Annotated in this window: 44 protein-coding genes (2 of these 44 only partly in view); 16 read left to right on the top strand and 28 right to left on the bottom strand. The window is 63.8% G+C overall.

From position 1 onward, the window contains the following. The 3 genes from hydA to aptA form a co-directional block, all read right to left on the bottom strand. A protein-coding gene (hydA, locus tag AC56QX_RS18425; protein ID WP_497109843.1) for a dihydropyrimidinase crosses the window boundary here: on the bottom strand, positions 1–693 show its start. Its footprint begins 759 nt before the window's first position; 693 of the gene's 1,452 nt are visible here — the first part of the coding sequence; the start codon lies at positions 691–693; the stop codon falls past the left edge of the window. Between the two features lie 64 nt (positions 694–757). Further along, entirely contained in the window at positions 758–2,008 is a 1,251-nt protein-coding gene (locus AC56QX_RS18420; protein ID WP_497109842.1) for a Zn-dependent hydrolase, read from the bottom strand. Between the two features lie 66 nt (positions 2,009–2,074). After that, positions 2,075–3,403 (bottom strand): omega-aminotransferase AptA, encoded by a 1,329-nt coding sequence (aptA, locus tag AC56QX_RS18415; RefSeq protein ID WP_497109840.1) that lies wholly within the window; start codon positions 3,401–3,403, stop codon positions 2,075–2,077. A gap of 209 nt (positions 3,404–3,612) precedes the next feature. On the opposite strand from aptA, the gene AC56QX_RS18410 reads away from it, so the two are divergent. Then, positions 3,613–4,266: a TetR family transcriptional regulator C-terminal domain-containing protein gene (locus AC56QX_RS18410; RefSeq protein ID WP_497109839.1), complete on the top strand. Its 654-nt coding sequence runs from the start codon at positions 3,613–3,615 to the stop codon at positions 4,264–4,266. A gap of 16 nt (positions 4,267–4,282) precedes the next feature. On the opposite strand, the gene AC56QX_RS18405 is transcribed toward AC56QX_RS18410, so the two are convergent. Continuing rightward, the gene (locus AC56QX_RS18405) at positions 4,283–5,155 is read right to left on the bottom strand and encodes a helix-turn-helix transcriptional regulator (RefSeq protein ID WP_497109838.1); all 873 of its coding nucleotides are present in this window, start codon (positions 5,153–5,155) and stop codon (positions 4,283–4,285) included. 104 nt (positions 5,156–5,259) lie between these two features. Here AC56QX_RS18405 and AC56QX_RS18400 point away from each other — a divergent pair, with 104 nt between their 5' ends. Together AC56QX_RS18400 and AC56QX_RS18395 are read left to right on the top strand one after the other, a co-directional pair. Beyond that, entirely contained in the window at positions 5,260–6,099 is an 840-nt protein-coding gene (locus tag AC56QX_RS18400) for an SDR family NAD(P)-dependent oxidoreductase (protein WP_497109837.1), read from the top strand. Further along, positions 6,096–6,818 carry an SDR family oxidoreductase gene (locus AC56QX_RS18395; RefSeq protein WP_497109836.1) on the top strand — a complete coding sequence of 241 codons (723 nt, stop codon included), beginning with the start codon at positions 6,096–6,098 and terminating at the stop codon, positions 6,816–6,818. Before AC56QX_RS18400 ends, AC56QX_RS18395 begins: the two co-directional genes overlap by 4 nt. Before the next feature lie 9 nt (positions 6,819–6,827). Here AC56QX_RS18395 and AC56QX_RS18390 read toward each other — a convergent pair whose 3' ends face one another. The 7 genes from AC56QX_RS18390 to AC56QX_RS18360 all read right to left on the bottom strand — a co-directional run bounded on the left by AC56QX_RS18390 (position 6,828) and on the right by AC56QX_RS18360 (position 12,773). Further along, entirely contained in the window at positions 6,828–7,205 is a 378-nt protein-coding gene (locus AC56QX_RS18390) for a DoxX family protein (RefSeq protein WP_497109834.1), read from the bottom strand. Positions 7,206–7,273: 68 nt separating this feature from the next. Beyond that, complete coding sequence (locus AC56QX_RS18385; RefSeq protein ID WP_497109833.1) at positions 7,274–7,732, bottom strand: carboxymuconolactone decarboxylase family protein; 459 nt, start codon at positions 7,730–7,732, stop codon at positions 7,274–7,276. An 11-nt stretch (positions 7,733–7,743) separates the two neighbouring features. Further along, a complete protein-coding gene (locus AC56QX_RS18380; RefSeq protein WP_497109832.1) occupies positions 7,744–8,274 on the bottom strand; it encodes an RrF2 family transcriptional regulator in 531 nt (176 codons plus the stop codon). 113 nt (positions 8,275–8,387) lie between these two features. Continuing rightward, entirely contained in the window at positions 8,388–9,701 is a 1,314-nt protein-coding gene (preA, locus tag AC56QX_RS18375) for an NAD-dependent dihydropyrimidine dehydrogenase subunit PreA (protein WP_497109830.1), read from the bottom strand. Positions 9,702–9,713: 12 nt separating this feature from the next. Then, positions 9,714–10,556, bottom strand: coding sequence for a class I SAM-dependent methyltransferase (locus tag AC56QX_RS18370; protein ID WP_497109829.1), 843 nt, complete (start codon positions 10,554–10,556; stop codon positions 9,714–9,716). Between the two features lie 5 nt (positions 10,557–10,561). After that, the gene (locus AC56QX_RS18365; protein WP_497109828.1) at positions 10,562–11,917 is read right to left on the bottom strand and encodes an NAD(P)-dependent oxidoreductase; all 1,356 of its coding nucleotides are present in this window, start codon (positions 11,915–11,917) and stop codon (positions 10,562–10,564) included. Between the two features lie 121 nt (positions 11,918–12,038). Further along, the gene (locus tag AC56QX_RS18360) at positions 12,039–12,773 is read right to left on the bottom strand and encodes a gamma-glutamylcyclotransferase (RefSeq protein WP_497109826.1); all 735 of its coding nucleotides are present in this window, start codon (positions 12,771–12,773) and stop codon (positions 12,039–12,041) included. 166 nt (positions 12,774–12,939) lie between these two features. Between AC56QX_RS18360 and AC56QX_RS18355 the strand changes: the two genes are divergently transcribed. Next, positions 12,940–13,716: a VOC family protein gene (locus AC56QX_RS18355; protein WP_497109825.1), complete on the top strand. Its 777-nt coding sequence runs from the start codon at positions 12,940–12,942 to the stop codon at positions 13,714–13,716. A gap of 42 nt (positions 13,717–13,758) precedes the next feature. Here the strand turns inward: AC56QX_RS18355 and AC56QX_RS18350 are convergent, their stop codons facing one another. After that, positions 13,759–14,247 (bottom strand): hypothetical protein, encoded by a 489-nt coding sequence (locus AC56QX_RS18350; protein WP_497109824.1) that lies wholly within the window; start codon positions 14,245–14,247, stop codon positions 13,759–13,761. Between the two features lie 201 nt (positions 14,248–14,448). On the opposite strand from AC56QX_RS18350, the gene AC56QX_RS18345 reads away from it, so the two are divergent. Next, the gene (locus AC56QX_RS18345; protein ID WP_497109823.1) at positions 14,449–14,838 is read left to right on the top strand and encodes a DoxX family protein; all 390 of its coding nucleotides are present in this window, start codon (positions 14,449–14,451) and stop codon (positions 14,836–14,838) included. A 22-nt stretch (positions 14,839–14,860) separates the two neighbouring features. On the opposite strand, the gene AC56QX_RS18340 is transcribed toward AC56QX_RS18345, so the two are convergent. After that, a complete protein-coding gene (locus tag AC56QX_RS18340; RefSeq protein ID WP_497109821.1) occupies positions 14,861–17,287 on the bottom strand; it encodes a GcvT family protein in 2,427 nt (808 codons plus the stop codon). Between the two features lie 57 nt (positions 17,288–17,344). Beyond that, positions 17,345–18,883: a trimethylamine methyltransferase family protein gene (locus AC56QX_RS18335; protein ID WP_497109820.1), complete on the bottom strand. Its 1,539-nt coding sequence runs from the start codon at positions 18,881–18,883 to the stop codon at positions 17,345–17,347. A 217-nt stretch (positions 18,884–19,100) separates the two neighbouring features. Here AC56QX_RS18335 and AC56QX_RS18330 point away from each other — a divergent pair, with 217 nt between their 5' ends. Continuing rightward, positions 19,101–19,691 carry a transglycosylase SLT domain-containing protein gene (locus AC56QX_RS18330; RefSeq protein WP_497109819.1) on the top strand — a complete coding sequence of 197 codons (591 nt, stop codon included), beginning with the start codon at positions 19,101–19,103 and terminating at the stop codon, positions 19,689–19,691. Positions 19,692–19,720: 29 nt separating this feature from the next. Here the strand turns inward: AC56QX_RS18330 and AC56QX_RS18325 are convergent, their stop codons facing one another. The 6 genes from AC56QX_RS18325 to AC56QX_RS18300 all read right to left on the bottom strand — a co-directional run bounded on the left by AC56QX_RS18325 (position 19,721) and on the right by AC56QX_RS18300 (position 34,395). Beyond that, the gene (locus tag AC56QX_RS18325) at positions 19,721–21,907 is read right to left on the bottom strand and encodes a dipeptide ABC transporter ATP-binding protein (RefSeq protein ID WP_497109818.1); all 2,187 of its coding nucleotides are present in this window, start codon (positions 21,905–21,907) and stop codon (positions 19,721–19,723) included. Between the two features lie 47 nt (positions 21,908–21,954). After that, positions 21,955–23,112, bottom strand: coding sequence for an ABC transporter permease (locus AC56QX_RS18320; RefSeq protein WP_497109817.1), 1,158 nt, complete (start codon positions 23,110–23,112; stop codon positions 21,955–21,957). Between the two features lie 12 nt (positions 23,113–23,124). Continuing rightward, positions 23,125–24,159 carry an ABC transporter permease gene (locus tag AC56QX_RS18315; RefSeq protein WP_497109816.1) on the bottom strand — a complete coding sequence of 345 codons (1,035 nt, stop codon included), beginning with the start codon at positions 24,157–24,159 and terminating at the stop codon, positions 23,125–23,127. A gap of 226 nt (positions 24,160–24,385) precedes the next feature. Then, a complete protein-coding gene (locus tag AC56QX_RS18310) occupies positions 24,386–26,038 on the bottom strand; it encodes an ABC transporter substrate-binding protein (protein WP_497109815.1) in 1,653 nt (550 codons plus the stop codon). A gap of 373 nt (positions 26,039–26,411) precedes the next feature. Then, positions 26,412–32,465: a translocation/assembly module TamB domain-containing protein gene (locus AC56QX_RS18305; RefSeq protein ID WP_497109814.1), complete on the bottom strand. Its 6,054-nt coding sequence runs from the start codon at positions 32,463–32,465 to the stop codon at positions 26,412–26,414. 1 nt (position 32,466) lies between these two features. Then, positions 32,467–34,395 (bottom strand): autotransporter assembly complex protein TamA, encoded by a 1,929-nt coding sequence (locus AC56QX_RS18300; protein WP_497109812.1) that lies wholly within the window; start codon positions 34,393–34,395, stop codon positions 32,467–32,469. Positions 34,396–34,667: 272 nt separating this feature from the next. On the opposite strand from AC56QX_RS18300, the gene AC56QX_RS18295 reads away from it, so the two are divergent. The 7 genes from AC56QX_RS18295 to AC56QX_RS18265 all read left to right on the top strand — a co-directional run bounded on the left by AC56QX_RS18295 (position 34,668) and on the right by AC56QX_RS18265 (position 47,439). Continuing rightward, the gene (locus AC56QX_RS18295; protein WP_497109810.1) at positions 34,668–40,166 is read left to right on the top strand and encodes an alpha-2-macroglobulin family protein; all 5,499 of its coding nucleotides are present in this window, start codon (positions 34,668–34,670) and stop codon (positions 40,164–40,166) included. Positions 40,167–40,265: 99 nt separating this feature from the next. After that, complete coding sequence (gene pbpC, locus AC56QX_RS18290; RefSeq protein WP_497109808.1) at positions 40,266–42,356, top strand: penicillin-binding protein 1C; 2,091 nt, start codon at positions 40,266–40,268, stop codon at positions 42,354–42,356. Positions 42,357–42,682: 326 nt separating this feature from the next. Then, positions 42,683–43,327, top strand: coding sequence for a M15 family metallopeptidase (locus AC56QX_RS18285; protein ID WP_497109807.1), 645 nt, complete (start codon positions 42,683–42,685; stop codon positions 43,325–43,327). 220 nt (positions 43,328–43,547) lie between these two features. Continuing rightward, positions 43,548–44,576 (top strand): sulfate ABC transporter substrate-binding protein, encoded by a 1,029-nt coding sequence (locus tag AC56QX_RS18280; RefSeq protein ID WP_497109806.1) that lies wholly within the window; start codon positions 43,548–43,550, stop codon positions 44,574–44,576. An 80-nt stretch (positions 44,577–44,656) separates the two neighbouring features. Next, positions 44,657–45,508 carry a sulfate ABC transporter permease subunit CysT gene (gene cysT, locus AC56QX_RS18275; protein ID WP_497109804.1) on the top strand — a complete coding sequence of 284 codons (852 nt, stop codon included), beginning with the start codon at positions 44,657–44,659 and terminating at the stop codon, positions 45,506–45,508. Beyond that, a complete protein-coding gene (gene cysW / locus AC56QX_RS18270) occupies positions 45,501–46,385 on the top strand; it encodes a sulfate ABC transporter permease subunit CysW (RefSeq protein WP_258582831.1) in 885 nt (294 codons plus the stop codon). Before cysT ends, cysW begins: the two co-directional genes overlap by 8 nt. A gap of 13 nt (positions 46,386–46,398) precedes the next feature. Further along, positions 46,399–47,439 carry a sulfate/molybdate ABC transporter ATP-binding protein gene (locus tag AC56QX_RS18265; protein ID WP_497109802.1) on the top strand — a complete coding sequence of 347 codons (1,041 nt, stop codon included), beginning with the start codon at positions 46,399–46,401 and terminating at the stop codon, positions 47,437–47,439. A 15-nt stretch (positions 47,440–47,454) separates the two neighbouring features. Here the strand turns inward: AC56QX_RS18265 and AC56QX_RS18260 are convergent, their stop codons facing one another. Both AC56QX_RS18260 and AC56QX_RS18255 read right to left on the bottom strand, forming a co-directional pair. Next, the gene (locus AC56QX_RS18260; protein WP_497109801.1) at positions 47,455–47,853 is read right to left on the bottom strand and encodes a type II toxin-antitoxin system VapC family toxin; all 399 of its coding nucleotides are present in this window, start codon (positions 47,851–47,853) and stop codon (positions 47,455–47,457) included. Continuing rightward, the gene (locus AC56QX_RS18255; protein WP_497109800.1) at positions 47,853–48,137 is read right to left on the bottom strand and encodes an antitoxin; all 285 of its coding nucleotides are present in this window, start codon (positions 48,135–48,137) and stop codon (positions 47,853–47,855) included. Before AC56QX_RS18255 ends, AC56QX_RS18260 begins: the two co-directional genes overlap by 1 nt. Positions 48,138–48,369: 232 nt before the next feature. Here AC56QX_RS18255 and AC56QX_RS18250 point away from each other — a divergent pair, with 232 nt between their 5' ends. The 3 genes from AC56QX_RS18250 to AC56QX_RS18240 all read left to right on the top strand — a co-directional run bounded on the left by AC56QX_RS18250 (position 48,370) and on the right by AC56QX_RS18240 (position 51,371). Continuing rightward, on the top strand, positions 48,370–49,356 hold the full coding sequence (locus tag AC56QX_RS18250) for a sulfate ABC transporter substrate-binding protein (RefSeq protein ID WP_497109799.1): 987 nt from the start codon (positions 48,370–48,372) through the stop codon (positions 49,354–49,356). A gap of 250 nt (positions 49,357–49,606) precedes the next feature. Next, positions 49,607–50,056 (top strand): RrF2 family transcriptional regulator, encoded by a 450-nt coding sequence (locus AC56QX_RS18245; protein ID WP_010910348.1) that lies wholly within the window; start codon positions 49,607–49,609, stop codon positions 50,054–50,056. A 178-nt stretch (positions 50,057–50,234) separates the two neighbouring features. Then, the gene (locus AC56QX_RS18240; protein ID WP_497109798.1) at positions 50,235–51,371 is read left to right on the top strand and encodes a hypothetical protein; all 1,137 of its coding nucleotides are present in this window, start codon (positions 50,235–50,237) and stop codon (positions 51,369–51,371) included. Here AC56QX_RS18240 and AC56QX_RS18235 read toward each other — a convergent pair. From AC56QX_RS18235 to gntR, 6 genes are all read right to left on the bottom strand, one after another. Then, entirely contained in the window at positions 51,366–51,914 is a 549-nt protein-coding gene (locus AC56QX_RS18235) for a gluconokinase (RefSeq protein WP_497109795.1), read from the bottom strand. The two genes, AC56QX_RS18240 and AC56QX_RS18235, sit on opposite strands and share 6 nt — an antisense overlap. A 116-nt stretch (positions 51,915–52,030) precedes the next feature. Continuing rightward, complete coding sequence (locus AC56QX_RS18230; protein ID WP_497117801.1) at positions 52,031–53,017, bottom strand: ABC transporter permease; 987 nt, start codon at positions 53,015–53,017, stop codon at positions 52,031–52,033. A 14-nt stretch (positions 53,018–53,031) separates the two neighbouring features. Further along, the gene (locus tag AC56QX_RS18225; RefSeq protein ID WP_497109793.1) at positions 53,032–54,012 is read right to left on the bottom strand and encodes an ABC transporter permease; all 981 of its coding nucleotides are present in this window, start codon (positions 54,010–54,012) and stop codon (positions 53,032–53,034) included. Further along, positions 54,009–55,556: a sugar ABC transporter ATP-binding protein gene (locus tag AC56QX_RS18220; RefSeq protein ID WP_497109791.1), complete on the bottom strand. Its 1,548-nt coding sequence runs from the start codon at positions 55,554–55,556 to the stop codon at positions 54,009–54,011. Before AC56QX_RS18220 ends, AC56QX_RS18225 begins: the two co-directional genes overlap by 4 nt. A gap of 82 nt (positions 55,557–55,638) precedes the next feature. After that, entirely contained in the window at positions 55,639–56,766 is a 1,128-nt protein-coding gene (locus AC56QX_RS18215; protein ID WP_027029815.1) for a sugar ABC transporter substrate-binding protein, read from the bottom strand. Between the two features lie 309 nt (positions 56,767–57,075). Continuing rightward, positions 57,076–57,671: the 3' portion of an HTH-type transcriptional regulator GntR gene (gene gntR, locus AC56QX_RS18210; RefSeq protein ID WP_497109789.1), read on the bottom strand. It continues 433 nt past the right edge of the window; 596 of the gene's 1,029 nt are visible here — the last part of the coding sequence; its start codon lies off the right edge, out of view — the gene reads right to left on this strand; the stop codon is at positions 57,076–57,078.

Below are 57,671 nucleotides of genomic sequence, written 5' to 3'. Positions count from 1 at the left end.
GAGCGGCACGCCCGCCATGTCGGCGATCATGATGGCGCGGTTGGTCGCCTCGCCTTCCACTTCCGGCGGGCGTGAATAGGCATGTCCCTCGGGGCCATTGTTGCCGGCGGCGAGCAGCTTCTGCGAGAGTGCCGCAACCACGTCGCCATTCTCGGCATGCACCAGCGGCAGCGCACCAAGATCGGCGCAACGCTGGAACGACGCGTACATCTCGTCGTCATCCACCATCAGCGCGCCCTTGTAGGCCATGAAGTGCTTGAACGAGGTGATGCCCTTGTCGACGACAGTCGCCATCTCGTCGAACACCTGCTTGCCCCACCAGGTGATCGCCATGTGGAAGGAATAGTCGCAGGCAGCCTTCGACGTCTTGTTGTCCCACATCTGCAGGGCCTCCAACAGCGACTGCTGCGGCGCCGGGAGGCAGAAATCGACCACCATGGTGGTGCCGCCGGCAAGGGCGGCACGCGTGCCGGATTCGAAATCATCGGCCGAATAGGTGCCCATGAACGGCATTTCAAGATGGGTGTGCGGGTCGATGCCGCCCGGCATGACATAGCAGCCGGTGGCGTCGTACTCATGGTCGCCATGCAGGTCCGAGCCTATGGCGACGATCTTGCCGTGGCTGAACAGCACATCGGCCTTCCACGAGCGGTCGGCGGTGACGACGGTGCCGTTCTTGATGACTTTGGTCATTTTCTGTTCCCTTTTTCTCTTCGCGCTTCTTTATGAGCGGCGTTTGGAAGGTAGATGTCTAAGCTCACTCCACGATGACAGCCGTCTCCACCACCGCGTGGAACAACACGTCGGCGCCCGCCGAAGCCCATTCCTTGGTGATCTCTTCGGCCTCGTTGTGTGACAACCCGTCAACACAGGGACACATCACCATGGCGGTCGGCGCGACGCGATTGATCCAACAGGCATCGTGGCCCGCGCCCGAGACGATGTTGCGGTGGGTATAGCCGAGACGGTCGGCGGCATCGCGGATCGCCTTGACGCAACCGGCGTCGAAGGTGACCGGGTCGAACGCGCCGACCTGTTCGATCTTGTACTGGATGTCGAGCGCCTCGCAGATCGTGTCGATGCCTTCGCGGATGCGGCCATCCATCGCGTCCAGCACTTCCTTCTCGGGCGAGCGGATGTCGATGGTGAAGACGGTGCGGCCGGCGATGATGTTGCGCGAGTTCGGAAATACCTCCATGTGGCCGACCGCGCCGACGGCGTCAGGCTGGTAGTCCATGGCGATCTCGTGCACCAGTTCGATGACGCGAGCCATGCCGAGCCCGGCATTGCGCCGCTTGGGCATCGGGGTCGAGCCGGTATGGGCTTCCTTGCCGGTCAGCGTTACCTGCAGCCATTTCAGGCCCTGGCCGTGGGTGACGACACCAATGTCGATGTCTTCGTCCTCAAGGATCGGTCCCTGCTCGATATGCAGTTCGAAGAAGGCGTGGATCTTGCGGTCGCCGACCTTCTCGGTGCCCTTCCAGCCGATGCGCTCCAGCTCTTCGCCAAATTTCTTGCCCTGCTTGTCGGTATGCTCGTAGACATCTGCCTGCTCAAGCACGCCGGCGAACACGCCGGATGCCATCATCGCCGGGGCAAAGCGTGAGCCTTCCTCGTTGGTCCAGTTGGTGACGACGATCGGATGTTTGGTCTTGATGCCGAGATCGTTGAGCGAACGCACCACTTCCAGCCCGCCGAGCACGCCGAGCACGCCATCATACTTGCCGCCGGTCGGCTGCGTATCGAGATGGCTGCCGACATAGACCGGCGGCAGGTCGGGATCGGTGCCTTCGCGGCGGGCAAACATCGTGCCCATCTCGTCGAGGCCCATTTCGAGCCCGGCGGCCTCGCACCAGCGCTTGAACAGATGCCGGCCCTCGCCGTCCTCGTCGGTCACGGTCTGGCGATTGTTGCCGCCGGCAATGCCGGGGCCAATCTTCGCCATCTCCATCAGCGAATCCCACAAACGGTCTGAATTGATTCGCAGATTCTCGCCGGGTGCGGCCATTCAACATCCTCTCACTCATGACATCGGCCGGGCGGCGGTTCCCGCCGCCCGGCCGATGGAAGCAGTTTAGTCTATCGACCTCAGCACTTCACGCACATGGTCGATCAATTCATTGATCTGGCCCTTGGTGATGATCAGCGGCGGCGACAGCGCGATGATGTCGCCGGTGGTGCGGATCAGGGCGCCGCGCTCGAACGCCTTGACGAAGGCCGAGAAGGCACGCTTGGTCGGCTGGCCGGCGATCGGCGCCAGTTCGATCGCGCCGATCAGGCCGATGTTCCTGATATCGATGACATGCGGCTCGCCCTTCAGCGAATGCAGCGCGTCTTCCCAATAGGGCGCCAGTTCCTCGCCACGGGTCAGCAGGCCCTCTTCCTTGTAGGTGTCGAGCGTGCCGAGTGCCGCGGCGCAGGCAATTGGATTGCCCGAATAGGTGTAGCCGTGGAAGAACTCGATCATGTGCTCGGGGCCGGTCATGAAGGCGTCGTGGATTTCCTTCTTCACGAACACCGCGCCCATCGGGATGACGCCGTTGGAGACGCCTTTGGCGGTGGTCATGATGTCGGGCGTGACGCCGAAATAGTCGGCGGCGAACGGCGCGCCGAGACGGCCGAAACCGGTGATGACCTCGTCGAAGATCAGCAGGATGCCGTGCTTGGTGCAGATTTCGCGCAGCTTCTGCAAATAGCCCTTGGGCGGCAGGATGACGCCGGTGGAACCGGCGACCGGCTCGACGATGACGGCAGCGATGGTCGAGGCGTCATGCAGCGCAACGATGCGTTCCAGCTCGTTGGCTAGCTCCGCGCCATATTCCGGCACGCCCTTCGAGAAGGCGTTCTTCTCCGGCAGATGCGTGTGCGGCATGTGGTCGACGCCGCCGAGCAGCGTGCCGAACATCTTGCGGTTGGTGACGATGCCGCCGACCGAGATGCCGCCGAAATTGACGCCGTGATAGCCGCGCTCGCGGCCGATCAGGCGGGTGCGTGAACCCTCGCCCTTCACCCGGTGATAGGCGATCGCCATTTTCAGCGCGGTCTCGACCGATTCCGAACCGGAATTGGTGAAGAAGACGTGGTCCATGCCCTTGGGCGCCAGGTCGACCAGGCGGTTCGCCAGTTCGAACACGATCGGATGGCCCATCTGGAAGGCCGGCGCGTAGTCGAGTTCGGCGGCTTGATGCTGGATCGCCTCGGTGATCTTCGGCCGGCAGTGGCCGGCATTGACGCACCAGAGACCGGCGGTGCCGTCCAGCACCTTGCGGCCGTCGCTGGTGGTGTAGTGCATGTCCTTGGCGGACACGAACATGCGTGGCGCCTGCTTGAACTGCCGGTTTGCCGTAAACGGCATCCAGAATGCGCTGAGATCGTTCGGCGTGACTTTCAGCCGGTTGGACATGACCAAGACTTCCCCTTGTAACCTGTTTCGGTGCGTCCAACGCTTGGTCTTTGCCGCGCTTTCATGCTACGCAAATTTTTGACCGATTGGACAAACGTTAGCACCGCCCTGTCGGCGGTCAAGGGATTACTAGCGGAAATGCGGCTCCTGAAGTGCGTTCCACAGGCTAGGGAAAAACTGGTCCAGAGAATTGGTCCAGATGACCCTCCATGCGAGGGCTTGCAACGGTGAACACCGGCACGGACGCCCCTCGCCGCACCCGCATCCAGCAGGAAAAGCGTGAGCTGATCCTGGAGGCGGCACTCGAAGTGTTCTCCACCAACGGTTTTCGCGGCTCGACCATCGACCAGATCGCAGAGGCGGCCGGTATGTCGAAGCCCAACCTGCTCTATTACTTCCGCCGCAAGGAAGACATTCACGAGACGCTGATGCAGCGCCTGCTCGACACCTGGCTGGCGCCGCTCAGGGAACTCGACGACATCGGCGATCCGATGACCGAACTCAGGAGCTACATCAGGCGCAAGCTCGAAATGGCGCGCGATTTCCCGCGCGAGAGCCGGCTGTTCGCCAACGAGATCCTGCAAGGCGCGCCGCGCATCATGCCGCTGCTGGCGGGCGAGTTGAAGACGCTGGTCGATGAGAAGGCCGCCGTCATCAAGGGCTGGATGCGTGCCGGCAAGATCGCCAGGACCGACCCCTGGCACCTGATCTTCTCGATCTGGGCAACGACGCAGCACTATGCCGATTTCGACGTCCAGGTCCGCGCCGTGCTCGGGCCGAACCGCGGCGGCGACGGCCGCTTCGAGGACGCCGCGCGGTTCCTGGAGCAATTGTTTCTTGAGGGGCTGAAGCCGAAGGCCTGACCTCGGCCGCGACGGCTCAGGCGCTGCGCCGCTCGGCTGGCAGCGCGTCCAGCAAGGACTGCAGCTTGGCGATCGAGTTCTGCTCGGCGAGCGGCGTATAGACGATCAGCTTCATGTCCGAGCCGTCATCGATCGACAGGCTCATATGCTCGAACACCATCGCGCCGGCGATCGGATGCCGCAGATGCTTCATGCCGGACAGGCGGTGCACCACGTCGCGCTGCGGCCACCATTCCCGGAACTCGGGACTTGAGCGCATCATCAGCGCGATCAGCCGCTCGAAATCCGGATCGCCGACATATTTCGCGCTCTCGGCGCGAAACGCGGCAAGGGTTGCACGCGCCAGCTGCTCCCAGTCGACCAGCAGATGCCGCCGGTGCGGGTCGGTGAACACGCCATGGATGATGTTGCGGGCGTCGCCCTCCAACTGGCCATAGTCGCCGAAAATGGCGACGGCGCCGTCATTCCAGGCCAGCACGTCCCAACGCGGGCCGACGACATAGGCGGGCTGCAGGACAAGGCTTTGCAGCATATGCAGCAGGGGACCTTCGACCTTACCAGCCGCGATGCGCCGCCGCTCCGGCTGCTGGCGGCCGGCAAGCGTAAACAGATGCCGCTTCTCGGCGGCGTCGAGGCGCAGCGCCCCGCACAGCGCCGTCAGCACCTCCGCGGAAGGCCTGACATCCCTGCCCTGTTCCAGCCACGTGTACCAAGTGGTGCCGACGCCGGCGATCATCGCCACCTCTTCGCGGCGCAGGCCCGGCGTGCGCCGCCTGAGACCGGTGGCGATACCGGTTGCCGAGGGCGTCAGCCTTTCGCGGCGCGAGCGCAGGAAGGCGCCGAGTTCGCGCCGGCGGCTATCTTCAGCGGAATGAGAGGGCGCATCCATGCTGCCTACTATAGCAGTACTGATACCAGGATAAAGTTTGAACTGTTTGAGATCCGTCAGGCGTCCCATCTTGCGTCCAGAGCAGCAGACAGGAGGCTCCAAGAATGGACCTGAAAGACAAGACAATCCTCATCACCGGCTCGACCGACGGCGTCGGCCGCGTCGTGGCGCAAAGGCTGGGGGCCGCCGGCGCCCGTATCCTGGTGCACGGCCGAGATGCGGCGCGCGGCAAGGCAGCGGTGGCCGAAATCGAAGCCGCTGGCGGCAAAGCCGAGTTCTTCGCCGCCGACCTCGCCTCGCTGGCCGAAATTCGCCGCCTCGCCGAGGCCGTGCGTGCCCGAACGGACCGGCTCGACATCCTTATCAACAATGCCGGCATCGGCACGGCAGGCGCCAAACGACAGATCAGCGCCGACGGCTACGAACTGCGCTTCGCGGTCAACTATCTCGCCGGCTTCCTGCTGACGTCGGAACTTCTGCCGCTGCTGAAGGCCAGCGCACCGGCGCGCATCGTAAATGTCGCCTCGGCAGGCCAGCAGGCAATCGACTTCAGCGATGTCATGCTGACCCATGGCTATAGCGGCGTGCGCGCCTACTGCCAGAGCAAGCTGGCGCAGATCCTGTCCACCGTCGATCTGGCGGAACAGTTGAAAGGCACCGGGGTCACCGTCAACGCCCTGCATCCGGCGAGCTACATGGACACAACCATGGTCCGGCAGGCCGGCGTGACGCCATGGAGCTCGGTCGAGACCGGCGCCGACGCCATCGTCAACCTCGCCAACTCACCCGCGCTGGAAGGACGCGCTGGCCTCTATTTCGATGGCCTGCGTGAATCCCGCGCTGACGCCCAGGCCTACGACGCCAGGGCGAGACAGCAATTGCGAAGCCTGAGCCTCGACCTTGTCGGCCTGGCTTCCCCGGAACAGAAGGAACAACATTCATGACCGATAGAACCGAACACACAGTCATCATCGGCGGCTCGTCCGGCATCGGCCCGGCGACCGCGCGCAAGCTGATTGGACCCGGCATGAAGGTGACGATCACCGGGCGCAACCAGGACAAGCTCAACAGCGCCTGGAAAAGCCTCGGCGGCGGCGCCGACAAGGCCGCCTTCGATGCTTCGAGGCCGGACGAGGTGCGTCAGTTCTTCGAACGCCTCGGCCCGTTCGACCACCTCGTTCTGGCGGCGAGCGGCGGCAAGGGCCTTGGCCCCTTCGCGACGCTTGACCTTGCCGACATCGGCGGCGGCGTCGAGGAGAAGGTGCGGCCGCAACTGTCCTGCCTGCAGGCCGCCTTGCCGACGCTCAACAGATCGGGCTCAGTCACCTTCATATCGGCGGTATCGGCTCAGGCCACCATGCCCGGCGTCGCCGGCATCGGTGCCGTCAACGGCATGCTGCTGACGGTGACGCCGATCCTGGCTGTCGAACTGAAGCCCTTGCGCGTCAACGTCGTCGCGCCCGGCGTCATCGACACGCCGTGGTGGGACTTTTTGCCGGACGAGCAGAGGCAGGCGGTCTTTGCCGAATATGCCGGCAAGACCCCTGTCGGCAGGATCGGCCGCGCCGAGGACGTCGCCTCGGCGATAGCCTTCCTCGTCTCCAACGGTTTCATGACCGGCCAGGTGCTGACCTGCGATGGCGGTTTGCGGTTCGCCGCCTAATTCCGCCCTTCAAACGGCTTGCGCGATCAGCGTCAGGAACCCACCGCCGAGCGCGACATTGCCGACGAAGCCGTTGATGCGCGCCGCGCGGTCCGGGCCCTGATGGTCCCAGAAATTGTGGAACATCGGCGTCGCGGCGATCAGGAACAGCACCAGCACCGCGCAGGCGATCGCGGTCCACAAGCCTGCCATCACCAGCACGCCGGCGATGACCTGCAGGACGATGCCGGCCCACAGCGCCAGCCGCGCCTGTGGCACGCCGCGCGCGGCCATCAGCCCGGTCAGGAAAGCCGCGTTCTGGATGTTGCGCAGGCCGGCGAAGACGAAAGCGCCGCCGAGCAACAGGCGGCCGAGAAACAACAAAGTCGAAGGCAAATCGGCAGACATCAAACACTCCCTTTGAAAACAGTTGGAGCGCCGCCTCCCCGGCAGCGCTCCCAAACACATCAGGACGATCAGGCCGCCTTGGCCTTCTCGACCGGATGGATGGCCTGGAACGGAATGCACAGCCGGTTCCAGGTGTTGATCATGCCGAGCGCGACGGACAGCTTGACCAGTTCCTCTTCCGAGAAGTGCTCGAGCGTACGGGCATAGAGCTCGTCCGATACGCCATTGTTGGCAATCAGGGTCACGGCTTCGGTCCAGGCCAAGGCGGCGCGCTCGCGTTCGGAAAACAGCGGCGATTCCTTCCAGGCAGCGACGAGATAGAGCCGCTGCTCGGTCTCGCCGTCGCGCCTCGCCTCACGGCTGTGCATCTCGACGCAATAGGAACAGCCATTGATCTGCGAGGCCCTGAGCTTGATCAGGTGCAGCAGGCTGACCTCGAGCCCGCATTCATCGACCGCCTTGTTGAGCGCCGACACCGCCTTCATGATCTCGGGCGCCTTGGCGTAAAATTGCAGTCTCGGCTTCATCATCTTTCCTTTCACATCTGCTTTGGGGGTTGCGGGGTTGAACTGGGTTTCTGCGGCCGCTGGTGGCGCGCGACGAAGGCGCAGCTCGCGGCAAAGGATCTCGGATCGCCCTCCGCCGCGTAGTCCGCCACGATGTCGGACAGCTTTGTTTCGGCGAGCGCCGCCCGATAGGCGCGCTCAGCCCAGAGCATCGCGGCATTGATGCCGCAGGGTTTGACATAGGCCGAGGCATCGATCTTGACCGGACCGTTGCGGCGGATTTCACCGCAGCGAAACGCCGGTTCGCGCCCTTCGACGGCCAGCACGATGTCGAGCAGCGTGATGCGTTCGGCCGGCCGCGCCAGCCTATAGCCGCCCGCCGGACCCGATACCGATTCCAGGATGCGCGCGGCGCTCAGCATGTTGAGATGCTTCAGCAGATAGCTCGGCGACAGGCCGAACGCCTCGGCGAGCGCCGCACCCGGCATGGTGCTGTTGCCCTCGACGCTCGCCAGCGTGGCCGCACAATGGATGGCCGCCTCAACGCCCTCGCCCAGTTTCATGGTGCCGATCTCCAATTCATGGATATCTTTTATCGTGGATAACTTTTATCTGCAATAGGAAAAATGAAAAACGGCGCCCGAAGGCGCCGTTTTTTTTGTTGAAGGACTCCGCCCTACTCCGCCGCCACCTTGGCCATCGGGTTGTTCGGATGTGTGGTCCAGTTGGCGTAGATCGGCGACACCGGCTTGCCGGTGCGCTGGTCCATCACGCCGACCGCCAGCGGCTCCATGGTGATGCAGTTCTCGACCGGGCAGACATTGACGCACAGATTGCAGCCGACGCATTCGGCCTCGATCACCTCGAAATGCCTGACACCGTCGACCATGCTGGTGATCGCCTGGTGGGAAGTGTCCTCGCAGGCGATGTGGCAGCGGCCGCATTTGATGCAGGCGTCCTGGTCGATATGCGCCTTGGCGATGTAGTTGAGGTTGAGATACTGCCAGTCGGTGACGTTGGGCGTGGCACGGCCGACAATGTTGTCGAGCGAGGCATGGCCCTTCTCATCCATCCAGTTTTCCAGACCCGCGATCATCTCCTGCACAATCTTGAAGCCATAGGTCATCGCCGCCGTGCACACCTGCACATTACCGGCGCCGAGCGCCATGAATTCGGCCGCGTCACGCCAGGTGGTGATGCCGCCAATGCCGGAGATCGGCAGGCCCTGCGTTTCCGGATCGCGCGCGATCTCGGCCACCATGTTCATGGCGATCGGCTTCACCGCCGGGCCGCAATAGCCGCCATGCGAGCCCTTGCCGTCGATGGTCGGCTGCGGCGCGAAACTGTCGAGGTCGACGCCGGTGATCGAATTGATGGTGTTGATCAGCGACACCGCGTCGGTGCCACCGGCGAGTGCGGCCCGCGCCGGCTTGCGCACATCGGTGATGTTGGGCGTCAGCTTGGTGATGACCGGCATGCGGGTGTTGGCCTTGCACCAGCGCACCACCATCTCGATATATTCCGGCACTTGGCCGACGGCGGCACCCATGCCGCGCTCCGACATGCCGTGCGGACAGCCGAAATTGAGCTCGATGCCGTCAGCTTCCGTCTCCTCGACCACCGGCAGGATCGCCTTCCAGCTCTCCTCGACGCAGGGCACCATCAGCGAGACGACGATGGCGCGGTCGGGCCAGTCCTTCTTGACCTGCTTGATCTCGCGCAGATTGACCTGCAGGTCGCGGTCGGTGATCAGTTCGATGTTGTTGAGGCCGAGCAGGCGCCGGTCGGCCCCCCAGATCGCGCCATAGCGCGGGCCGTTGACGTTGACGACAGGCGGCCCTTCCTCGCCCAGCGTTTTCCACACCACACCGCCCCACCCTGCCTTGAAGGCACGGATGACGTTGTAGGCCTTGTCGGTCGGCGGCGCCGAGGCCAGCCAGAACGGATTTGGCGATTTGATGCCGACGAAATTGTTGCGGATGTCAGCCATGACAGGTCCCTTTCAGCCGAGACGAAGGATCAATTCGACGGGTGCAAGAATACCGCCTTCAAGCGCGGCGGTGATATTGGCGATCTTGGTGCGGGCGCTCTCGCCCATGATGAGGCCGACGCCGGGCGGCGGGTTTTTGCCCTCTGCTTGCGCGGCCGCCATCCTGGCACGCCCCGTTGCAAAGAATTCGATGGCAAAGGCGCCACGCTGCCGCTCCGCGATCACCGAGAACCCGGCGGCTGCGGCCGCCGCGCGATAGTCGCCGGGCGTGGCGACGAATGACATGCTTTCATCGGATGCCCATGGCAGCGGAAAGGTCAGCACGCCGTCCTTTAGCCGCATCACATCGTAGACGGCGAAGATACCGCCCGGCTTGAGCACGCGGGCAGCCTCGCTCATCAGCTTCGGCTTGTCGGGAAGGTTCATGCCGACATGCAGGATCATAGCCGCGTCAAAGCTGGCGTTGCCGAACGGCATGTCCAGGGCACTGCCCTGCACGAACCGGACTTTGTCGGCCATTCCCGTGCGCTTCGACAGGCTGGTCGCGATATCGACATAGCTCTGTGTCAGGTCGATGCCGGTGACATCGGCGCCGGCATTGTTGGCGGCAAAACGGGCTGGGCCGCCGACGCCGGAACCGATGTCGAGCAGCTTGGCCCCCAGCTTCAAACCCATCTGGCCGATGAGTTCCCTAGTAGCGGCGATACCGCCAATGTGGAATTCGTCGACCGCTTCGAGATCGCCGGCACGCAGATGGGCAATGTCCACGCCGGTGTCGGCGAGCGCTGCAAGGATACGCTGCTCGAGACCCGATACGTCGTAGTGACGGGCGATGCCCGATTCCACCGAGGCCATGATCTCTATCCCTGTGTCAGACTCCTGTTGATGCTCTCGGCAGCGTCGCGGCCCTGCGCCACGGCCGAGACGGTCAGGTCGTCGCCGCCGAAGATGCAATCGCCGCCGGCCCAGACCTTTGCCAGCGAAGTGCGCCCTTCCGCATCGACCTTGATGCGGCCGGCTTCGAGCTCGATCGACGCACCGCTGCCATTGAGGGCGGCCGGGACAAAACTCTGGCCGATCGCCTTGAAGACCTGGTCGGCAACGAGCGTCAGCGTCTCGCCGGTGCCGGCGAGCTTGTCGCCGTTTAGCGCGGTATATTCGAGTTCGATGCCCGACACCTTGCCGGCCTCGCTGATGACCCGCTTCGGCTGCAGCCAGTGGCGGATGGTGACGCCGTTGGCGGCGGCCAGATCCTGTTCGAAGCCGGAAGCGTTCATGTGCTCCTGGCCGCGCCGGTAGCAGATCGTCACCTCCTCGGCGCCGAGCAGCTTCGACTGCACGGCGGCATCGATCGCCGTCATGCCGCCGCCGATGACGACGACGCGGCGGCCGACCGGCAGGCCGGAGAGGTCGCTGGCCTGGCGCAGTTCGGCGATGAACTCCACCGCATTGGTGACGCCGGCGGCATCTTCGCCATCGGCGCGCAGCGCGTTGACGCCGCCCAGCCCCATGCCGAGGAACACCGCATCGTAATTGCGGATCAGGTCGGAGAGCTGGTAGTCGCGGCCGAGCGCCTTGCCGTTCTGAATATCGATGCCGCCGATCGCGGTGACATAGTCGACCTCGGCCTGGGCGAAATTATCGACGCTCTTGTAGGCGGCGATGCCATATTCGTTGAGGCCGCCGGCCTTCGGCCGCGCTTCCAGTATGGTGACGTCATGACCATGGCGGGCGAGCCGATGCGCGGCGGCAAGGCCGGCCGGGCCGGCGCCGACCACGGCGACCGTCTTTCCGGTCGCTTCTGGGCGCGGATAAAACTGCTTGTTCTCAGCCATCGCGACATCAGTGGCATAGCGCTGCAGGCGGCCGATCTGCACCGGCTTGCCTTCCGCCACCTCACGCACGCAGACTTCTTCGCACAGCGTCTCGGTCGGGCAGACGCGAGCGCACATGCCGCCCAGGATGTTCTGGTCGAAGATGGTCTTGGCCGAGCCGATCGGATTGCCGGTCGATATCTGGCGGATGAACAGCGGGATGTCGATCGAGGTCGGGCATGCATTCATGCACGGTGCGTCGTAGCAGAAATAGCAGCGGTCGGATTCGACCAGCGCCTCGTGATGATCGAGCGGCGGATGCAGGTCGGAAAAATTGTCGGCGTACTGGTCGGCCTGGAGCCGGCCGCCGACAATACCCTCTTTGAACTGGCCTTCTGGCATTGTCAGTTCCCCATGTTTTCGTTTTGGGGAAGGCTAGCACGTTTTATTTTTTTATCAATTGGTCAATTTTCGACGCAAGTCGCTGAAAAGACTGAATAAAAACATGATTTTTTTACTCATGTTATGCTGTGGACGGCTGCTCTTGCCGGGGCGGGTAGCCCTCGTCTACCGGCCGGTCATGGATAGCCCGGACCTCGTCCGCCACCAGTTCCTGCAGCCGCCACAGATTGCGGTCGTGGATGCCGAATGCTTCAAGATGGCTGACCGTGTTGTAGAGATATTCCGCGCCGGAGCCGATATGGCCGCAGGCCCTGGCCAATATACTCGCCACCTTGTCCAGCGGCTGGTTCGGTGATGTCCCCCTGCCTTTCACACCGACCCAGAAGCCCAGCGCCCGCAGCCCGCTTTGCGCCGTATGCACCGGCAGCCACCGGACCGAGCTGATGCTCTCATGGTCGCTGATCTCGCGCCGCAGCAGCCTTTCGATCTGCGCCGACTTTTCGCCCTCCGGCAAACGGTAGATCACACCGTTGCAGCGTCCGCCCCGTTCGAGCGCCATCATCAGCCCCGGTTGCTCGGCACTGCCGCGCCAACGCACCATGTCGAGGCAGAAGGAGCGGTGCCAGCCGAAGGCCGTGGCAAGCCGTTGCTCGACCGATTCGAATTCTGGCTTCCAGATCAGCGACCCGTAGGCGAACACCCAGAGCGGTCCCTCATCCGCTTCAGCGGCAAGCCGCATGGCCAGGCTTCGGAAATCCTCGTCGGTCAGCTCGGTCCAGCTCGGGTCCGGACCGGGATCGGCCTCTTGCCGATGGCACAGTGCAACAAGCTCAGGCGTGAGCGACATCTGGCGCATGAACAACCCCCTTGCCGTACAGAAATCGAAAACCGCGGGGCATGCAACCGGGGAACGCATGTCATGGGCAGACATTATTGTTTGGGCGGTTGTCGGATTTCCGTCGCCAGGATCGTCCTGCGATGGATCGAACAACGATCGATGCTGAACGGTGAGGAGACCGACCATGCCGAAATCCCCGATGCCCTTCTTCTGGTACGAACTGATGACATCAGACCTCGACGCCGCCGAAGCCTTCTATACCAAGGTTGTTGGCTGGACGGCGCAGGCCTTCGACAAGGCGCCGGGCATGCCGCGCTATATCGTTGTAAATTCCGCCGAACGCGGCGTCGGCGGGCTGATGACGATGCCCGAGGACGCCGCCAAGATGGGTATGCCGCCGGCCTGGGTCGGCTATATCCACACGAGGGATGTCGATGCCTCGACAGAGGCGGTGAAGGCCGCAGGCGGAGCTGTACACCGCCAGCCCGACGACATCCCTGGTGTCGGCCGTTTCTCCGTCGTGGCGGACCCGCAAGGTGCGACCTTCATGTTCCTGCAGCCCAATCTCCCGGACCAGCCGGCTCTGCCGGCCACGACGCCAGGCCATGTCGGTTGGCACGAGCTCTATGCCACGGACCGGCAGGCTGCGTTCGACTTCTATTCCAGCCAATTCGGCTGGACCAGTGCAGGTGATTTCGACATCGGCGAAATGGGTGTCTACCAGACCTTCAAGGCGGGACCTGAATCAGGCGGCGGCATCATGAACAAACCGCCGCAGCTCGCCGTTCCCGTCTGGCTGTTCTACTTCAACGTCGCTGCCATCGACGCCGCGGCCAAACGCGTCACCGACAATGGCGGCAAGCTCGTCATGGGTCCGATGGCCGTGCCGACCGGCCAATGGATCGTTCAATGCCAGGATCCGCAAGGCGCGTATTACGCGCTTCTGGCGCCGGTACGATAAAGTTTCGCGCCAGTCGCGGATGTCACGCCTGCTGGCGTCGGCTCACTCCGGCGTCAGCACCGCGACCTTCAGCTCAGCCTTTTTCGCGCCGCTGAACTGGACGGTGGCCGGGCCGGCCGCGAGCTTGAAGCGCACGCTTTTGCGGATGCCGGGGCAGGTTTTCACGCCGCTATAGCCCGCCGACTTGATGGCCTTGCCGTCCTGGATGACATCGATCCAGGCCTCGCCTGACAGGCTGATCTGGATGGCCCCTTCGGCCGGCACCTGCACGCTGGCGACGGCACCGAATGTGCCCTCCGCCGGCGCGCGTTCGGGCGGCAGCGTAAAACCGGCTTTCGCCGCCGGCACCAGTGCCAGATCCGCGGCAGCGCCGACCGCCAGCGCGGCTCCGGGCGGCGTTGCGGGCGGCGCGGCAAACAGCGCCTGTTCCCGCGTCACCGGCCATTTGAAGGCCTCGCAGCCGGCGTCCTCGGCCATGGCCAAGCTGGTGCCTGCAAGGAGTGCGAACAGGCTGATGATGATTTTTTTCATGGCAAGGGAACCCACATGTTCAGAATGTCCATATCAATACAACCATGGCGATATAAATGCAACCCAGACGAGAACAATATCAAAGGGCATACCAGGGAACATTTCCAATCACCGATTGTTGATGGCATGCCATGGGAAGTGAATGGTCCAGCACCGGTCGATAATCTATGGCCGGGCCGGGAGGGTGAAATGGAGTTTCAGATGAAGCTTTTTGAAGGCCTCTCCAACTACCAGCCGCAGGCGCTCGGCGTCCTGCGCATCATGACCGCGCTGCAGTTCATCGAGCACGGCAGCCAGAAACTGTTCAATTTCCCAATCAGCGCCGAGCCTCACGCCCTCAACGGGCTGACGACCGCCGCCGGCATTCTCGAATTCGCCGGCGGCATCCTGCTGGCGCTTGGCCTGTTCACGCGGCCCGTGGCGTTCCTTCTGGCCGGCGAAATGGCGATCGCCTATTTCATGGCACACATGCCGCGCGACTTCTTCCCGGCCAACAATGGCGGCGACGCGGCAATCTCGTTCTGCTTCATCTTCCTCTATCTGGTCTTCGCCGGCGCCGGCGCCTTCGCGCTGGACAACCGCAAGGCCTGATGTTCCATGCGGGGGTGAGCCCTCATCCCCGCATCCGCTCGAAATTGGCATCGAACAGCGGCGCAGCCTGGATGCGCGCCGCGCGGCGTTTGCCCAGCAACTCGATTTCAAAGCTGTCGCTCTCGTCGGCAATCTCCTTCGGCACATAACCGACGGCGACCGACTTTTTCGAGTGATGCGCGTAGCCCCCCGACGTCACCCAGCCACGCACTGCGCCGCCGAACCAGATCGGCTCGTCGCCGATGACATCGGCGTCGTCCGCATCGAGGATGAAGGCGCGCAGGCGCAATTTGCCGCCTTGCTTGCGCTCGGCCAGTGCTGCCGCCTTGCCGATGAAATCCGCCTCCTTGCCATAGGCGACGAAGCGGTCGAGCCCTGCTTCCAGCGGCCCGTAGATCGGCCGGTATTCGCGTCCCCATGAGCCGTAATTCTTCTCCAGCCGCAGCGCGTTCAGCGCGCGCGAGCCGAACAGGCCGATGCCGAATTCTTCGCCCGCCGCCATCAGCGCCTGATAGGCCGCGCGCTGATATTCCGGCGCCACCCAGATCTCGTAGCCGAGATCGCCGGTGTAGCTGACACGGCCGACCAGGCACGGCGCTATGCCGATATCCATCTTCGCCACCGCCATGAACGGAAAAGCGGCGTTGGAGACATCCGCGCGGCTTACCTTGGCCAGCACCTCCCGCGCCTTCGGCCCGGCAATCGCAAGGCCGGTGAGTTTGGCGCCCAGTGCTTCGATGTGAACCGAGCCATCTCCAGGCAGATGCGCCTCGAACCAGCGCATGTGGTATTGCTCGGCAATACCGGAGCCGGCGAGGAACCAGCCATCGGGACCGAGATTGGCCAGCGTGAAATCGCCGATCAGTCTGCCGTCTTCTTTCAGCATCGGCGACAGCGTCATGCGGCCAGGTTTTGGCAGCTTGCAGGCAAGTATACGGTCGAGCCAGGCAGCAGCCCCCTCGCCGGTCACCTTGTACTTGGCGAAGCTCGAAATCTCCGAAAGGCCGACACCGTCGCGAACCGTTGCGACCTCCTTGGCCACATGAGTGAAATCGCTTGAGCGCCGCCACGAGAACTCGTCCTTGATGCCCTCCGGCGCATACCACAGCGGAACTTCCAGACCATAAGCGACACCAAACTGCGCACCCTTGGCCGACAGAAGGTCGTAGACCGGCGTCGTCTTCAGCGGCCGCCCTGCGGGCAATTCCTCATTGGGGAAGCGGATCGAAAAGCGCCTGGAATAGTTCTCGCGCACCTTGGCGTTGGTGTAGGCCATGGTCGCCCAGTCGCCATAGCGTGCCACGTCCATGGCCCAGATGTCGGCGCCGGGATCGCCCTCGATCATCCAGTTCGACAGCGCGAGGCCGACACCGCCGCCCTGGCTGAAACCGGCCATGACGCCGCAAGCGACCCAGAAACCCGGCAGGCCGCGCACCGGCCCGACCAGCGGGTTGCCGTCCGGCGCGAAGGTGAAAGGCCCGTTGATGATCTGCTTGATGCCGGTGTTCTGGAAGGCCGGGAAGTGGCGGAATCCGACCTCCAGCGACGGCGCGATGCGATCGATATCCGGCGCCAGCAATTCATGCCCGAAATTCCACGGCGTGGAGAATTCGGACCATGGCTTGTTGGCCTTCTCATAAGTGCCCATCAGCATGCCGCCGCGCTCCTGGCGCAGATAGAGCTCGCCGTCGAAATCGACCGCATGGATGATCTCGGTGCCGGTCTTTTCGTTCCAGACCGCGACCTCCGGCATGTCCTCGGTGATCAGGTACATGTGCTCCATGGCCAGCACCGGCAGTTCGAGCCCGACCATGCGACCGACCTCGCGCGCCCACAGGCCGCCGGCGTTGACGACATGCTCGGCCACCACCTCGCCCTTGTTGGTGATGACGCGCCACATTCCGTCGGGACGTCGCACGATGTCCTCGACCTTGGTGAAGCGTTCTATTTCCGCCCCAAGCTTCCGCGCGGCCTTGGCATAGGCATGGGTGACGCCGGAGGGATCGAGATGGCCGTCCTCCTTGTTGCGGACGGCGCCGACAAACTGCTTGGGGTCGAGCAGCGGCATCAGTTCGGCCGCCTCATTCGGCGAGATTTCTTCCAGCTCGATGCCGAGGTAGCGGCCCTTGGCAACGACGCCACGCAGCCAGTCCAGCCGCGCCTCGGTCGCCGCCAAAAGCACACCGCCGGTCAGGTGCACGCCGGTCGCCTGGCCGGAAAGCTCCTCGATCTCCTTGTAGAGGTTGATGGTGTATTTCTGCAGCTTGGCGACGTTGGGGTCGCCATTGATCGTGTGCATGCCGCCCGCCGCATGCCAGGTCGAGCCGGAGGTCAACTCGTCGCGCTCCAGCAGCACCACGTCGGTCCAGCCATGGCGCGCGAGATGGAACAGCACGGAACACCCGACGACACCGCCGCCAATAACCACGACCTTTGCATGCGATTTCATGGATTTTTCTCTGATATCAGTGAGTTGGATTGGGGAGTGGATTCAAGATAGGACGCATCACGGTTCGCCCTGCCCGATCGCTTCCTTGCGTCTGGCGACATAGGCCTCCAGCGCCTCGCGCACGGCGACATCCATCGCCGGCTCGACATAGTCTTCCAGCGCCTTCTTCCACAGCCGCGTCGCGCGCGCCGTGGCGTCGAGGCTGCCGGCCTCCTGCCAGGCCTCGTAATTCTGCCAGTTGGAGAGCATCGGCTGGTAGAAGGCGGTGGCATAGCGCTCCAGCGTGTGCGGCTCGCCGAAGAAATGCCCGCCCGTCGGCACCGCGCCAAGCGCCTCGACGGCAAGCTCGGCCTCGTCGACCACGATCGGGCGCAGGAACTCCATCATGTGCTGGATCATCTCGACATCGATGATGAATTTTTCGAACGACGCGGTCAGCCCGCCCTCCTGCCAGCCGGCGGCGTGGTAGACGAGATTGCCATGGCCAAGCACGGCGCCCCACAGCGCCATCAGTGTCTCGTAGGCGCCTTGCGCGTCCGCCGCGTTGGAGGCTGAGCCGGGCGTCGTCCGGTAAGGCAGCCCATAGCGCCGCGCCAACTGCCCGGAAGCAATATTGGCCTTGGTGTTCTCCGGCGTGCCGAAGGCCGGCGCGCCCGACTTCATGTCGACATTGGAGGTGAAGGCGCCATACATCACCGGCGCTCCCGGCCGCACCAATTGCGTCAGCACGACGCCGAACAATGCCTCGGCATTCTGCTGCGCCAGCGCACCGGCCAGCGTCACCGGGCTCATCGCTCCCATCAGCGTGAACGGCGTCACCGCCACCGACTGGCCGAACTCGGCCATGGTCATCAGCCCCTCGGCCATCATCTCGTCGAAGCGGCGCGGCGAGTTGACCGAGATGATGGTGGCGATGCCGGGGTCATCGCGCAGTTGGTCCAGCGTCAGCCCGCGTGCGATCGCCATCATCTCGATGCCGTCCAGCGCCCTGCCCCGGCCGATCGCCGAGACATGGAAGCTCTTGTCGGTCAGCGTCAGATTGGTGAAGTAGGTGTCGAGATGGCGCGAGTTGGCCGGCAGCTCGACCGGCGCACAAACCTGGTTGCCGAGCATGTGGACGCAGTTGAAATGCTGTGCCAGCCGGGTCAGATCCGCATAGTCCGGCAAATTGCCGGCGCGGCGGCCGCGTTCCATGTCGTGCACATTGGGCGGCCCGGCAACCAGGGTGAAATTGATGGTGCTGCCGCCGAGATGGATCGTGTTGGCCGGGTTGCGTGGTGTCAGCGTGTAGTTGGACCGCGTCATCTTCAGCGCCTCGTCGACCATGCCGCGATCGATACGGACATTCGCCGAGGCGTGATCGACCACGGCACCCGCCCTCTCGAACAGCGACAGCGCCCGCGGGCTCATCACCTCGATGCCGAAATTTTCCAATATATGCATCGATGCCTGGTGGATCGCCTCGATCTGGTCGGGCGATAGCAACGCCATCGGCGGATAGGGATTGATAACCCGCCTTTGCGGCAGCTGCGGGATCGGCGCTGGCCCCCGGTTGCTGGTGCGCTCGGCGCCGCGCTTGCGTCTTGGTTCGTTCATGCCAGACATCAAAGCCTCGGCAAACCAGGCGAGCTGTCAGAAATACGCCGTTTGCCGGCGCGATTTTAGCCAAGGCGGCATTTCTGCAATATCCTTTTATAAAAGGCGACGAGAAGAGTCGGAATATCCATACGGCATTTTGCCAAGCGCTCGCGCCGGCGAAGCGTTAACGGACACAGCAAGATTCCCTTTATGATTTCGGCCTATTGCTCACCCAATGCGTAGGTCGAGTTTTAGTAAAATTGTAGCGGTCGGCGTGTTGCTGGCACTTTCGGCCTGCGCGACGGCGCCCAGCCACATCAACAATGTCTGCGCCGTCTTCGACCAGAATGACGGCTGGTTCGACAATTGGCAGTCGGCTGCCGAACGCGCCTCGCAGAAATACCGCGTCCCCGTGCCCGTGCTGATGGCGACAGTGCGCAAGGAATCCGGCTTCAAAAGCAATGCCCGGCCGCCGCGCACCAAGCTGCTCGGCTTCATTCCATGGAAGCACGTCTCGTCGGCCACCGGCTTCTCGCAGGCGCTGGACGGCACCTGGTCGCAATATCAGCGCGAAACCGGCAATTGGGCGGCACGGCGCACCAAATTCGCCGACGCCGTCGATTTCGTCGGCTGGTATCATTCCAAGACGGCCGACACATACGGCGTCGCCCGCAACGACACCTACAACCTCTACCTCGCCTACTACCTCGGCTGGACCGCCTATGGCCGCGGCAACCGTGGCGATGCGGGCGTTCAGGGCTATGCACGGGCCACCGACAAGATGGCGCGGGACTATGCGCAACAGCTGAGCCAGTGCAGCAACTAGCTAGCTGCTGCCGAAGCGATAGCTTCCTGTCAGTTCGGCTTCTTGCCGCGTGGCGGTTTGGGCTTGGGCGTGGCCGCCTCCGAAACATGCGGCGCATCTTCCGGCACGCCCTCGTGGGCCGCGTGCTCCTTGTCGAACTTGATCACCGGCTCCATCTTGGCCAGCACGTCGTCGGCCAGCCAGCACAGGCTCATATGGCCATCGCCGAGATGCTTGACCGGCGGCACCTTGGTCTCGCACAGATTGTCCGGCACCAGCTTCTTGTAGCCGCAGCGTGTCTGGAACGGACAGCCCGACGGGGGGTTCATCGCCGACGGGATGTCGCCCTCCAGCACGATATGCCGCTTGACCACGCTGGTATCGGCGATCGGGATCGCCGACAGCAGTGCTTCGGTATAGGGGTGATAGGGCGGCGCGAAGATCTGGTCGGTCGTCCCTTGCTCGACGATGTAGCCGAGATACATGACGACGACACGGTCGGCGATGTAGCGCACGACCGACAGATCGTGGCTGATGAACAGCATCGTCGTCTTGTTCTTGCGCTGGATGTCCATCAAGAGTTCGGTCACCGCCGCCTGCACCGACACGTCGAGTGCCGAGACCGGTTCGTCGGCCACCACAACCTTGGCATCGCCGGCAAAGGCGCGTGCCACGCCGATGCGCTGCTTCTGGCCGCCCGACAGTTGGCGCGGCTTGCGCGTCTCGAAGGCGCGCGGCAGCTTCACCAGGTCGAGCAGTTCCAGCATGCGCTTGCGGCGGTCGGCGACCGTCTTGCCGACGTTGAATTTCTCCAGCGTGCGGATGATCTGCGAACCGACCGAATGGCTGGGGTTGAGCGTGTCGAACGGATTCTGGAACACCATCTGGATCGATGACACGGTGTCGACGCTGCGCTTCTCGATGCCGGTCGACTGGATTTCCTTGTTGCCTAGCGTCACCGTGCCGGCACTTGCCGTCTCCAGGCCGAGCAGCACCTTGGCCAGCGTCGACTTTCCGCAGCCGGATTCACCGACAATGGCGACGGTCTCGGATTCGCGCGCCATGAACGAGATCGTCTCGTTGGCCTTGACGACACGGCCCTCGCTCGAGCCGAACACCTCGTTGCCGCCGACCTTGTAGTATTTCCTGAGGTCCTCGATCTTGAGCACCGGCGCGCCGGGCACGATGCGCTCATTGACCTTCTTGGCGCCGGGCGGCAGCGCCTCCCAGTCGATCTCGTTGAAGCGCACGCAGCGCGAGAAATGGCCTTCGTGGCCCGCCACCTCGATCATCGGGATTTCGGCCGCGTTGCAGACGCCCTCGACGAAATGGTGGCAGCGCGGGCCGAAATTGCAGCCCTTCGGCCGCTCATGCGGCAGCGGCAATTGCCCCGGAATGGCAATCAGCGGCCGCGAATTCTTGTCGGCGCCGGGCAGCGGGATCGAACGGAACAGCCCTTGCGTGTACGGATGGCGCATCCGGTCGAACACGTCCTTGATCTTGCCGGTTTCCACCGCCTCGCCCGAATACATCACCGTGATGCGGTCGCAGGTTTCGAGGATCAGGCCGAGATTGTGCGACACGAAGATCATCGAGGTGCCGAACTTCTCACCCAGTCCCTTGACCAGCTCGACGATACCCGCCTCCACCGTCACGTCGAGCGCCGTCGTCGGCTCGTCGAGCAGCAGCAGCGCCGGCTTCGACAGCAGCGCCATGGCAATGACGATGCGCTGCTGCTGGCCGCCGGAGAGCTGGTGCGGATAGGAGCGCATCATGCGCTCGGGGTCGGGCAGCTTGACCGAGCGCACCATTTCGACGGCGCGTTTGTAGGCCTCTTCCTTCGACACTTTGTCGTGGATCAGCGGCACTTCCATCAGCTGCTGGCCGATCTTCATCGCCGGATTGAGGCTGGCCATCGGCTCCTGGTAGATCATCGCGATCTTGTTGCCGCGGATGGCGCGCAGCTCCTCGTCCGAGAGCTCGCCCATGTCCTTGCCCTGGAACTTGATCTTGCCGCCGACGATTTTTCCGATGTTGGAGAGGTCGCGCATGATGCCGAGCGACACGGTCGACTTGCCGCAGCCGGATTCGCCGACGATGCCCATCGCCTCGCCGGGCATGACCGTGCAGGAAAAATCCATGACGGCCGGTATCTCGCCCTTGCGGGTGAAGAAGGAGATCGACAGGTTTTCGATCTCGATGATCGGCTCTGCGGGATTTCGAACTGCCTCGTTCATGGGTCGCTCCAATCCAATTTTACCAGATGCGGGCCAGAGCCCGTCAATCAGTCCTTCATCGATTGCTCGCGCAGGGAATCGGCGAGCAGATTGAGCCCCAGCACGAAACTCATCAGCGCGATCGTCGGCGGCAGCGCCGGGTGAATGAAGGAGCGCAGCAGCCGGCTGGCATCCTTGATCGCCGTGCCCCAATCCGGGCTCTCAGGCGCCAGGCCGAGGCCGAAATAGCCCAACGTCCCGAGCAGGATCGTGGTGTAGCCGATGCGCAGGCACGCATCGACGATCAGCGGCCCGCGCGCATTGGGCAGGATCTCCCACAGCATGATGTACCAGGGCGATTCACCGCGCGTCTGCGCCGCCGCCACATAGTCGCGCGTCTTGATGTCCATCACCAGGCCACGCACGATGCGGAACACGCCGGGGCTGGAGGCGAACACCACAGCCACGAAGATGTTGAGCTGGTTGGGATCGATGTGCACGATGTGCAGCGGGTCCCGGTCGAAGACAAGGCCGAGATAGATCCAGCCGCCTATGATCAGCGTCAGGCCGAGCAGGATGTAGATCCGGTCGGGCCGGTTCTTGAAGCGCGTCCAGAACAGCACGCTGAAGAAGATGATCGGAAACAGGAAGAAGACCCCGGCCAGCGCATAGGGGATCGGCGTGTCCATGATGCCCGGCGTCACCAGGAGGTAAAACAACAGGATGACCGGGAAGGCCAGCACGAGGTTGGCCAGGAACGATAGCACGGTATCGATCTTGCCGCCGTAATAGCCGGCAGGCAGGCCGAGCGTGATGCCGACCATCAGCGCGAAACCGGTCGCCGCCGGCGCAATGATCAGCACGATCTGGCTGCCATAGACCATGCGCGAGAAGACGTCGCGGGCCAGCTTGTCGCCGCCGAACAGATAGACGAGGCTCGATTGCGGCTCGATGGCGCCGGGCAGCGTGTCCTTCATAATAGGGATCTGCGCCAGCGGATCGAAAGGCGAGATGGTCGATGCGAAGATCGCCGTGAACAGCCAGAACAGGCAGATGCCGACGCCGACGATGCCGACGCCGCTGTCGAACAGCTGGCCGTAGAGCGCCAGCTTCTTCTTGTAGGCGAAGCTTGCCCCCATGACGATGATGAGCGCGATCCAGACCGGCCAGAAGCGCGACAGCACTCCCAGCACGACACTAACGGCGCTGATATATTCGACCTGCATCCGCCTGATCTCCTACTGGACTCTGATACGCGGATTGAGGAACGCGTAGCCGACATCGGAAATGAGCTGCGTGATCAAGACGATGAACACCGAGACCAGCGAGCAGCCGAGCAAGAGATCGATGTCGTTGTTGCCGGCGGCCTCGACCAGCGTGTAGCCGAACCCCTGGTAGCGGAACATCACCTCGACGATGACGACGCCGGTGAGCAGCCAGGGAAACTGCAGCATGATGACGGTGAAAGGCGCGATCAGCGCGTTGCGCAGCGCATGCTTGACCACCACGCTGCCGAAGGAGAGGCCCTTCAATCGGGCGGTGCGGATATATTGCTGCGTCATCACCTCAACCATCGAGGCGCGCGTCATGCGGGCGATGTAGCCGATGCCGTAGATCGCCAGCGTCATCACCGGCAGCGTGAAATTGTAGAAGGTGATGCCCTGGCTTGCCGAGGCAGCCGAGCCGTTCAGCCAGCCGAGCCATGAGGCGAAGATGACGGTGAAGATGACGCCCGACACATATTCGGGCGTTGCCGTCGAGGCGATCGAGGCCACTGACAACACGCGGTCGGTTCGCGACCCCTCGCGCATGCCGGCCAGGATGCCGATCAAGAGCGAGATCGGAACCATGACCACCAGCACCCAGAACATCAGGATGCCGGTCGCGCCAAGCGCCGGGAAGAGCTTGGAGGCCACGGTCGCCTTGAATTTGGTCGAGCAGCCGAAATCGCCCTCCAGGACCCCGGCGAAAGTCGGCACCACGGGATCGTTGCAGAAGCTGAAGCGCTGCGCCGGCTTACCGGTCGCCGGATCGGTCACCGGCTGCTTGGGCAGGACGCCGAGCCACTGGCCGTAACGGATGAAGAAATTCTGCCGGTAGCCATGCTCGACCAGCCAGCTCTCGAGCTGCTCGGCCGATGTGTGCATTTCGGTCTGGCTGATCGCCAGCTTCTTCAGATTGGGCTCGAGGTTGATCAGGAAGAAGACGATCATCGTCAGGCACACCATCGTCAATGCCATGGTGCCGAGACGCCGGATAACGAAAGAAAGCATGGCGGCCCCCTGCCGATGGGGTTGGGGTTTGAGCCGGCTCCAAAGCCTTGTCCACCGTTGCCGGCGGACTGGCCGTCAGACAGGCCCTCGGATGCGATCAGTTCCTGATTTATTGCACGACCTTGTCCGGGGAGTCCGCAACTTTTTTGCAGTGCACACTCGTGGATTCAGATCGCTGCAAAGAACGAGGGGAAAGGGGCAGCGCCCCTTCCCCCATCGATCTTGATCAGGCCTCGTCGAGCCAGACCTTGCCGTAGTCGTGCTCGTAGGTCGGGTGCATCTTGTAGTTCTGCACCGCCTTGACCGAGTGGCTGAAGAGCTTGCGCCAGTATGGCTGGATGATGATGCCGGAATCCTGCAGGACCTGCTCGATCTCCTTCATCATCTCCTTGCGCTTGGCGGCGTCGGCAACGGCGAGCGCCGCATTGAGCTTGGTATCCCATTCGGGATTCGACCAGGCCGCTTCGTTCCAGGCTTCGCCGGTGCGGTAAGCGATCGCCAGAACCTGGACGCCGAGCGGGCGCATGTTCCAGTTGGTCATCGACAGCGGATACTTCGTCCAGTCGTTCCAGAACGTCGAACCCGGCAGCACGGTGCGCTTCACCTTGATGCCAGCGTCGCGCAACTGCGCGGCGATCGCGTCGCCGGTGTTCTTGTGCCAGTCCTCGTCCACGGTGATCAGATCGTGCTCGAAATCGGCCTGGCCGGCTTCCGCCATCAGCGCCTTCGCCTTGGCCGGGTCACGCTTGATCTTCGGCAGTTCGAAATATTCCGGATGAATCGCGCAGACATGGTGGTTCTCGGCGACGGTGCCGGCATTGCCGTAACCAAGCTGGAGGACGACGCTGTTGTCGACGCCGAGCTGCAGCGCCTGACGCACCTTCTGGTCGTCATAGGGCTTGTTCTTGACGTTGGTGCGGCACACGATGGTCGCCGCGGTCACCACTTCCGACTTCACCAGGCTCATGCCGTCGAGGATCGACACATAGTCGGCCGAGGTCTCGAAATTGGTGTGCACTTCACCGGCTTCGAAGGCGCTGACCATGGCCGCCGGGTCGGTGCCGTAGTCGATGAACTCAAGACCGTCGAGGAACACCTCGCCGTCCCACCACTTGTTGTCGGCGCGGCGCTTGTAGACCACCTTCTGGCCGACATCGTAGGAGACGAGCTCAAACGGCCCGGTGCCGATGGGGCAGGATTTGAAATCGCCCCCCTTCTCGTCGAAACTCTTGTGAACGATGAGGCCGGGATAGTCGCACATGTTCGGGATGAGCGCGATGTCGGGCTTGGTGAGCTTCAGCACGACCGTGTGATCGTCCTTCTTGGTCACGGCGCTTTCGTCGAGCTTGTCGTCCTTGACCAACGAGCCCAGGCGGCCGGGCATGGAATTGCCTTCGGCTTTCTTGTCGGCCCAGCGCTTCAGGTTGAAGATGACATCGTCGGCGGTGAACGCATCGCCGTTGTTCCAGGTGACGCCCTTGCGAACATGTAGCGTGTATTCGGTGGCGTCGTCGTTCACGTCCCAGCTTTCCAGCAGATAGGGGCGGAACGTGTATTCATTGGTATACTTGACCAGCGGCTCGAGCGCCTGGCGCTCCGCATTGGCGATTTCCGACCAGTCGGCCTTGCGCGGATCCTTGGGATCCTTGATCCACTGGGCGATCTTCAGCGTGCCGCCCTTCTTGCCCTGCACATCTTCTGCCTTGGCCGGCGTCGGATCGGCGAGGCCGATCAGGCCGTAGGCCATAGCCGTCGACGCGCCGAACACGCTGGCCATCGCGAGAAATTCGCGGCGATCCACGGTTCCTGCCTTGGCTTCTTCGGCCATGGCCAGGATGTGATCCGGAACGCTGTCGCCATTACTCTTGTAGATTGTCATGACTAACTCCCATTGTTGGCTTTCCGCCGATTAACATTCCGCATCCGAGCCATGATGTCAAAGACGGCTTGGATTGGGAACATGTTAGCGAATGTGCAACTTTGAAAAGGGAGCGGTACGCGCGATAGCGACAGTCTTGACGCAAAATTGCTAGTGCGCCCAGATTCCGCCAAAATCTACTCAGGGCGATTAAACTGAGACATTGGCACGGGTTACGACAGCGCCAGTCCTTGCCAGGATGAGGGCCAGCGCCTCATCCGGGATGAGGGCCAGCGCCTCATCCGGGATGAGGGCCAGCGCCTCACCCGGGATGAGGGCCAGCGCCTCACCCGGGATGAGGGCCAGCGCCTCACCCGGGATGAGGGCCAGAACCTCAATATTCCTTCTCGTAGAAGATGCCGCCCTTGGCCTCGCCGGCGTCCGTCGCCTCGCCGCGCAACTTGACGCCGCGCCCGACATTGAGGTCGATGGTCGCCTTGCCCGAGCCCGGCTTGTCGCCCTTCTGGATGGTCACATAGGTGCGGTCGTTCAGGTACTTGCCGGCCGAGACCGCCGTGCCGCCCTGGTCGTCGGTGGTGACGTCGAGATCGTCGACGCCGATGGCGCTGCGCAAGTTCTCCAATAGTGACGTCGAGCCGCCGACGCCGGCCAGTTGCCCGGCCGCTTCGGCCAGCTGCGCGATCTGCAGTGGCGACAGGTTCGACATGGAGCGGCCGAAGATCAATTGCGCCAGCACCTCATCCTCGGGCAGCGCCGGCACCGAGGAGAAGGTGAATTTCGGATTGGTCGCCTCGCCCGACACGACGATGGTGACGGTGGCGCTGGTCGTCGTCGTTGTCGCGGTCAGGTTGAGGTAGGGCACCAGCGAACCGGAGAAGCCGACCGTGCCTTCGGTGAAGGTCAGCCGCTTGCCGAGGATCGACAGTCGGCCGCGCTGCAGGGTGAAGGTGCCGACCGCCTGCGGCGACGAGGCCGGGCCGGTCAGCTTGAGCGAGCCGCCGAGCTCGGCGTCAACGCCCCTGCCCTGGATGAAGATCTGGTTCGGCGCGTTGACGGTGACATCAAGCGCAAGCCCGCTGCCGCCGCTCTTGCCTGACGTCGTCGCCGGCCGCAGCGCCTTATCCTGCGCCTTGACCGCACCGGGCGCGTTCTTGTGCTTGACGTCGAGCGCCGAGAGCGAGCCCGGCAATTTGTCCGGAACCGTGATGACGGTCTTGGCGAGGTTGACGGTGCCGGCAATCACCGGTGCCGATGTCAGCGGCCCCTTGATCGTCAGGTCGCCGCCGAGATTGGCGGTCACCACGCGCCCGTCCGTATAGCGGCCGTCGGTGAGCTTGATCGACAGGTCGGCGGGAAAACCTTGCGCCGGGTTGATGCCGACTGTGCCGCTGGCCGACAGGCTGCCGCGCGTCGACAAGGTTCCGGTCAGCCGGTTGATCCTGGCGACACCGCCGCCGATCGAGACATCGGCCGTGAGATCGTTGACGGCGAGCCCCGAGCGCGCATCCACCAGCCGCGCACCCGAGGTGCTGACGCTGCCGCCGATGACGGGCAATGTCGCCGGACCGCGCACCTGGACATTGACAGTGGCGGTTCCCGTCAGCGCCAGACCTTGCGCGGCCAGCTTCTGGCTGAGCATGCCGAACGGCACGGCGCCATTGAAGTCGAGCACCAGCGCCGGTGTGCCCGCCGTCGTCACCGTGCCGCCGCCCTTGAGGCCAAGCCCGGCGCCATCGCTGAGATTGGCGTTGAAGGTCAGTCTGTTTCCGGCGAAGGTGCCTGAGGAGGACACGCTGACCGCGCTAACACCGGCGCCTCGGGTCTGCGATGTCTGCACGCCGGCTGCGTCGATGTTGAAGGCGACGGCTGGACTGGCAGGCGCGCCGGTCACCTTCACCGTGCCGGAAATCGAACCGGCGGCATCGAGACCCGGCGAGAAACTGTTGGCGAGCGACATCGGCACCTTCGCCAGCGTCGCATTGATGTCGAGCGCCTGCCCGACCTTGCCGGTCACCGTCGCCGTACCGCCGCCAAGGTTGAGCACCAGCCTGTCCAGCGTCGTCGTGCCATTGGCGATGCTGATCGTCGAAGCCTGGGCGATGGCCGCCTTGATGCCCTGCACGGTCGCCTGGCCGGAAGCAAGCTCGATGGTGGTGGTGCCGTTGGCCACCTTCACCCGGCCGGCGGCCTTGGCCGGAATGCCCTTGACGGTGGCGCCACCGGAAAAGCCGGTCCAATCACCGTCGCGCTTCAAATCGACATCGATGCCGCTGATCACGGTGCCGCCCGATGTCACGGTGTCGGCGCGGATCTTGCCCGAGATCACCGGTGCGGCGAGATAGTTGGCGATCAGCGCATCGATGGAAACGGCCTTCGCCTGCAGGTCGCCGCGCGTGATCGAACCGGTGGCCGCCTTGATGGCGACCTGGGGTGCCGCGCCGTTCTTCGTGAAGGCGATCGTACCGCGCACGTCGCCTTCGGCCTTTTCCAGCGCCAGCGCGGCAAGCGGCCCGATATCGGGCAGGTCGAGCGATATCGTGCCCTCAGGCACGAACTTGTCGTCCAGCGCCAGATCGCCGGAAATCTTGTTCTTGCCCAGCGACAGGAGCAGGCCGTTGATGGCGCTCTTGCCGTCCGCCGTCGCCAGCACCGCGCTGCCTTGCAAGGCCTGTCCGGCGACATTGCCGGTCAGTTGCACATTCGCCGCCGGATTGGCGGCATCGGCCTTGCCGGTGGCCGTCAGCTTCAATCCGGTGATCTCGCGCTCCGCCACCAGTAGCCGATCGCTGTTGATGGTCAGCGACAGATCGGGTGCGATGGCCGGCCCCTCGGCATTCAGGGCAAAGGCGATGGCGCCCTTGGCGTCTTTGGACAACAGCGAGATGTCGCTCAGCGCGCCTTTGATGTCGGCGGCCAGCTTGTTGTCGGCTAGGCTCGCTTGCCCGCCGGCGGTCAACGCACCAGAGGTCAACTTCAATCCATCTATGTTGATGCTGCCATTGGCGTCGCGCTTCAGCGTGGCGCTGATCTGCGCGCGTTCGCCGAGCATGCCGCGCGCCGCCGCCGGCAAGGCCGATGATGGGGCATCCGCACTCAGCGTGAGATCGATGGCGCCGTCGCGCAGCGATACCTGGCCGGCGACCTGGCTGTTGAGCGCATCGCTCTTGAGCGAGCCGCTGTCGATGGCGACTGCGTCCGATGTCAGGCGGGCATTGAGCGCGGCCGTGACCTTGCCGGCGATCAGCGGCGCGATCGCGGCATTGTCGAGCCCGACCTTGTCCACCGACACCGTGCCCGAAACCGGTCCGGCGCGATTCCTGAGGTCGAACGCGTCCGAATGCAATGCCAGGGCAAGCCCCTCCACCTTGGCCGGGCTGGTGGTGACCGAAGGCAGGATCGCGGAGACATCGAGGCGGGCCTTCGTGCTCTCGCCCGCCACCTTTGCCGACAAGGACTGGATCTCGATCTTCACCGGGCTCGCGGCACTTCCGAACGTCAGCGGCAGGCTGGGACCGGATGAGGTGAGATCCAGCGCAAAATCGCTGAGGCCGTTCGGATTGATGGTGCCGGTGGCCGTGCCGGAAATCTTGTCGCCGGACAGCGTGGCATGGTCGATGGCGACGCCGCCGGCCAAGGTATAGGCACCGGCCGCATCGACAGCCAGCGGCCCGAGCCCTGCCTGGCGGGTCTGGCTGGTTTCGACGCCGGCAAGCTGTGCATTGAACCGAACCTCCGGAGCAGCCGGCGTTCCCTTCACTTGCGCCGTGCCGCCGAGCGTACCCACGGCATCGAGGCCGGGCACGAAATCATTGGCTATTGCCGCCGGCAATGCTGAAAATTGCGCGGCGAGATCGAGCGTCTGGCCGGCGCTGCCCGACAGCGTCACCGCGCCGCCGCCGATGTCGAGCGCCAGCTTCTCGATGCTGGTGGTGCCGTTGGCGATGGTCAGGGTCGAGGGCTCAGTGATTGCCGCCTTAATGCCGCGCACCGTGGCTTCGCCCGACGCGATCTCGACACTGGTAGTGCCCTGAGCGATCTTGATCCGGCCGGCCGCGGTCGCCGGAATGCCCGCAATGGTGGCGCCGCCGGTAAAATTGGTCCAGTCGCCGTCGCGCTTCAGGTCGACGCCGATGCCGCCGATCTCGGTGGCGCCCGACGTAACCGACTCAGCCTTGATGGTGCCTGAGATCGCCGGCGCCTTGAGATAGTTGGCGATCAGCGCGTTGACGGCGATGGTCTTGGCCGTCACCTCGCCACGCGCAATCGAGGTGCTCTTGGCATCGATGGTGACTGACGGTGTCTCGCCGTCCTTGGCAAAGCCGATGGTGCCGTTGATGTCGCCCGTTATCGCCTGGCCGGCGAGCGCCGCCAACTGGTCGATGGCGGGTGCGGCGAGTGTGAGCGTGCCGAGCGGCATGAACTTGTCATCGAGCGCCAGGTCGCCCGAAACCTTGTTGTCACCCAACGAGACCAGAAAACCATTGATCGAGCGCTTGCCCTCGCTCGTCACCAGTGCCGCCTTGATGTCCAGTGGCTCGTCGTTGACGGTCCCGGTCAGCGAAACATCGGCCGAGGGGCTTGCTATGTCGGCCTTGCCGCTCGCCGTCAGCTTGATTGCCTTCACCGTGCGGCCCGAGGCCGTCAGGCTGTCGCTGCCGGCGGAGACGGTGAAATCCGGAGCCGAGCGCGGACCGCTTGCCGACAGCGCGAAATCGACGCCGCCGGCAACCGGCACGCCGACCATAGGCGACAGCACCGAAACGTCGCCCAGCGTGCCCTTGATGTCGGCCTGGATGTCGCTGCCTTGCGCGCTGGCGGTGCCGCTGGCGCTGAGCGATCCGGAGGTGAACGAGATCGAATTGGCGGCGAAGGAGCCCTGTGGATCGCGCGTCGCGGCAGCTGAGAACTTCACTCGCTCGCCGAGCACCGAGCTGATCTGCGGCGGCAAGGCGGTCGACACCGCATCGGCGTTCATCTTCAGCTGCATCGACAGGTCCGCAAGCGCCACCGTCATCGTCAGCGAGGCGTTCAGCGCATCGGAGCGCAACGTGCCCTGGTCGATGGTGATGGCGTCCTTGCTCAGCGACCCCCCGAGGTCGACGTCGACCTTGCCGGTGATCAGCGGCGCCAGCGTCGCCACGTCGGTCTTCAGGCCACCCGCCGTCAGCTTGACGGCAAACGGCCCGGCACGGTTCTGGATGTCGAAACCGTCGGAATGGATCTGCGTCGAAATATCGTTCAGTTGCGTGCCGCCCGCCACCACCGAAACCAGCGAGGCACCGATGTCGATGATCGGCGCCTTGCCGTCGCCGAAGGCGCGGGCGGTGACATCCCGGATGACCACGGTGATCGGCTGTGCCGCATTGCCCACGGTGATCGGAACAGGTGCGCCCTTGGCGGCAATTTCAACCGACAGGTCGCTGGCGCCGGCAGGGTCGGCGATGCCGGTCGCGGTGCCATGGATGGCATCGCTTTCGATGCTGGCGCGGTCAACGCTGATGCCGCCGGCCGATGTGGCGGTGCCGGCGACATCGAAGCTGGTCTTTCCGGCAAACAGCGGCCGCAAATTTTCCGGCAGGAAAGGCGCGAACTCGCCGTCGCCCTTGGCCTCGACATGATTGCCCTTGTCGGTGAGTTGATGACGGCCCGTCAGCTGGGTGACGATCTTGCCGTCGACCGTGAACGTGGCGATGCCGTTCCAGTTGGCAAGCGGTCCCGTGCCCGAGACGGCAATGTCTACCGGCGGCGTGTCGGGCAGCTTGAGCAGATTGGCGATGATGCCGCCGGCCGGCTCCGACGCCTTGAGATCGAGGTCGAGCCTGTTGTCGGCCGGCGCAAAGTGGATCTTGGCGTCGACATTGCCTTGTTTGCCGTCATGGCGGGTGACGTTGAGCACCGTCTCGACCGCCAGCGGCGCGGCATCGGCCTTGAGCATCCCCTTGGCGGCAAGTTCGGCAATGCCGCTGCCGGCCAGTTGCTGGCCAAGCGCGATTTCGGGCAAGTCGATCTGCTTGATGTCGATGGAAACCGGCAGCGTCGTCGTACCGCTCTGCGCCGGCGGCTGCTGACCTGCCACCGGCAGCCGTGCCAGTTCGATGCGTTCGGCCGCGATGCGGTCGGCACTGAAGCTTTTCGACAAAAGCGAAAGCGGCGACCAGTCGACGGCGACCTTGCGCGCCACCAGCCAGGCGCCTTGGCGGTCTTCCAGCACGACATGGTCGACGCTGAGCGCACCCGACCAGATGCCGTCAATGCCGCTGACAGTGATCTTGCGGTCGTCGTTCGAGGCCAGCCGCGAAATGATGCCGGCGAGATTGTCGCGTCCGCGCTCGGTCTTGGTCAGCACGACGAGCGCGCCGATGGCGCCCGCGACCACGATCAGCAGCGTGTAGAGGACAATGCGAAGGATGCGCCGGACAGTCTTCATGTCAAAATGCCTGTCCGATGCCGGCATAGATGCCGAAACGCGGATCGCCGGGGTCGCGGTTGAGCGGCACGGCCGCATCGATGCGCAGCGGCCCGAACGGCGTCACGTAGCGCAGGCCGACGCCGGCGCCGACCTTGACGTCGGAGAAATTCGGAATCGACTTGGTCGACACTGTGCCGGCATCGACGAATGGCACGATGCCGATCGTGTCGGTGACGGCGATGCGCATTTCCACCGAGGTCTCGAAGAAGGACAGGCCGCCGATCGGCTGGCCGTTGAAATCCTTGGGGCCGATGCCCTGATAGGCATAGCCGCGCACCGAACCGCCGCCACCGGAATAGAAGCGCCGGTCGGCCGGAACGTTTTCCAGACTGGTGCCGACGATCGACCCGACGGCGACGCGCTCAGCCAGCACGAACTTCGAGGCCGTATCCAGCGACTGATAGGCCGATCCCTCGCCCTTCAGCTTGAGGAAGGCCGCGCCACTCATGATGTCATAGCTCGGCTCGGCATAGGCCAGCACCCGGAAGCCCGTGGTCGGGTTCAGCCGGTTGTCGCGGTTGTCGTAGACATATTGCAGCGGAATGCTGGCGATCAGGTACTTGTGCTTGCCGAAGGCGTCGTGGATGCGTGAGTAGTCGAGCGCCACTTCGGCGGACACGGTCTGCTTCTTGTCGAGTTCATAGGACAGGCCGGTGCTGCCCTTGACCGAGAAATGGTCGTAGGCGTCCGGATGCTCGAGCACTGTCTTGACGCTGGCGAAGAACTTCGACGCCGGTCCGATCACGCCGGGTTTCTCGAACATGATGCCGGCATTGTAGTTCAGCTCGGACAGTTTGTTGTTGCCGATGCCGCTGATGGCTCCATCGATGCGCAGCTTTTCCGCGTGACCGAACAGGTTGCGGTGCCCCCAATAGCCTTCCAGGCCAAGGCCCTCGGTGTTCGACAAGGTGCCGCCCAGCCCGAAATAGCGCGGCTTGCGCTCGCTGACCTGGACGCCGATCGGAATGTTGCCGTCAGCATCGAGCTTGTCGGCTTCCTTGAACGTCACGCTGTTGAAGACTTCCAGCGCCAGCAGCCTGTCGCGCGCGTCGCTGATCTCCTGTGGCGAGTACTGCTTGCCGCGCTTCAGCCCGGTCATGTATTCGGTGAAGTCGCGGTCGACCTTCTCGGTGCCCTCGACCGTCGTCGCGCCATAGCCGGCAACCGGCCCGGCAGCGACCGTCAGCGTCACGTCGAGCGTCGAGGTGGCATGGTCGGCGACGATCTGCCGGTCGGTAACCTTGGCCAGCGGTCTGCCCTGCTCCTTCAGCGTCCGCACGATCAGCGCCTCGGCCTTGAGCACCGCGCCGGACCCGGCGTCGCCACCCGATATCAGGCCATAGTCGGCGCTCATCAGCCCGGCCGCGTCACCTTCCAGCCTGATATTGCCGAGCGTGAATTTGGGGCCGGCGGCGATGGTGATCGCCACCGGAATCGGCTGCGGACCCTTGAATTCGGCGTCCGGCGGCAAATCGTCGAGGGGCTTGCCGTCGATGGTGATGGTGACCACGCCTTCGTAGCGGGCATCGGCATAGAGGGCGGCGACCAGTTGCTCACGATCGCTGCGCGCCTTGGCCATCAGCCCGAGCGAGCCTGACACCGGCCGATCCTCGTCGCCTTTCAGCGCCGAGGCGTTTTCAAGCTTCTTGACCAGGTTCTTGTCGGCATCGGGCGCCGTGATGGTCACGGCATAGCGCAGCGGATCGACGATATCGGCGTCCTCGTCGTTGGACGATCCCCACAGCTTGATGCCGAAAAGCTCGAAAGCGGCTGCCGGCCTCGATTCGGCGACCAGCGCGGTCGCGCACACCATGGCCAAAAGCAGGGCGCGCGGAAGAACGCGCCCTGGCGCGGTCCTTCCTGACATCTGCTTTTCATGCGCCGGCATTAAGACAACCTAGGTTACAAAACTAAAATTGGAATGAAGTTCTGAAGCGCTCGTAAAGGGGCCACAATCCAATTGTCTGAAATAGGACGGGCTTGGAATTCACACCTTCTGCGTTTCCGCAAGAATGCGTGATCCCCTGTCCTATGGAGGTACTACCGGTCATCGGCCGGAAAGGAAACCGTTGGCAGGCGGAACCCTGCCGCGTCCTTGTGTTGACAAGCTTGACTGAAGCTTGAACATGCCTGGACGTCTGCACTTGTCTGGAGGGTGTTATGGCAATGCGCGCGGCTCGTGGTCTGTCTATCCTTATCCTTCTTTTCTTCGCCTGGGCCAATGTCTTAGCCTGGAACAGCGTCGCGCAAGCGGCCGAGGCCCGGCGAATCGCGACATCAGACAATTCCGACTATTTCGGCTTTGACCTCAGATCCGACCAGAATGTCACCCTCGACCAGTGCAAGACGACATGCCTTGGCGATTCGGCCTGCCGCGCCTTCACCTACAACACCAAGGCCAAGTGGTGCTTTCTCAAATCCGACTACAACCAGCTGAAGCCGTTCAATGGCGCGGTTGCCGGCAAGGTCGTCAACATTGACGGCGACCCCGATATCGGCGCGCCGCCCGAACTCGCCTTCTTCCCCAACTGGATGGCCGACCAGGCCCAACAATACCGCAACAAGCTGCTTGGCCCCGCTTTTGACAAGCCGACCGAGGGCATGGCGGCCCTGATCAACGCGGCCGAGCAGGCCGTTCTGACCGGCGACCATCGCTCCGCCATGCAGAAATACGAGGCCGCGGTCTCGGTGATGCCTGACGATGGCCAGCTCTGGCTCAATCTGGCGCGCGAAACCCTTGCCGTGCAGCCCACGGCCAGCACCGCGGAAGTATCCACTTTTCCGATGAACGGCACGTCGGCTGCCTTCAACGCCTACAAGCTGCTGCGCACCACTAAGACGCGCGCCGACGTGCTGGCGCTGCTCGGCAACGGCCTCGACAAGCGCGATCTCTACCGGCCTGCCCTGCAGGCCTATGAGGCGAGCCTTGCGCTCGTAACATCCCCGGCCGTCCAGGCCGACTATGCCGACCTGAAGGCCCGCAAGGGTTTCCGTGTCATCGACCACAGCGTCGATGCCGACACCAGCGCGCCGCGCATCTGCGCGCAATTCTCCGAGGAACTGGTCAAGACCGGCGTCGACTACGCGCAATTCGTCACCGTCGACAACGCGCCGCCGAAGGGTGTCGAGGCCAAGGACAAGCAGATCTGCGTCGAAGGGCTTGAGCACGGCCAGCATTACGACGTCACCTTCCGCGCCGGCCTGCCGGCGGCGATAGGCGAAGTGACCGCCGCTCCTGTGGTGCTGTCGATCTATGTGCAGGACCGCGCCCCGTCCGCTCGCTTCACCGGCGACAGCTTCGTGCTGCCGGCCGGCGCACGCCGCGGCATTCCGGTGGTCACCGTCAACATGAACGCCGCCCAGATGAAGCTCTACCGCATCGGCGACCGCTCGCTGGCGCAGCTTCTGTCGGGCTATCAGTTCCTACACCAGCTCGACAGCTATGACATCTCCAACATTTCCGAGCAGATGGGCGCGCCGGTCTGGCAAGGCGAGCTCGACATCGCCAACGACCTCAACAAGGAGGTCACCACCTCCTTCCCGGTCGACGAGGCGGTGCCGCAGCGCAAGCCCGGCGTCTACGTGCTGACCGCCCAGCCGGTCAACGACAAGAGCGACGACTATGGTTCGATGGCCACGCAGTGGTTCGTCGTCTCCGACATCGGCCTGTCGACCTATACCGGCCAGGATGGGCTCAACGTCTTTGCCCGGTCGCTGGGCTCGGCCAAGCCTATAGCCGGCGCCGAACTGACGCTGGTTGCCCGCAACAACGAGGTTCTCGGCACCGCGACATCGGATGCGGACGGCCACGCCGTCTTCAATCCCGGCCTTACGCGCGGCGATGGCGGCATGGTGCCGGCCGTGCTGATGGCCAAGCAGGGCGACAATGATTTCGTCTTCCTCGACATGTCCAAGGCCGGCTTCGACCTCTCCGACCGTGGCGTCACCGGACGCGCGGCGCCCGGCGCGCTCGACGTCTATGCCTGGACCGAACGCGGCATCTACCGCGCCGGCGAGGATGTCCATGTTGCGGCCCTTGCCCGCGATGGTGCCGCCAAGGCGGTGGAGAATCTGCCGCTGACATTCATCTTCTCGCGCCCCGATGGTGTCGAGGACCGCCGCATCGTCAGCGACGGCGCCTCGGCCGGTGGCCACGCCGTCGACCTGCCGCTCGAACCCAACGCCATGCGCGGCACCTGGTCGGTGTCGATCTACACCGATCCGAAGCAGCCGGCCGTCGCCAGCCAGATGTTCCTGGTCGAGGATTTCGTGCCGGATCGCATCGAATTCGACATGAAGGCCGACAAGCAGGAAATCGAGCGCGGCGAAACCGCCAACATCAACATTGACGGCCGCTTCCTCTATGGCGCGCCGGCGGCGGGCCTGGCGCTGGAAGGCGAATTGACGCTGTCGACGGCGCGCGACTGGGACCGCTTCCCCAACTTCTCCTTCGGCCTCGCCGACGAGCAGTCGGCGGAGCCAACGGTCACGCCGCTGACCAACCTGCCGGTGGTCGGCGATGACGGCAAGGCGACCTTCCCTGTTACCGTCGACCAGTTGCCCTCGACCACCAAGCTGGTCGACGGCAAGGTGACGGTGCGCATGCGCGAAACCGGTGGCCGCGCCATCGAGCGCTCGCTCAACATCGGCATCCGCCCGCAAGGCCATATGATCGGCATCCGTCCCGATTTCGCCGATGATGAGGTGCCGCAGGGCGGCACCGCCAAGTTCAGCCTGATCGCCGTCGATCCCTCTGGCAAGCGCGAGGCGCTGAAAGGCGCGCAGTGGACGCTGGTCAAGGTCGAACGCAATTACCAATGGTACCGCTCCAACAATTCGTGGAACTACGAGCCGGTCACCTTCACCAAGTCGATCGCCAACGGCCAGATTGATCTCAACGCCGATGGCGACGCCACGGTCTCCGTACCGGTCGACTGGGGCCAGTACCGGCTCGAGGTCGAAACCTCGGACCCCGAGGGTCCCGCCACCAGCTATGAGTTCGACGCCGGCTGGTATGTCGCCTCGACCACCACCGAAACGCCTGACGGCCTGGAGATCGCCCTCGACAAGGACAATTACGCGGCGGGCGAAGTGGCCAAGCTGAAGGTCTCGCCGCATTTTGCCGGCGAACTTCTGATCAATATCGGCTCCGACAAGCTCTTGAAGACCATCACGGCGACCGTGCCGGCCGGCGGCAGCACCGTCGACATCCCGGTCGGCGACGACTGGGGCGCCGGCGCCTATGTCACGGCAACCCTGTTCCGGCCGGGCGATGCGCAGGAGACGCGCATGCCGGCCCGCGCCATCGGCGTGAAATGGCTGACGGTCGATCCGGGCTCGAAGAAGCTCGCCATCACCTTGACGCCGCCGGACAAGACCGTGCCGCGCCAGCAGCTGTCGATCCCGGTCTCCGTGGCCGGCGTACAGCCGGGCACCAATGCCTATGTCATGGTTGCCGCCGTCGATGTCGGCATCCTCAACCTGACCAACTACAAGACGCCGGACCCGGAGAACTGGTTCTTCGGCCAGCGCATGCTGGGCATGGAGATCCGCGACATCTATGGCCGCCTGATCGATGGCTCGCTCGGCACCACCGGCAAGCTCAGGACCGGCGGTGACGGCGCCAACATGCAGGCGCAAGGCAGCCCACCCACCGAAAAGCTGGTCGCCTTCTTCTCCGGCCCCGTCCAGCTCGATGCCGACGGCAAGGCACGGATCGACTTCGACATCCCGCAGTTCAACGGCACCGTGCGCGTCATGGCTGTCGCCTGGACCAAGGAAGCGGTCGGCCATGCCCAGTCGGATGTCATCGTGCGCGATCCGGTGGTCATCACCGCCGGCCTGCCGCGCTTCCTGGCGCCCGGTGATGCCGCCGTCATGCGCCTCGATGTCGCCGACACCGATGGTCCGGCCGGCGACTATGCCTTTTCGATCGATACGACGGGCGATCTGTCGACCGGTGACAAGCCCCTGCCCCAGAAGCTGACGCTCGCCCAGGGCAAGCGCCAGACGCTGACCGTGCCGCTGATCGCAAAGACGCCGGGCAATGCCTCGCTCACCATCAAGCTGGCACACGCCGACGGCACCAAGGTCGAGCAGACGCTCTATGTGCCAGTGCGACCGGCGCAATTGCCGGTCACCACGCGTCTTGTGGTCGACCTCAAGGGCAATGGCGGCGCGCTGCGCGTCGACAAGGAGCTCTTGGCGGCAAGCCTGCTTGAGGGCGCTTCCGTCAGTGTCGGCGTTTCGCAGGCGGCAGCCTTCGACGTGCCTTCACTGCTGATGACGCTCGACCGCTACCCCTATGGTTGCGCCGAGCAGACCACCAGCCGCGCCATGCCGCTTCTCTATGTCAATGAGATGGCCTCCGGCATCGGCATGGAAAGCGACCCCGACCTGCATGGCCGCATCCAGGATGCGATCTACAAGGTGCTGAGCTACCAGTCCTCGAGCGGCAGCTTCGGCCTTTGGGGCCCGGGCTCCGGCGATCTGTGGCTCGACGCCTATGTCAGCGAATTCCTGACCAGGGCGCGCGAGCAGAAATACGATGTGCCGGCGCTTGCCATGAACCAGGCGCTGAGCAATCTGCAGAACTCGCTCGGCTACGACCAGAGCGTACAGGACCGCGGCAGCGAGATCGCCTACGCCCTCTACGTGCTGGCCCGCAACAAGAAGGCCTCGATCGGCGATCTGCGCTACTACGCGGACACCCAGCTCGAAGCCTTCTCGAGCCCGATGGCCGTTGCCCAGCTGGCGGCGAGCCTTGCGCTCTATGGCGATACCCAGCGCTCCGAGGCGACCTTCAAGACCGCGCTGCAGCTCGCCAAGTCGCAGACCGACTACGACTGGTATCGCTCCGACTACGGCTCGGCGCTGCGTGACGGCGCGGCGATGCTGTCGCTGGCGGCGGAATCGAAGCCGGTGTCGACGATCGTGCCGGAACTGATCAAGCTGGTGACCAGGGAACGCGCCGAAGTCCGCTGGACCAGCACCCAGGACGATTCCTGGATGCTGCTGGCGGCTCGCGCGCTGAAGGAAGGCAATGACTCGATCACGCTGACCGTCAATGGCGCGCAGCACTCCGGCGGCTATTCCAACCAGGTCAACGGCTCCGAGCTGGTCGACAGCCCGCTCGAAATCGCCAACACCGGCAAGACCCCGCTGCAGGCCGTCGTCACCACCGTGGCGTCGCCGATCCAGCCCTTGCCGGCCGGCGGGGACGGCTTCACCATCGACCGCACCTACTACAAGCTCGATGGCACCGAAGCCAATGTCACGGAGGCCACCCAGAACGAACGCTATGTCGTCGTCCTCAAGGTCACCGAACAGAACAGCTGGCCGTCGCGCCTGTTGGTCACCGACCTGTTGCCCGCCGGCTTCGAGATCGACAATCCCGGCCTGGTCTCCAGCGCCCAGTTAACGAACTTCTCCTGGCTGGCACAGACCGACGCCGCCCATCTCGAATTCCGCGACGACCGTTTCGTCGCGGCGTTCAACCCGGCCGATGGCGAGCACGACCACAATCTGACGCTCGCCTACGTCGTGCGCGCCGTGACGCCGGGCACCTACGCCCATCCGGCGGCAACGGTGGAGGACATGTACCGGCCGCAATATTCGGCCCGCACCGCCACCGGCATGATGGAGATCAAGGCACCGTAAGGCGCTATGGTGACGATCATGCAAATGGCGATTGCGCAGACGACAGCCCCCTTCTCCCCGTCCGGGGAGAAGGTCCTCGGCGGTGGATGAGGAGCGCCAATGCTCTCCAGAAAATTCCTCCGTCGCACGGCCATTGCGGGAGCGTCTCTCGTCGGGCTCACGGTAATCGCCGCAGCCTCTCTCTGGGAACTCGACCGCACCTTCCCACCCCCACTCCCGGCGGAACTCACCGTCTCCACCGAAGTCCAGGACCGCGACGGCCAGCTGTTGCGCGCCTTCGCCACGCCGGACGGTTATTGGCGGCTCGAAACCCGTCTCGATCAGGTCGACAAGCAGTTCGTCGACATGCTGGTCACCTATGAGGACAAGCGTTTCTGGGACCATCAGGGCGTCGACGTGCTGGCGCTTGGCCGCGCCGCGGGCCAGCTCATCACCAGTGGCCACATCGTCTCCGGCGGCTCCACCCTGTCGATGCAGCTTGCCCGGCTGATCGAGCCGCGCGAAAGCCGCAGCTTCGGTTCCAAGATCAAGCAGATGCTGCGCGCCATCCAGATCGAGAGGCGGCTGTCCAAGCGCGAGATCCTCGAGCGCTACCTCACGCTGACGCCCTATGGCGGCAACCTTGAAGGCGTGCGCGCCGCTTCGCTCGCCTATTTCGGCAAGGAGCCGAAGCGGCTCACCGTCTCGGAAGCCGCCTTGCTCGTCGCCTTGCCGCAATTGCCGGAGAAGCGCCGGCCCGACCGCAACCTCGAGATCGCCCACGCCGCTCGCGACCGCGTGCTGACCCGCATGGTCTCATCGGGCCTGATCGGCGAGCGCGAGGCCGCCCGCGCAGCGCTCGACGATGTCTCGGGCCTGCGCCGCACCTTGCCGGCGCTCGCCGCGCACGCCGCCTATGCGATGCTACCCAGGGCCGTTCCTGGCCAACCTTTGCAGTTGACCATCCGCAAAAGCGTCCAGCAAGGGCTTGAACAGGTGGCGCGCGATGCCGCCACCAAGCTTGGACCGCGTCTGTCCGTCGCCATGGTGCTGGCCGATTCCCGCACCGGCGACATTTTGGGCGAAGTCGGCTCGGCTAATTTCTTCGACGCCAGCCGCTCCGGCTGGATCGACATGACCAAGATCGTGCGCTCGCCCGGCTCGACGCTAAAACCGTTCATCTATGGCCTCGCTTTCGAGCAGGGACTGGTGGCGCAGGAAACGCTGATTGAGGACAGCCCGGTTGATTTCGGCGGCTACCGGCCAAAGAACTTCGACATGGGCTACCAGGGCGATGTCAGCGTCCGCCAGGCGCTGCAACTGTCGCTCAACGTACCGGCGATCCGTGTGCTCGACGCGGTCGGCCCGGCGCGGCTGACGGCGCGCTTCCGCCAGGCCGGCGTCAACCCGATCCTGCCGGTCAACGAGGCGCCGGGCCCGGCCATCGGCCTCGGCGGCGTCGGCGTCACGCTTCGCGACCTCGTCCAGCTCTATACGGGGCTCGCCAATGGCGGCAAGACGCACACGCTGCATGACGGCACCGAGCCGGCCAATGCCGAACGCACCACCGCCACCATCCTCAATGACCAGGCCAACTGGCAGATCATCGACATCCTCTCGGGCGTCAAGCCGCCGGAAGGCGCCTTGCAGCGCGGCATCGCCTACAAGACCGGCACCTCCTACGGCTACCGCGATGCCTGGTCGGTCGGCTTCGACGGCCGCTATGTCTTGGGTGTCTGGGTCGGGCGTCCCGATGCCGGCGCCGTGCCGGGCCTTTCCGGCTACGTCTCGGCCGCCCCGATCCTGTTCGAGGGCTTTGTCCGTTCGGGCCTTGCCACCGTGCCGCTGCCGGGCAAGCCGCCCGGCGCCTTCACCCCCAAGCGCGAGGACCTGCCGGTGACGCTGGCCCGCTTCGGCGCCGGCGCCGACGGCCTGGTGCAGGCGACAGTGACCGAGCCCGCCCCAACCATCATCTTCCCGCCGGACGGCGCCCGCGTCGACCTCGCCACCAATTCGGTCGATGCCTCACCGCTGGTGCTGAAGCTGCAAGGCGGCCGCGCGCCATTCCGCTGGCTGGCCAATGGCAAGCCGCTATCCGGCATCGACCGCCGCCGCACCGCGACCTGGCTGCCCGACGGCGCGGGTTATTCGACGCTGACGGTGATCGACGCGGCGGGACGGGCGGCGAGCGTGAAAGTGTTCGTTGAATAGAATGCGCCAGGCGATTCATCGAATTGGCTTTCCATACGCTCGGCAGGTAGCAGGATACTTCACTCCATGCCCATTGCGAGGCACCCCCCTCTGCCCTGCCGGGCATCTCCCCCGCAAGGGGGGAGATTGAGCGCTCAGACGCTTTCGCCAATTCCCACCGCGACAGTTGGGGGCTCGGCGCTGAAACTGCCGATCTCCCCCCTTGCGGGGGAGATGGCCGGCAGGCCAGAGGGGGTGCCTCGCGCAATCCTCGATTGTTGGCAGCCTCGGCGTTGGCTGCGGCAGCGATTGTTTTGGCAACCCCTCCACCCGCCTCTGCCGATCCCTTGCCCGCTGGCTTCGTTCGTCTCGCCGATATCGCTCCTTCGATCCGCCAGGACATCCGCTACGCCGGATCGGATGATTTCCTGCACCGCAAGGTGAATGGCTACGACGCGCCAGTCTGCATTCTGACCCGGCAGGCGGCGCAAGCTCTTGCTGGTGTCCAACAGGCGATCGCCGCGAAAGGTCTGACGCTGGTCGTGTTCGATTGCTACCGCCCTGCCCGCGCCGTCGCCGACATGGGCAAATGGACGCGTGAGGGCGGGCCGCCCGATCCGCAATGGTACCCGAAGGTTCAGCGGGGCGACCTCATCGCCAAGGGCTATGTCGGTGAGCTGTCAACCCATTCGCGCGGCTCGACCGTCGATGTCGCGATTGCGCGGGTCGGCGATCCATCCGTCTCCAAACCCGCCTGTGGTGCCGTCGATGCCGATACGCTCGACTTTGGCACCGGTTTCGACTGTTTCGACCCAATGAGCGAGACGGCGCACCGACCGCTGAACAGTGAAGCAGCGGCAAATCGCCGGATGCTTGTCGATGTCATGCGTACCGGAGGGTTCAAGAACTACGCGCGCGAATGGTGGCACTTCACGCTGACAAAGGAACCGTTCTCCAGGGAACGTTTCGACTTTCTCGTTACCGCGGAGTAATTCGCCCCATCAATCCCCTACGGCCTTGCCTCGACACCTCAAATTTCTAGATAGGTCCGGTGGCGGCGCGGATTCGCTGTCATCGCGCACAAGGGAAAACATTTCTCCTACCCGCAAAATTTCGTCCAAGATTTTCTTCAGGAGGGCAAAAAAGGCAACATTCGATGCATCTAATTTCTATCAATTCGGTAGATTTGGCGCGGGTTCAACGGAGGCAGAAATGACCAAACCTCATTTCAGGAAACTGCTCGGCGCACTGGTCGCCACATCTGTCCAGTTCGGCACGCTCGGTTTCGCGTTTGCCGACACCACTATCCTCAATGTGTCCTACGATCCGACACGCGAGCTCTACAAGGCCTATGACGAGGCCTTTGCCGCACACTGGAAGGCCGAGACCGGCGAGACGGTCACCATCCAGCAGTCGCATGGCGGATCGGGCGCCCAGGCTCGTGCCGTGATCGATGGCCTCGACGCCGATGTGGTGACGCTGGCGCTCGAGGGCGACATCAACGCCATCGTCTCCAAATCGAAGAAGATCAACCCCGACTGGCGCAAGAAATTCGAAAACAATTCAGCGCCTTACACCTCGACCATCATCTTCCTGGTCCGCAAGGGCAACCCCAAGGCCATTCACGACTGGAGCGACCTCGTCAAGGATGGGGTCCAGGTGATCACCCCGAACCCCAAGACTTCGGGCGGCGCGCGCTGGAACTACCTCGCCGCCTGGGCCTACGCCAACGCCCATGATGGCGGCGACGAAGCCAAGAACAAGGAATTCGTCGGCAAGCTCTACGCCAATGCCCCGGTGCTCGACACCGGCGCGCGCGGCTCGACCGTGACCTTCGCGCAAAAGGGCATCGGCGACGTGCTGATCGGCTGGGAAAATGACGCCTATCTGGCGCTCGACGAATTCGGCGCCGACAATTTCGAGATCGTCTATCCGCCGACCTCGATCCTGGCCGAGCCGCCGGTGGCGATCGTCGATGCCAATGTCGATGCCAAGGGCACGCGCAAGGTGGCCGAAGCCTATCTCGGCTGGCTCTATTCCAAGGAAGCGCAGACGATCATCGCCAAGAACCACTATCGTCCGGCCAAGCCCGAACTCGTGGCCCCGGCGGATATTCCGAAGACGCCGGAAATCAAGCTGATCTCCATCGACGACCCGCTTTTCGGCGGCTGGAAGAAGGCACAGCCTTATCATTTCGGCGACGGTGGTATATTCGACCAGATCTACAAGCCGGCCCAGTGAGGTTCGGTCGTCCTGAGGAAGCCCGCGAATGGGCTTCTTCAGCAAGTCTGGTTGAGTAAGAAGGGACAATCCAGAACTCCATGACCACAGCACCCGCGCAGGCGGGGTGGCGATTCAGGCAGCCGAGTGTCATTCCGGGTTTCGGATTGACGCTCGGCTTCTCGCTTGCCTACCTCACCCTCATCATCCTCATTCCGCTTTCCGGGCTGGTCTGGCGCTCAGCGTCTCTCGGCTGGGCTGAATTCTGGGCGATCGCCAGCGACCGCCGCACCCTCAACGCGTTGGAAATCAGCTTCGGCACCGCCTTCCTCGCGGCGATCGTCAATGTCGTCTTCGGCACGCTCGTCGCCTGGGTGCTGGTGCGCTACCGCTTTCCTGGCCGTCGGATTGTCGACGCCATGGTCGACCTGCCCTTCGCCCTGCCGACGGCGGTCGCCGGCATTGCGCTCACCACGCTCTATGCACCGAACGGCTGGATCGGCAAATTGCTGATGCCGCTCGGCATCAAGGTCGCCTACACGCCGCTCGGCATCGTCGTCGCACTCGTCTTCATCGGCCTGCCCTTCGTCGTGCGCACCGTGCAGCCGATCATGGAGGAAATCGACAAGGAGGTGGAGGAAGCCGCCGCCACGCTTGGCGCCAGCCGCTTCCAGATCATCACCCGTGTGTTGTTTCCGGGCCTGGCGCCGGCCATCATCACCGGCTTTTCGCTGGCCTTCGCGCGCGGCGTCGGTGAATACGGCTCGGTCATCTTCATTGCCGGCAATCTGCCCTACAAATCCGAGATCGCACCGCTGCTGATCGTCATCCGGCTGGAGGAGTACAATTACCCGGCGGCGACCGCGATCGCGGCGATCATGCTGGCTCTGTCGTTCGTCATGCTTCTGATCGTCAATCTCGTGCAGACATGGAGCCGCAAGCGCTATGGCTGATCCCGAGATCAAATCCTACGAACCGTATCACGAGAGCCGCTCGGCGGCGGTGACCGAAAGCCGTCCGGCACAGGCCGTGCTGATGGCCATCGCTTTCGCCTTCCTCGGCATCTTCCTGCTCCTGCCGCTGATCATCGTCTTCCATGAGGCGCTGGCGAAAGGCATCGGTGCCTATACGCAAGCACTAGGCGAAGCGGACGCACGCTCGGCCATCCACCTGACGCTGCTTGTCGCGGCGATCTCGGTGCCGCTCAATGTCGTCTTCGGCATCTCCGCCGCCTGGGCGATTGCCAAATTCGAGTTCAAGGGCAAGGCCTTCCTGACCACGCTGATCGACCTGCCCTTCTCGGTCTCGCCGGTCATTTCAGGTCTGGTCTACGTGCTGCTGTTCGGCGCGCAAGGGTTGCTTGGAGCATGGCTGAAGGGACATGGCATCCAGATCTTGTTCGCCGTGCCTGGCATCGTGCTCGCCACCGTCTTCGTCACCTTCCCCTTCGTCGCCCGCGAGCTGATCCCGCTGATGCAGGAACAGGGCAATGGCGATGAGGAGGCAGCCCTTTCGCTCGGCGCCAATGGCTGGCAGACCTTCTGGTACGTGACGCTGCCCAACATCAAATGGGGCCTGCTCTACGGCGTGCTCCTGTGCAACGCCCGCGCCATGGGCGAATTCGGCGCGGTGTCGGTGGTATCGGGCCATATCAGAGGCCTGACCAACACCATGCCGCTGCATGTCGAAATCCTCTATAATGAGTACAACGCCGTCGGCGCCTTTGCCGTCGCTTCATTGCTTGCCGGGCTGGCGCTGGTCACACTGGTCTTGAAAACACTGCTCGAGATGCGCTACGGCGCCGAGCTTGCCGCGACGCGCGGACATTAGCAGAGGGATTTGTATGGAAGTTCGCGTTGCCAACGTGCGCAAGGAGTTCGAGCGGTTTCCCGCACTCCACGACGTGTCGCTCGACATCAAGTCGGGCGAGTTGATCGCGTTGCTGGGTCCATCCGGCTCCGGCAAGACGACACTGCTCAGGCTGATCGCCGGGCTGGAGCGGCCGACCCGTGGAAAAATCTTCTTTGGCGACGAGGACGCTTCGCAGAAGTCGATCCAGGAGCGCAATGTCGGCTTCGTCTTCCAGCACTATGCGCTGTTCCGGCACATGACCGTGGCCGACAATATCGGCTTTGGCCTGAAAGTCCGGCACGGGCCGTCGCGGCCGCCGGCGCAGGAAATCCGCCGCCGCGCCTCCGAGCTTCTGGACCTCGTCCAACTTTCGGGCCTTGAAAAGCGTTATCCGGCCCAGTTGTCGGGTGGCCAGCGCCAGCGCGTTGCGCTCGCCCGCGCCATGGCGATCGAACCCAAGGTGCTGCTGCTCGACGAACCGTTCGGCGCGCTCGACGCGCAGGTGCGTCGGGAACTCCGCCGCTGGCTGCGCGAGATCCATGACCGCACCGGCCACACCACCGTCTTCGTCACCCACGACCAGGAAGAGGCGCTGGAACTTGCCGACCGCGTCGTGGTGATGAGCCAGGGCCGCATCGAGCAGGTCGGCACCGCCGACGACATCTACGACACGCCGAACTCGCCCTTCGTCTATGGCTTCATCGGCGAATCGAGCTCGCTTCCCGTCAAGGTCGAGCATGGCGAGATCTGGCTCGCCGACCGCCCGATCGGGCTGTCGGCGCCGCATGCACCCGAGGGCGATGCGACGCTGTATTTCCGCCCGCACGATGTCGAACTGCTCGACGGCTGCAGCGGCTGCATCGCCGGCACGGTCGCCGCCAGCCGCCGCGTCGCTGGGACCAGGCGGGTTGAGCTCGAGATCGGCGGCGAGCGCCAGCGGGTCGAGATCGAACTGCCGGTCGACCATCCGGCGGCGCAAAAGAGCCGCGTGGCATTCCGACCGGGGCGTTGGAAGCTGTTCCCGGCGGCCTGATCCTCGGGTCGAGCCCTACTCCAGCCAGTTCTCGACCTTTAGCTTAGGGATGCGGGTGAATTCTCCCATGTTGGCCGTCACCAAAATGGCACCCAGCACGCTAGCGTGAGCGGCAATAAAAAGGTCATTGTGGCCAATGGGTTGGCCAACGGCCTCCAGCTCGGCGCGAAGCATGCCATACTCGGCATCCACCGGCACATCGAGCGGCAGGACAGGGATCTCGGCCAGCAGGTCCTCGACCTTCTTGAGCAGCTTGGCCGATCCCTTCCTGGCACAGCCATATCGCAGTTCAGAGGCGACCACGATGCTGGTGCACACGGCGGCGTCTCCTTCGCGCAGCATTGAACTGGCGGCCTTGCCGGCCGGGTTTCGGATCATATCGCTGATAATGTTGGTATCCAGCATGAACCGCATCAAAAAATATCCTCGGCTTCGACAGGCGTATCGTTGATCTCGGGAAAATCGTCCTCAGGACCAAGCGGCGCCTCTTTCGCCCATTGGGCGAGCAGCGCGGTCAGACCGGGCTTGCGGACCGGCTCGATGATCAGGCGGTCGCCCTCACGGCTGATCAGAACCTTGTCGCCGGGGAGTTCGAACTCGACAGGAATGCGCACCGCCTGGCTGCGATTGTTGCGGAAGAGCTTGGCCTCCTTCGGCGGCGGCGTTGTTGTTGTTGTTGAATGACGGTGCTGGGGCATGACTGCCTCCCTTTGTATATGCCTTTTGTATATGCCAACTGACACAGCAACGCAAGGTGAGAAACAATACGGAGGCGAGAAGGCGCTGGCCGGAACAGAATTCTAACGACAGGTATTTGTGACGACGTCTTTTCTCACGACACCACCTCACAACCATCGCGCGTGCCTCGTCGCGCGGGCCATCCCACGGCTATGGTCTGAACATAAACGCATTGCATCCGGAGCCTTTTTCATGAAGCGATTTTTCCTCGGCGTTGCCGCTGTCGCCGGCCTGTTCCTCGCATCCTCCCAAGCCTGGTCGGCCGACAAACTGCTCAACGCCTCTTATGACGTCGGCCGCGAATTGTTCGTTCAGGTCAACAAGGCCTTCATCGCAGCGCATCCGGGCGTGACCATCGACCAGTCGCATGCCGGCACCTCGGCGCAGGCACGCGCCATCGCCGAGGGTCTCGGCGCCGATGTCGTCACCTTCAACCAGGTCACCGACATCGATTTCCTGGTCAAGAAGGGGTTCGTGTCCGCCGACTGGCAGAAGGATTTTGCCAACAACGCCTCACCCTTCTACTCGCTGCCTTCGTTCCTCGTCCGCGCCGGCAATCCCAAGCACATCAAGGACTGGAACGATCTGGTGCGCGACGACGTGCAGGTGATCTTCCCCAATCCGAAGACGTCGGGCAATGCGCGCTACACCTATCTGGCGGCCACCGCCTACGCCAAGGAAGCGTTCAAGGGCAACGACGCCAAGGTGAAGGAGTTCATCACCAAGCTGTTCAACAATGTGCCGATCTTTGACACCGGCGGCCGCGCCGCGACCACCACCTTCGTGCAGCGCGAGATCGGCGACGTGCTGATCACCTTCGAATCCGAAACGCGCGGCATCCGCAAGGAATATGGCGACGACAAGTTCGAGCAGGTCACGCCCTCGGTCAGCCTGCTGGCGGAATTCCCGGTGGCGATCGTCGACAAGGTCGCCGACGAGCATGGCACCCGCGATCTGGCCAAGACCTATCTCGATTTCCTCTACACGCCCGAAGGCCAGGACATCCTGGCCCAGAACGGCAACCGTGTGCGCGACGCAGCCGTCGCCGCCAAATACAAGGCCGATTTCCCCGAAGTGCGCCTGCTGACGGTGGAAGACGTCTTCGGCGGCTGGGACAAGATCCAGAAAGAGCATTTCGCCGCCGGCGGCCTGCTCGACCAAGCCTATGGCAGCCGCTGACGGCTACAGCATACAAAGAACAGATGAGAGAAAGCCGGCAACAAGCCGGCTTTCTTCGTTTTTGCCATCAGTCATGGCGAATACGGCGCCATCACTACAAAACGTTACAAAGAATCAACGCGTTTGTGCCTACCGTGCCATTTGGCGTCTTGTTGTCGCGAAATGCCTTCGCGCGGCGAAACCGTCATTATTTGCACACAAACAGCCGCCAGATGCGGGGTGGTTGGGGCTTTAACGGGTTGACTCGGGCATGCTGACAAAAAAAGGCAAATACGGCCTCAAGGCCCTCGTGCATCTTTCCAGCCTTCCAGTTGGCCAATTGGCCTTCGTCAACGACATCGCGGTCGCCAACAACATCCCGAAGAAATTCCTCGACGCCATCCTCGGCGAATTGCGCAATGCCGGCTTCGTGCAGAGCCGCAAGGGCAAGGAAGGCGGCTATCGCCTCGCCCGCCCGGCCTCCGAGATCAAGATAGGCCATGTCGTGCGCGTGCTTGACGGGCCGCTGGCGCCGATTCCCTGTGCCAGTCGCACGCAATACCAGCGCTGCGAGGATTGCGACGAGGCGACCTGTCAGGTCCGGCACATGATGCTGGAAGTGCGCCAGGCGATCGCCGAGGTGCTGGACAATCGCAGCCTCGCCGCCATGCGCGATGCCGACAACGACGATTTCCCGGTCGAGCTGTCGTCGCAAATCTAATGCATGTCGCCCAAAAGTGACCTCGGTTTTGGGAGAACGACATGCATAACAACAAAGATCTAAAGCGCGTCGCATGACGCGCTTTAGATCGACGGCTGGCGATCGGCGTTCATCGCTGTAAGATTGCGCGATGCGCGCAGGCGCTTTGCAGCAACAGGAACGGATGGACGCCCGCGGGATGAGGCTGTCGAAGTTCGCGAGATCCCGAAACACTGCCCGCAGGCCGACCGCCACGGCCAGGTTCCAGACCGAAATCATCGCCGATGTCCCCGTGCCGGAAAGGGCTGAGGACGTGCGCTTCTTCAGCCGCAAGGTCGTCCACCCCGGCAAGGTACGCCGGTTCTCGAACCAGGACCTGCGGGAAAGCGCGATGGCTCTCTTCTATCTCGTGGTCGCGGCTTCGGTGCCGGTGCGCTGGTGGGCGTCGATCTGCGATCGGATGTCCAGGCTTCGCCTGAAACGGCATCTGCGCAAGCAATTTCCAGGCTATGCCGCCGCGACGCGCGCCGTGCTTGGCAAGGATATCGATCCGCGCGGCCTGTTCGAGGCATTGCTCGCGGCGCGCCACCGCCGCCGGCTGCAGCTTGCCGCGCACCTCGCCGGCTTCCGATGGGCGCCGACAATCCGGCTGGAGGGACAGGAAGGACTGCAGGCAGCGTTGCGGCGCGGCCATGGCGCGATCGTCTGGTGCGATCAGTTCACCTCCCAGACCATCCTCGGCAAGCGCGCCCTGCACGAGGCCGGCATCGAGGCGCACCAGGTGAGCGTCAATTCCCACGGTGTCTCGGAATCGATGTTCGGACTGCGTTTCCTGAACCAACCGCTGGTCAAGGTCGAGAACCGTTATCTCAAAAGCCGCATCGTCTTCGAACGCGACGATGCCTATCAGGTCACCATCCGCATCCAGAAGATCCTGAAGCGCAATGGCGTGGTGCTGATGACCAACACCATCCATGCAGGCTCGACCTTCACCGAGGTCGCGCTCGGTGAAGGCGGCTGGACGCATCTTGCCTCGGCGCCAGCCAATTTCGCTGCAAGAGGCAAGGCGGCGCTGTTTGCCATGTCGACCTTCGAGACCGTTCCCTTCCGCGAATACCGGGCCGTCATCAGCCCGGAGCTGTTGCCGGCTGAAGCGGAGGTGGGACGCGACGGAGCCAAGGATATGGTGCTGCAGGCGCGCTATATCCTGCTCAAGCGTGACCGGCTGCTCGAAGCGCTGAAACTGTTTCCCGAACAGATGCTGGTCTGGTCCGGCAGCCGGCGGATGACGGAAGCCTCGGACGAGGCCGTGACCGGCGACGATACCGGCTCATGACCTGGCCAGCAGCCGCATCGCGTCGGCAACGACATCGGCAACGGGACGCGTCGCGTCGATTGTCAGGGCCCACTCATCCATGCCCGGCGGCTCCAGGATGGCGAATTGGCTGTCGACCAGGCTTGCCGGCATGAAATGGCCCTTGCGGCTGGCAACGCGCCGCCGCGCGGTGGCGGGATCGATCTCCAGGTAGAGGAAGACGATGTCAGCGCAAAAACCGCGCAGCCGTTCGCGATAACTGCGCTTCAGCGCCGAGCAGGCCGCGACCACACCCTGCCCGTTGCCGACCGACGCCGCGATGCGCTCGCCGATCGCATCGAGCCAGCCTTCGCGTAACTGGTCGGTAAGGGGCTCGCCGCTTGCCATCCGCGACACGTTTTCGGGCGGATGCAGTCGGTCACCCTCGATGAAGACGGCGTTCAGCGTGGCCGCCAGCGCGATGCCGACAGCCGACTTGCCGCAGCCGGCGACGCCCATCACCACGATGGCCGGAGGCACCGCGCCGGGAGCGCCCGTTGGCGCCTGCGCTGCTTCTTCGTCCACGGCTAGAGCATGATGCCGAAAAGTGTGAAGCGGTTTTCGGACGACATCATGCTCTATCTCCTTGATTTGGAGGCGGATTCAGATTTCAGGTCGATTCGACCTGAAATCATCCGGCTCTAGCGGCTTGCCGGCGCGCGGCCGTAGAGCAGCAGCATGGCGACGATGACGACGCCATAGATGATCTGCCGCCCCGCCTCCGGCATCTGCATGACCGACAGGATGGATTGCAACAGCGTGATCAGGATGACGCCGGCGACGGTGCCGAGATAGGAGCCGCGCCCGCCGAGGATCGAAGTGCCGCCAAGCACCACGGCGGCGATCGACGGCAAGAGATAGGCGTCACCCATCGACTGCGCTGCCTTGGAGGCATAGCCGGCAAGCAGCACGCCGCCGAAAGCGGAGAGACCGCCGGAGACGGCGAAGGCGATCATCACCACACGCCTTGTGTCGATGCCGGAGAGATAGGCGGCGCGCTCGCGGTTGCCGATGCCATAGACGGTGCGGCCAAAGCCGGTGCGGGTCAGCACGAACACCATTGCCGCGCCGATCAGCGCCCAGATGATGACGGCGTTGGGCACGCCGGGGATGGCAAAGCCGGTGGCCAGATATCGCATGGCGCCGGTGGCCGAATCCTGGGGTGAGAAGCCGCCGGTATAGACAACCATCAACCCTTGCGCGACGGCGTTGGTGGCGAGCGTGATGATCATCGAGGGAATGCGCAGATAGGCGACGCCGATGCCGTTGACGACGCCGATCAGCACGCCGCAGAAGATGCCGAACGGGATAGCCAACACCACCCCGGCCGGACCGTAGGCGGCAGCCGCGCAGGCCATCATCGCGCCGGCCGCCACCGACCACGGCACCGACAGGTCGATCTGGCCGAGCAGGACAACCAGCATCATGCCGGTGGCGATGACGCCGAGGAACGAGGCGACCTTGAGCTGCTGCAGCAGATATTCAGGCGACAGGAAACTTCTGGAATAGAGACTGCCCACGAACAGCAACAGCACGATGCAGGCAAAGGCCGTCAGCACCGCCGGATCGGCGCGGCGGATGAATTTCGGCATGCGGCCGGCAATGCCGCCGTTGCTCTTCCCAACCATCGGCGTCGTTTCGCTCACAAGAACCACTCCAGCCGGTTGCGGACCCGAAACAGGGCGAAGGCGCCGAGGCTGACGGCGACCAGCAGGATAACGCCCTGGAACAGCGGCTGCCAGAGCGGATCGAAATCGAACACGAACAACAGATCGCCGATGGTGCGGAAGGCCAGCGCGCCGAAGATGGCGCCGATGGCGCTGCCCTTGCCGCCGAACAGCGAGACACCGCCAAGCACCACGGCGGCGATTGAGAACAGCGTGTAGGCGTTGCCACTGGCATAGGCCGCATCGCCCGTATAGGTGAAGAAGGTGAGGAACAGCCCGCCGATCGCGGCCAGCAGCCCGGCCAGCGTGTAGGCGGCGAACTTGCCGCGCCTTATCGGCACGCCGGACATGTAGGCCGCCGTCTCCGACGAACCTGCGGCGTAGGCCGCCCGGCCAAGCACCGAGCGGCTGAACGGCACCCAGATCACCAGCACGATGGCGATCAGCGCGACAAGGCTCGCCGGCACCACATCGAAGACGCGACCGGTCAGCGCATCGGCCAGATCCTCATTGACCGAACCGCCCGGGAATGGCCGCAGTAAAAGGCCGATGCCGTAATAGACGGCCCCGGTGGCGATTGTGGCGACGATCGGCTGCAGGCGGCCATAGATGACGATGGCGCCGTTGATGGCGCCACAGAGAAGGCCAACTGCCAGCACGGCGATGACGCCGAGCGTCGTCTGCATCGGCGTGCCCACCACCAGCCAGGAGGCCAGGCAGTTGGTGAGCAGGAAAATCATGCCGACGGACAGGTCAATGCCGGCGGTGATCACCACCAGCGTCTGCGCCATGGCGACGAAGGCGAGCAGCACGCCCTTATTCGCCGCCGTCTGCACCACATTGGCGGTGAAGCCGGCCGGATGGTTCGAGGTGTAGATGACGAACATGACGATGAAGATGCCGAGCGCCAGCAGCGTTCCGCGCTGCTCGGCCAGCCAATAGCGCCAATCTTTCACGCAACTGCTCCCAGGCCCACCGGGCTCTCCTCGCCATGGATGTTGAGCGCGCTTGATATCAGCGCCCGCTCGGTGATCTCGGTACCGACCAGCTCGCGCTTGACCGCGCCGTCATAGAGCACCAGCACCCGGTCGCAGCAGCCGATCAGCTCGTCATAGTCGGTCGAATAGAAGAGGATGGCGGCACCCGCATCCGCCAGCTTGCGCATCAGCTGGTAGAGCTCCTGCTTGGTGCCGACATCGATGCCACGCGTCGGATCGTTGAGCAGGATGATGCGCGGCTGGCGCATCAGCCATTTGGCGATGACCACCTTTTGCTGGTTGCCGCCCGACAATGCGCCGACCGGAATGTCGAGACCCGCCGTCTTGATCGCCAGAAGGCCGACCATGTCGTCGATCAGCCGCTGTTCAGCGGCGCGGTCGATGATGCCGCCCTTGGACAGCCTGTCAAGCGCGGCGAAGGACAGGTTTTCGCGCACCGTCATCGGCAGCATCAACCCTTCGGTCTTGCGGTCCTCCGGGATCAGCGCCATGCCGATGCCGTCCTGTCGCGCCTTGGAGGGACTGCCGATCGTCACCGGCTTGCCGTCGATCAGCACCTCGCCGGAAAGGCCGCGCAGCACGCCGAAGAAAGCGAGCAGCAATTCGCGCTGGCCCTGGCCGTCGAGACCGCCAAGGCCAACCACCTCGCCTGCCCTGACGGTCAGCGAGATGTTGTCCAGCCGGTCGGTCCACGAGAGCTTGCGGGCTTCAAGTCTGGGTGCCGCTGTGGTTGGGACGGTCGCCGGCTTGGGCGGGAAGATATGACTGTATTCGCGGCCGATCATCAGTTCGACCACCTCATTGTCGCTCTTGGAGCCGGCCTTGTAGCTGGCAACGTTGCGGCCGTTGCGGAACACTGTGCACTGATCGGCGAGTTCCGCGATCTCATTCATGCGGTGCGAGATGTAGAGCAGCGCCAGTCCTTCCCTGCGCAACCGCTTCAACACGCCAAAAATGTTCGAGACATCCGCCGCGGCGAGCGCGGACGTCGCCTCGTCGAGGATCAGGATGCGCGGCTTTCTGGCCAGCGCCTTGGCGATCTCGACCATCTGCCGGCGCGACAAGGGCAAGTCCTTGACCAGCGCCAGCGGGTGGATATCGGCAGCACCTGCGCGGGCAAGGGCTTCCTCCGCGATGCGGCGCTGCGCCTTGCGGTCGATCATGCCGAAGCGTTTGGGCGGGTCTGATATGACGATGTTGTCGGCGACGCTGAGTTCGGGAACCAGCGACAGTTCCTGGAAGATGCAGACGATGCCTGCCTTGTTGGCGGCAGCCGGCGAAGCGAAGGTCACCTCACGGCCATCCAGCATCATGCGGCCTTCGTCGGCCGCGACGACGCCCGCCATCACCTTGATCAGCGTCGATTTGCCGGCGCCGTTTTCGCCAAGGATGGCGTGGATGCTGCCGGACGTGACGACAAGCTCCGCCTTTTCCAGCGCCCGCACGCCACCATAGCGCTTGGATATGCCTTCCATCTGGAAGAGCGGAACCGCAGCGTCCATAGGCCCTCCCGAGGCACTTTGACGACCAGAGATATCGAGTGGCCGGCGCCGTGGGGGGATCCCACGGCGCCGGGAGTGCAGCCTACTGGTCCGCCTTGGTCTGCCCCATGATTTCCTGCGCGGTGAAATTGATGCCGCAGGTCGGGAAGGAATTACCGACGAAGAAATTGTCGGATTGGTCGGGGAAGAAATCCTGACCGGCCTTGAAGTTGGGATCCTCGACGATCGCCAGCGGCAGCTTGACCGACTGCGGGACGACATTGCCTTCAAGCGCTGCGATCGCCGTCTTGATGGCAACCGCCACCTGCGCCGGGCCGGTACCGGCTGACGAGCATTTCAACCCGTCGGCCGCGTGGGCCGCGCAGAATTTGCGGAAGCCGTTCTCGGTCTCGCCGCCGAATGGCACGAACGGATGCTTGGCATCGATCATCGCCTGCACGATGCCGGTGTCACCGCCCTGTCCGGTGACGCCGTCGAAGGGGCCGTTGGTGGCGATCGCATCGGCCGAAGCCTTTTGCGCAACGCCGTCATCCCACTTGCCGACGACCTCGGTAACCGCCCATTTCTTGCCGGAGGCGTCGAGAACTTCGTGGATGCCATTGTGGCGGTCTGTGTCGACCGATGTGCCGGCAACGCCGCGCACCTCGAGCACCTTGCCGCCATTCGGCACATGGGTGACCAGCCACTTACCCCACAGCTCGCCAAGACCCTTCTGGTCGACGTTGACGTTGATGGCGTCCTTGGTGTCGAGAATGTTGTCGAAGGCAACCAGCACGACGCCGGCTTCCTTGGCGCGCTTGATCACCGGCCCGAAGGCGGTCGGGTTCTGTGCGTTGACGACGATGGCGTCATAGCCGGAATCAATGAAGTTGTTGATCGCCGAAATCTGCGCCGGCACGTCTTCCCCGGTCGAGACGACCTTGAATTCCTTCAGCTTCGCCGCGACGTCCTTCTGCGCCGCATAGGCCTTCGCGGTCTGCACCATCTGGATACGCCACGTATTGGCGATATAGCCGTTGGCGAGCGCAATGCGGTATGGGCCGGCCTTCTTGGGGAACTTGAAGAACAGCGTGTCCGCGGCCCAGGGTGAGAAGCAATCCGGCTCGGCCGCCGGACCCTTCACGATTTCAGGGCCCGCAGCAATCGCCGACGAGCTCAACATGACGAATGCAGTGGCGGCAACGATGCCACCAACAAGTGACTTGATCATCGATAATCCTCCCGATTGCAGTTCTGATTTGTCTGTTCAGTTTTATGGATTTTTTGCGCTTCCGGCTGGCCCCTCCGCCTTGCCCAGTCACGCCCTGCCAGGTGCCGAAGGCCTCCGCGATCCCTCCCCTTGCCGCCCCCCTTCAGCGGGGTGAAATCTATCATATTATACATAATAAACAAGCTTGAGCTGTTGCTTATGTATAATAAACAGGCTCGGCCTCTAAGCGACGATGCCGGCTCAACGAAAATGGTAGCGCTACCATGACGTCGTGTAAAGCGCCATTTGCGGGCGGTCTCGAAAGCATGTTCAGCGTGCGGTGCTCTCGCGGCGCTTGAGCTCAAAGCCGAGGTCGACGATCCGCTCCTGCGGCCTGTCGCCAGAGATTGCCGCGAGCGCCATGGCGACCGCGCGCCTGCCGATTTCGTATCGGTGGGTGCGGATGCTGGTGATTGAGGGAAAGGCCACCTGCATCATGTCGAGATCGTTGAAGCCGACGATACCGATGGTCTTCGGCACGTCGATCGCGGCGCGATGGCATTCAAACAGCACGCCGAGCGCGATGTCGTCATTGTTGCAGAACACGCCGTCGAGCGTCGGCATCTTGGCCAGTGCGTCGCGGAACAATTCGCGGCCGAGCGGCACGCTGGACAGCACCGGCGTGGTCGTGACCAGGCGCGGGTCGAACAGGCCGGCTTTCTCCATCGCCGCTCGGTAGCCGGCGAGGCGCCGTTGCGAGCGTGGGTCCATGCGCGCGCCGATGAAGCCGATCCGCCGGTAGCCCGCCTCGATCAGGTGCTCGGTCGCCGTCCTGCCGCCGTCGAAATGCGAGAAGCCGACCAGCATATCGACGGGATCGGGCCCTGTCTCCATCACCTGCACCACCGGGCAACCGGCATTTTCGA

The organism is Mesorhizobium sp. RCAM 06353, assembly GCF_059683585.1.
This window is presented reverse-complemented; position numbering and strand designations above follow the sequence as displayed.

What these genes read in the sequence shown, in the direction of transcription:
- aptA (WP_497109840.1), bottom strand. Translation starts at nt 3,403, where the DNA reads ATGTCCAACCGGCTGAAAGTCACGCCGAACGATCTCAGCGCATTCTGG.
- AC56QX_RS18360 (WP_497109826.1), bottom strand. Translation starts at nt 12,773, where the DNA reads ATGCGCCAGATGTCGCTCACGCCTGAGCTTGTTGCACTGTGCCATCGG.
- AC56QX_RS18255 (WP_497109800.1), bottom strand. Translation starts at nt 48,137, where the DNA reads ATGCCCCAGCACCGTCATTCAACAACAACAACAACGCCGCCGCCGAAG.
- AC56QX_RS18215 (WP_027029815.1), bottom strand. Translation starts at nt 56,766, where the DNA reads ATGATCAAGTCACTTGTTGGTGGCATCGTTGCCGCCACTGCATTCGTC.
- AC56QX_RS18395 (WP_497109836.1), top strand. Translation starts at nt 6,096, where the DNA reads ATGACCGATAGAACCGAACACACAGTCATCATCGGCGGCTCGTCCGGC.
- AC56QX_RS18230 (WP_497117801.1), bottom strand. Translation starts at nt 53,017, where the DNA reads ATGGTTGGGAAGAGCAACGGCGGCATTGCCGGCCGCATGCCGAAATTC.
- AC56QX_RS18240 (WP_497109798.1), top strand. Translation starts at nt 50,235, where the DNA reads ATGAGGCTGTCGAAGTTCGCGAGATCCCGAAACACTGCCCGCAGGCCG.
- AC56QX_RS18320 (WP_497109817.1), bottom strand. Translation starts at nt 23,112, where the DNA reads ATGCAGGTCGAATATATCAGCGCCGTTAGTGTCGTGCTGGGAGTGCTG.
- AC56QX_RS18280 (WP_497109806.1), top strand. Translation starts at nt 43,548, where the DNA reads ATGACCAAACCTCATTTCAGGAAACTGCTCGGCGCACTGGTCGCCACA.
- AC56QX_RS18260 (WP_497109801.1), bottom strand. Translation starts at nt 47,853, where the DNA reads ATGCGGTTCATGCTGGATACCAACATTATCAGCGATATGATCCGAAAC.
- AC56QX_RS18325 (WP_497109818.1), bottom strand. Translation starts at nt 21,907, where the DNA reads ATGAACGAGGCAGTTCGAAATCCCGCAGAGCCGATCATCGAGATCGAA.
- AC56QX_RS18330 (WP_497109819.1), top strand. Translation starts at nt 19,101, where the DNA reads ATGCGTAGGTCGAGTTTTAGTAAAATTGTAGCGGTCGGCGTGTTGCTG.
- AC56QX_RS18385 (WP_497109833.1), bottom strand. Translation starts at nt 7,732, where the DNA reads ATGAAGCCGAGACTGCAATTTTACGCCAAGGCGCCCGAGATCATGAAG.
- AC56QX_RS18370 (WP_497109829.1), bottom strand. Translation starts at nt 10,556, where the DNA reads ATGGCCTCGGTGGAATCGGGCATCGCCCGTCACTACGACGTATCGGGT.
- AC56QX_RS18220 (WP_497109791.1), bottom strand. Translation starts at nt 55,556, where the DNA reads ATGGACGCTGCGGTTCCGCTCTTCCAGATGGAAGGCATATCCAAGCGC.
- AC56QX_RS18390 (WP_497109834.1), bottom strand. Translation starts at nt 7,205, where the DNA reads ATGTCTGCCGATTTGCCTTCGACTTTGTTGTTTCTCGGCCGCCTGTTG.
- preA (WP_497109830.1), bottom strand. Translation starts at nt 9,701, where the DNA reads ATGGCTGACATCCGCAACAATTTCGTCGGCATCAAATCGCCAAATCCG.
- pbpC (WP_497109808.1), top strand. Translation starts at nt 40,266, where the DNA reads ATGCTCTCCAGAAAATTCCTCCGTCGCACGGCCATTGCGGGAGCGTCT.
- AC56QX_RS18295 (WP_497109810.1), top strand. Translation starts at nt 34,668, where the DNA reads ATGGCAATGCGCGCGGCTCGTGGTCTGTCTATCCTTATCCTTCTTTTC.
- AC56QX_RS18380 (WP_497109832.1), bottom strand. Translation starts at nt 8,274, where the DNA reads ATGAAACTGGGCGAGGGCGTTGAGGCGGCCATCCATTGTGCGGCCACG.
- AC56QX_RS18300 (WP_497109812.1), bottom strand. Translation starts at nt 34,395, where the DNA reads ATGCCGGCGCATGAAAAGCAGATGTCAGGAAGGACCGCGCCAGGGCGC.
- AC56QX_RS18265 (WP_497109802.1), top strand. Translation starts at nt 46,399, where the DNA reads ATGGAAGTTCGCGTTGCCAACGTGCGCAAGGAGTTCGAGCGGTTTCCC.
- cysW (WP_258582831.1), top strand. Translation starts at nt 45,501, where the DNA reads ATGGCTGATCCCGAGATCAAATCCTACGAACCGTATCACGAGAGCCGC.
- AC56QX_RS18315 (WP_497109816.1), bottom strand. Translation starts at nt 24,159, where the DNA reads ATGCTTTCTTTCGTTATCCGGCGTCTCGGCACCATGGCATTGACGATG.
- AC56QX_RS18245 (WP_010910348.1), top strand. Translation starts at nt 49,607, where the DNA reads ATGCTGACAAAAAAAGGCAAATACGGCCTCAAGGCCCTCGTGCATCTT.
- AC56QX_RS18350 (WP_497109824.1), bottom strand. Translation starts at nt 14,247, where the DNA reads ATGAAAAAAATCATCATCAGCCTGTTCGCACTCCTTGCAGGCACCAGC.
- AC56QX_RS18365 (WP_497109828.1), bottom strand. Translation starts at nt 11,917, where the DNA reads ATGCCAGAAGGCCAGTTCAAAGAGGGTATTGTCGGCGGCCGGCTCCAG.
- AC56QX_RS18405 (WP_497109838.1), bottom strand. Translation starts at nt 5,155, where the DNA reads ATGGATGCGCCCTCTCATTCCGCTGAAGATAGCCGCCGGCGCGAACTC.
- AC56QX_RS18345 (WP_497109823.1), top strand. Translation starts at nt 14,449, where the DNA reads ATGAAGCTTTTTGAAGGCCTCTCCAACTACCAGCCGCAGGCGCTCGGC.
- AC56QX_RS18310 (WP_497109815.1), bottom strand. Translation starts at nt 26,038, where the DNA reads ATGACAATCTACAAGAGTAATGGCGACAGCGTTCCGGATCACATCCTG.
- AC56QX_RS18250 (WP_497109799.1), top strand. Translation starts at nt 48,370, where the DNA reads ATGAAGCGATTTTTCCTCGGCGTTGCCGCTGTCGCCGGCCTGTTCCTC.
- AC56QX_RS18335 (WP_497109820.1), bottom strand. Translation starts at nt 18,883, where the DNA reads ATGAACGAACCAAGACGCAAGCGCGGCGCCGAGCGCACCAGCAACCGG.
- AC56QX_RS18355 (WP_497109825.1), top strand. Translation starts at nt 12,940, where the DNA reads ATGCCGAAATCCCCGATGCCCTTCTTCTGGTACGAACTGATGACATCA.
- AC56QX_RS18340 (WP_497109821.1), bottom strand. Translation starts at nt 17,287, where the DNA reads ATGAAATCGCATGCAAAGGTCGTGGTTATTGGCGGCGGTGTCGTCGGG.
- AC56QX_RS18410 (WP_497109839.1), top strand. Translation starts at nt 3,613, where the DNA reads ATGCGAGGGCTTGCAACGGTGAACACCGGCACGGACGCCCCTCGCCGC.
- AC56QX_RS18305 (WP_497109814.1), bottom strand. Translation starts at nt 32,465, where the DNA reads ATGAAGACTGTCCGGCGCATCCTTCGCATTGTCCTCTACACGCTGCTG.
- cysT (WP_497109804.1), top strand. Translation starts at nt 44,657, where the DNA reads ATGACCACAGCACCCGCGCAGGCGGGGTGGCGATTCAGGCAGCCGAGT.
- AC56QX_RS18420 (WP_497109842.1), bottom strand. Translation starts at nt 2,008, where the DNA reads ATGGCCGCACCCGGCGAGAATCTGCGAATCAATTCAGACCGTTTGTGG.
- AC56QX_RS18400 (WP_497109837.1), top strand. Translation starts at nt 5,260, where the DNA reads ATGGACCTGAAAGACAAGACAATCCTCATCACCGGCTCGACCGACGGC.